Origin of the sequence: Exiguobacterium sp. Helios (genome assembly GCF_014524545.1) — a bacterium.
Taxonomy (GTDB): domain Bacteria; phylum Bacillota; class Bacilli; order Exiguobacteriales; family Exiguobacteriaceae; genus Exiguobacterium_A.
This window is the reverse complement of the sequence record NZ_CP053557.1, coordinates 1721204-1776526: the sequence shown is the minus strand read 5'-3', so window position 1 is coordinate 1776526 and position 55323 is coordinate 1721204. Positions and strand designations below refer to the sequence as shown.

The window sequence follows — 55323 nt, the reverse complement described above, 5'->3', positions numbered from 1 at the left end:
CGTTTGCTGAAAACTTCGCAGAACAAAAAAAAGCCGTGAATCCATTCCTCTTTCAGGAATCGGGTTCACGGTTTTTGTCGTCACTGATTCAATTCTTCGACCAGATTTTCCTGTTTCTGTCTTGTCGTGAACCAGATCAGTCCGAACACTAACACGACAAGTCCGGTAACCGTCATGCTGATACTCGTCAAGTCCAGTGCGATGTTTCCGCGATCGACGCGTGAGATCAGGAAGGTGGTTCCAATCCCGGTGACGAGTCCGAATCCAATGCCGCTACCGATGAAAATCAGCATTTGAATCAAAATCAAACGCCGGAGGGACGACCGGGTCAAGACCAACGTCCGGAGTAACGCATACTCGCGTCGTTTCGTCGCCAAATAATTCAATAACGAATTGGCGAGACCAAACCAGACGGATACACTCATTACAGCCAGCGCAACGATGAAGACAATCCATCTTTCTTGCAGTTGCTGATTCGCTAGGTTGACGGACGTCTCATACCGGTTCAACTGGAGCGTCGGATAACGAGTCGTCAGTTCCTGCAACATGCCCTGTATCTGCTCCGTGTCGGTTGCATCGATATACAGTGCACCAATCCGATCTTCAGAAGTACGGATCGACGACCGCCAGTCAAACCAGGCGTCCGTTGGTAAGTCCGGGTCAATCTGTCCGACTTCAAATTGACCAATCGAGACGGTTCCCGTTTCTCCATCTATAAAACGCCCCACCTCAAGACGGTCACCAACTTCCAACGCATTCGCTTGCGCAAATGCTTTAGAGACGATGAATTGATCGTTTTTTAAAGAGCGAACGGGTTTCCCAATTGCATCAAGTTTTTCAAGGTCTGTCAATGCATAATCTAAGGTGATCGTGTGATCAGACTTGAGAATTTCAAGTCCACTCGCCGGTGAAACGAACGTACTTTTTACTTTCGGCAGTTCTTTTTCAATCGTCTGTGTCAGTTCTAGCGGATCAGCTTTTGTCCCTTCAATCAAGCGGCTTTTCAGAACAAGTTCTGTCGGATACTGTTCTTTCAGATAGGTCAGCTCATGTTGTTTGATCGTCTCGAGGAACGTCGAACCTAGCACAACGACGACGAGTAAAATCTGCACAATCAGCATCAGTAACGCATTTTTACGCAGTTGCGGTAATACACTCCGAACCGCCACAAACGTCGTCGGCCCGGCTACTTTTTGAAGCAACGGCTCAATCCGAACCAATAGCTGTTGAAGCAATAAGGGCGTTGCGCTGTACATCAGCACGAGAAAACTGATGGTCGATCCGAGATAACCGCCGGCCCGGTGATTCTCGGTTTGTGCGAGAATCGTCGCATATAACAATGCACCGACAGTAAGAGCCGCGAACGTCTTGGCCATCCGTTCCCGAAGCCGCGACACTTTAGGTCCGGCATGGTTTTGACGCATGACGTGAATCGGCAGAATCCGTCGGTTGCGGTATGCGGAACCACTCAGCAACAACAGAATCAACAGACTGCTGCCGACCGTGACGAGACCGGCCAGCTGCCAGTTAAAGGCAATCACCGTCCCCTTGAGTGCAAACAATTCCCGCCACTGCTCCTGCAGCGTTCTGTAAAATAACCCGCTTAATAAAAAAGCCATCAATGCTCCGGCACAGACAATCAGACTCGACTGGATCATGAAGATTTGGAACAATTGCCGCGTCGTCGCTCCAAGCGTTCGCATGATGGCGAATTGATAGCGGTGTTTGCGGAGAAAGACATCAAAATTCGTCATCAGGATAAAGGCGGAGACGATTAAAATCAATCCGGCAATGATGGCGACATAGACCTGCATCGCCGAAACACCGTTAACGTCAGAAGCGGCCGTTTCTGCGAGATCCACGCGTAATCCCGGGACTTTTTGAGTTAAACGGTCGGCATAGTCTACGACGTCCGCATCCGGTTTTAATTGAACCAATACATACGTCGCACGCTTCTTCTGACTGACACCGGCATTCAGCTGTGTCAAATCGTCATAGTTCATTACAAGCGTATCCGGTGCCGCCCCGCTTGCCGCAGCATCCGGCAAAATCTCAATCACCTCGTACTTAGAACCTGAAACGGTCAGTTCCTGTCCGACTTTTACCTCAAATGCATCGGCTAATCCCGCATTCAGAATGAGATCACCGCGGTCGATGGATCGTTTGATGTGATAGCGGCTTTTCGCAAGTGAATCGTTTTTTATCCCGATCGTATACACATCGGCTGTCGTTTGACCAGTCACGGTCAGATTAGTAATCAACACCGGTGAGAGCTGCCTGGTCTGTTTGTCCTGCGTTAAGCGGTCGAGGAAGGATTGATCAATCACTTCCGTCCGTTTATCTTGATAGCCGACCGATAAATCCATCTTGCCATAGAGCCGCTCGATATCCGCTTGAACGGACGCCTGGCTTTGCGAGACGAATAATACCATCGACAGGACAAGCAAAATCGAAATCATGACGCTTCCGATCGACGTCAGCAGGATCATCGGGCTTTTCCGGTATAATTTCAGGGCCAACCGGAACAAATGCCGTTTTTCCTGCTTCATACCGACCTCACGTAACGCTCAAACGTCTCCATGATCGGGCCAAGTTCTCCAGTCGACGGTTGATCGGCCACGATACGTCCGTCGTGGAAGTAGAGGATCCGATCGGCGTAAGACGCAACTTGCGCATCATGCGTGACGAGCAGGATGCTGGTCTGTTGGTCTTTGTTCAAGGCTTTCAGCAATGTCATGATGTCTGTTGATGTCCGGAAATCGAGATTACCGGTCGGTTCATCTGCTAAAATGATTGGCGGCTCGGCAATCAAAGCCCTGGCAATTGCCACGCGTTGCTGTTGTCCGCCTGACAACTCGGTCGGCCGGTGTTTCGCCCACCGTGACAGACCAACGTGCTCCAGCAGATGATCTGTCCGTTTCCGGATAGTCGTTGCGTCCACTCCTTTGAGCATCAACGGCAAGGCGATATTTTCCGAAACCGTCAAATCGTCGAGCAGATGAAACGATTGAAAAATGAATCCGATATTTTGTTGGCGGTATAACGTCGCTGCCGGCTCGGTAAAGATATCGCGTTGCGGTTCGTCCCGCAGCCGCAGTGTCCCGCCGGTCGGCTGATCGAGTGCCCCGAGAATGTTCAGCAAGGTGCTTTTTCCGGATCCGCTCGTTCCCATGATGGCAATAAATTCCCCTTCCTGCATCGAAAACGAGACGTCGTCCAGTGCATGAATTGTTTCGGTTCCTCGTATGTATGTCTTCGTCAATCGTTCGATCTGTAATAAGCTGGTCATTCCAACACCTCTATTTTACAATTTAATTCCATTTACCATTATACACAAGACGACATCTTCAAACTAATATTTTCCAAAACCAAAAACAGCCCGCTGAGCGTCTCAGAGGCTGTTTGAGGATACAGATTAGTTCCGCTTGTTTTTTCGGTACGTCAGACCGATGAACTGGGATTTCTGATTAAACAGTTTCCGGTACGACATGTAACCGACGAGGACAGCCGACGTCGCTGCTGTCGTCAGCAACAGGAATAAAATCAGCAGCTGATACAGGACGGCTTCCATCGGATCGGCCCCGCCGATGATCAGTCCACTCATCATTCCTGGCAGCTGAACGAGTCCCATCGTCTTCTGCGCCTCAATCGTCGGAATCATACTCGTCCGGATGGCACTTTTGAGACTCGTATCAATCGCCGTTTTCGTATCACCGCCGAGGGATAAAATCAATTCGATCACTTCGTCGCTGCGTTCAACTTCATCCTTGAACTTGTTCAAGAACAACAGCGACAGAATCATACAGTTTCCGATGACCATCCCGCTGATTGGAATGACTTGCTGGGCTTCAAACGGAATGATGTTCAGTCCGAGCATCAGTCCCATCGTCAACACTTCGACCGAGACCAAGGTCGCGAGGACAATCCACTGAATGCCGGGAATCCCGTCACCTTTACGGATCACGTTAAGTGTCGCCGCGCCGATCATCAAGAGAATCATCAGCAGGATGTAGATCGGACTATCGCTCTCAAACACAAACGTCAGGATATAGCCGATGATCAGCAGTTGAATGATCGAGCGGACGGTCGCGATCAGGATGTCTTTTTCGAGACCGAGCTTCAGCGTAAAGGCCAGAATCAGCGGAATCGCAATGAAAATCAGCGACGTCGCCAGTTGGACGTAACTCATAACTATTCCCCCTTCAAGAACGCTTCGATGTCCGGGCGTGTTCCGTCCGGCTCAAGCAACGAGACGTCCCCCTGCTCGAGCAATTGACCGTCTTTTAAGAACCAGACTTCTTCACTGACCCGGCGTGCCTGATCGAGATCATGCGTGATCCAGATGACGGTCACCTGAAGCTCGCGTTGCAGGCGCTGAATCAGCTGTTCGATTTCCTTGACCATCCGAAAATCAAGACTGGCCGTGATTTCGTCGAGCAACAAGACATCCGGTTGATTGACGAGCGTCCGGGCAATCGCGAGCCGGCTCCGTTCACCGCCCGACAGTTCTTTGACCGGCTGCTTCAAGTCGACATGCAGATCGACTTGTTCCAGCAGTCGCTTCGCTTCGTCCGGTGCCAATGTCTCGTGAAAAATTGTTTTCGGCAAACTGAGATTATCCATGACGGACCCCGGCAGCATCGGCGCACTTTGGAACGCCATCCCGATCTGTTTCCGCAGTTCGACGAGGTTCATCTGTTCCAAGTCCTCGCCGCGGTAACGAATCCGACCGCTGTCCGGGGAAATCAATCCGTTGATTTGTTTTAAGCACGTCGATTTGCCGGCACCGCTTGGTCCGACGAGCGTCGTGATTTTGCCTTCCGTGAATCCTCCCGTGATGCCACGGAGTATATGTTTGTACTGCACGTCTTCAAAGGTAATGATCGACACGTCTGCTTCACCTGACTTTCTGGTTTCTTTTGATCCGCTATGAAACAGGTATACCCGAAAAACACAAAAACATACAACGCATCGATACGTTGTATGGTGATGAACGTCTTATTCTGCTTCTTTTGGATCAATCAGCGGTCGCACTTCCATCCGCCAGCCGTACTTCTGTGCTTCCGGTAACTGGGTCGTTGGATGAAGTAATGCCAAGTCGACCGCCTGTTCCAAATCAACCGCTTCAAAGACGACCAAACTGCCGATCTGCTCCGTTTTATCCGGGTCCGGTCCGTCTTGATGCTGAATCTGTCCGTCGAGGAGCCGGGCCCGTTTCGTCTCCGCTCCCGGATGCCACTCATACAAGACGTTCGTTTTTGTAAAAAAATCTTCCAACGGTACATTACAGCGTTCCATGACGGCATCGAGCTCTTGCTGCGAGGACTGATTCATCTTTTCTGCATCGTAATAACCGATGAATAAAAATAACATCTGATCCCTCCTAGTTCCAAGGCTTTCTTGAGACGTCGTTCATTATTTAAGTACCCTGTTTTTAATGGATATAATACAAAACACCTTGTCTCCGTCGAGGAAACAAGGTGTCGCTTATTTATTGGCAATTTTGCGTAACAAATACAGCGCGTAGATAGCTGCCGGGACGGCCATGAACTGAACAAACAAATGCAACAGTCCAAAGATAAAATTCAAGTCTGTATAATCCATTCGTACTTCCCTCTTTCTTAATGCAATGATTTTACGACGACTTGGCGCATCTTTTCAAAGCCAAGCCGTTCGTAGAAGACATCGACCCCGTCGTTGCTCATCCAGTAGTCGAGGTCGATTTTATGTATGTCCTGTTCGAGTGCCCGGCGCTCGACTTCAAGTAACAACTGACGGCCGAAACCCTGCTGCTGTTTATCATCGACGATACAGAGATGATGGACGCGGGCTTTCGAATTGGCAAAATGAAAGGCACTTTCCGGACGCCGGAGATATTCGATCCAGACGTAGCCGATTGCTTCGCCGTCGAGTTCGGCAATCAAAAACTGATGACTGCCGGTTCCGACGATTTTCGCAAAAAACGCCCGGACCATCGCAAAGTCATACGGTTTAAAGAAGTCCGGCTGCTGCGCGACATGCGGCTCATGGACGTAGCGGTTCAGCCGGGCCAGTATATCGAGATCCGTTGTTTCGACAATCTGCATGCGTGTCCCTCCACTCAATGGGTGATTTGTCCGTTGAAGACATACGGGACCGTCTGTTGCGTCGTCAGAATCTGTTCGTATTCTTTTGACAGATTCATGAACTGAACGGCCTCAGCAATCGTGACCCACGAAATCTCCTCGATTTCATCGGGGAAAATCGTGCCAAGTTCGCCCCCGCGAATTTCGGACTGGAAAAAGAAGAACAGACAATGTTCATCGACTTGCGGAAAAAAGGCTTCGCTGACGTGCAACAGTTCCCCGACTGCGACGTCATAACCAGTCTCTTCTTTCGCTTCCCGGACTGCTGCTTCCGGCAACGTCTCTCCCGCTTCGACCGTCCCCCCCGGCAACGTGTAATACGAATACGACGGTCCAATGTTTTTGACCATCAGGACCTGATCCCGTGCCTCGTTTAACAAGACGTTATAGACGATATTTTTTTGGCGCGTCATGCTCATCCCCCCAAGTCAATAGATGGTATTTTTTAACTTATCTACTATACCATAGTCTTTTTCAGGCAGGGACAGTCTTCTCTAAAAAAGGAAAAATAATTCCATGCGAATGACCTTATGGTAAAATAATTCCATCCCGGACAAATAGGAAGGATGGATACGATGATTCACTTGGAACCGGCAATCGATAACGATGCCGACGCTTTATGGAAGTTGCAAGTCGCAGCCTTCAGTCCCTTGCTTGAGAAGTATCAAGATTATGATACCAATCCGGCCAATGAAACGATTGACCGGGTCTATACGCGAATTCATCATCCAGCGAGCTGTTTCTTAAAGATCATCGCGGACGGACAGCTCGTCGGCGCAATCTGTATTCGTTGGAAAGAAGACGTTCACTTCCGGATCAGTCCGCTATTTCTGGCCCCGGATGCACAAGGCAAAGGATTTGCCAAAAAAGCCATGCTGCTTGCGGAAGTCCGTTATCCGCAGGCTGAGACATGGGAACTGTCCAGTCTGCTCGAAGAGACGAAGACGTGCCAGTTGTACGAAAAGATGGGCTACGTCGAAACTGGCGCCCGTAAACCGCTGAACGCCAAAGCGACGATGATCCATTATCAAAAACAATATTATGACCTAGGAGTAAAAGAATATGTAGCATTTCCCTCAATACCTACATAATCGATCATCCGGATACATGTATCTACATTCTATCTTTGAAGAATCGGATTTTTTCCATCTGTTTCTTTAAAGATTATTTTATAGGAACGAAATATGTTTCTCTCCCTGCCACTATAGTTTATTCCTCGTATAAATTTAATACGCACCTTAGTTTTGATGACAATTAACTTAATCATTTTGACTATTATCATTGTCATTTAGACTACCATCATTTACACTTCAAGTGAGGTGAAGAACATGAAGTCAAAAGTAAAGGAATTGCGGGCACGCCACGGATGGAATCAGACCGAACTGGCAAAACGCGCCAATATTTCACGCCAGACGGTCAGTTTGATTGAGCGGGAGGAGTTCATGCCGTCGCTTCTGATTGCCACTAAAATTGCCCGCGTCTTTGAGACAACAATCGAGGATATATTTCAATTCGACGAGGAGGAGTTACTGTGAACAAAAATCTGCAATCAACGTTACGGATGCTTGTCGGCGGTGCCATTGGATTTTTCTTGATGTATTGGATTTTAAGCAGTCCGCTTGAAGGAGTCGCCTTTTCAGAGTACAGCGTGTGGGTGAATGGATGCTTGCTGATTGTCCTGACAGGATTGCTTCTGTTTTCGTTTATTCGTTACCGGCAAATCCATCGGCTTTTGAATCAGCCGTTGACAGGAGACGCTGAAGACTTGGCCGATCAACAGATGTATCGCTGGTTCAGCGATGGCACGCTGAGCTTAAACGTAATCCTTCCACTCAGCCTTGTTCTCGTCAGTCTGAATTTAGTGCTCGATCAGCAGCTTCCGCTTGTGATAATCGGCTTTCTTTTCATGATTGTCGGACTTCTCGGTTCTCTTCGTTTTCAAACGTTGGTCCAACAGATGTACCCGGAACGGAATCTTCCTGACATCAGCGAGAGCGATTATGCAAAGAAGCTCCTCGCAGCATCAGATGACGGGGAAAAACATGTCATGCTCGAAGGTCTGTATAAAACACATTCGCTTGTTAATATGATGCTGATTGTCGGAATCATATTATTGCTCTTCTACTCGCTGTCGACGTCGAGCTCTCAGTTATTCAGTATTTTTGTCATCACGTTCATCTTGATTGTCAGTAACGCAAAATACTATCTGACGATTCGTAATCGTTAAGAACAGGAGAAATCAGCATGCTTCGAAGCATTATTGCCGGTATATTCACCTCCGTTTTGATTTCCGGCGTTTTAACCTGCTGGTACTACACACCCGTGTCGGAACGAGCCCGTGACACGATATATATTTCATCAAGCGGCGTCTTCATTCTTCATTCTTTATTTGATTTATGTCCTGCCAATTATTTTAATTTCCGGTTTTTTGACGGATGTATTAATCAGAAACAGATTAATACATCTTTCCACCCGGGTACGATTTTTCATGCTGGCTGTTTTGTATGGACTGTCCGGCGTCTTGATTGGAATGCTTTTGATTCTGACACTTTCAAAAGATGATTTCGATGTTCAGGTTTCCCTTGCGATTGCCGGAGGTTCCGCCCTGCTCTACTATCTCGTAAATCAGCTGATTGAACGAGCCTTCCGGCGTGTTCATAAAAAGGAGACTCCTGTATGTTGAACAAATTTTTCGCGGCCGCTCTGACCGCAATCGCCACTTCCGGTCTATTGACGTTGGTTTTATCCGTTTATGCATTTTTCGAAGATTTAGGAGATGACGTCTATTTCTCATCTTTCGATCTTTTCGTCATTTACACGATCTATTCGTTTCCGGTCATCTTCTTTTCAGGAATCCTCGTCGACTGGCTGAACAAACGATTCATTTCAATCTTTCCTACGCGCCGGAAGGCTGTCCCTTTGCTATATGGTGTATCCGGCATTCTAATCGGCTTGGTCCTTCTTTTACTGCTTCATGATGGAGCTATTCGCTCAAGTGAGCTGTCTGGCCTGTTATCTCTTCTTATGCTTTTTTGTGCATCCGCGATTCTGTATTTTTGGATTTCGCAAAGGATTCTAAAAAAACGGACAACACTCCTAAAAAAATGACTCGTGGTTAAAACTACCGGAGTCATTTTTGACGTCAGTCGAGCATCGTCCGTTTGAACTGAATGAGCATCATCCGTTGACCGTTCAGTTCGACTTCTACTGCTTTGCTTTCTTGTTGGAATCCGTTACCTGTCAGGATTTTTCGAGAAGCGATGTTTCCGTCCGTCGTTTTTGCTTGAATTTCCTTAATATCAAGTTTCCGACATTGTCCAATCAACAGCCGGACGGCCTCTTTGGCAATCCCCTTTCCCGTATGATTCTGTCCGATCCGGTACCCAAGTTCTGCCCGTTTAGTAGTTACATCCCGATTGACGAGATTGATGCGACCCATAATTTCTCCGCCTTCATCTTTAATCAGGTAAAAGAACGAAGTGCCATCTCGCTGTTCCTGTAAGAGTGACGCATGCCGTTGCTTAAAAATCTCAGGCAGGTAATAGTCTTCGCCTCGCGACGGAATCGACTGTTCGAAATACAGACGGTTCTCGAGTTCAAATACATATAACTCTTCTGCGTCCAGTGCCGTACAGGCCTTCAACTGAATTTTCATATCACCCCTCCTAACCCCCTAATTATTACTTTCAAATTCCATATTTCATCATTATAATCATATAAGATACAGTTTATCACCGATTCATCACTACAGGTCAAGTTAGGAAACAGCATGTTTATCAAACGAAATCATCATAATTTAGCTACCCATAATGTCCGTGTCTTTTATTTCATTACTTTGTTCGGCACGATCAATCTTCTGGATCCGGTCATCACCTTGTTTTATTTTCATCGCGGCTTATCGGCATCTGACATTCTGATCATCCTCTTCATGTATTGTGCCGCCACATTAGTATCGGAAATCCCGACCGGTGCCTTTGCCGACCGCTTCGGACCAAAAGCGTCGTTTTTAACCGGCAGCTTGATCAGTATTTTCTCAACCAGTCTCTTGCTGATTGCGGATGACCTTTGGTGGTTTTCCATTCAGGGACTGCTGTGGGGATTATCAACATCCTTCTTTTCCGGTTCAGACGATGCCTTGATTTATGAATCATTAAAGGAAAGTGGACAGGAAAAGACGATGAGTCAGGTCATGGCAAAGATCTCGTCCGTTATGTTTTTCGTCACGATTTTTACCAGCCTGATCGGCGCCTATCTCGTCCGCGATTTGGCGGAAAGCCAGTTCCAATTTCTGATCCTCATTGGAATTCTCTTCAAAATCATCGAATTCTTGTTGATTTTCAGTCTGATCAATCCTAAATCGTTTGATCAGTTCCGGGACAACCCGTATACCCATGTCAAAAATGGTTGGCAGATCATCCGCCGATCACCGGATCTGATTAAAGTTTTTCTCAACTTCACGATTGTGTTGATTCCATCTGTCGTCATTTTCGGAAAGTTTGAGCAACCGTATGTGACGGGAGCCGGACTTCCAGTTGCATGGCTCGGTGTTTTGTACGCAAGCGCCGCTCTACTCAGCATGCTGATCACTCGTCATCTCGCGTGGCTTCTCCTCCGGTTTAAACGAACGACGCTGATGCAACTGTCCGGAATCGTGACACTGCTTGCCGTTACGCTGACAAGTTTCCTGTTTGACAGTTTATGGATTGCCTTAGTGCTCTTTTTTGTCCTTCGAATGATCCGGTCGATCCGCCAGCCGCTCTATTCCGGCATAATCAACGAACACATCCCGTCCGGCAGCCGGGCGACGACACTCTCACTGCTCAATCTCGTCGATTCCGCGTTCGACTTAATCATTCTCGGAACAATGTCATTTGTCGCGACCCTCGGATTACCGGCCATCTTTATCGGATGTGCTCTGATTATCGGAGTAGGTCTGTTGTTTCCGGTACGGGAAGCGAAACATGTACAAGAGCAAGAAGGGAGACACATCGTATGATTTACCGGAAAATAATCGCGGCTTCCATCTCCGGCCCTATCTTCGCCATTTTGTTCGGTCTGTTTGTTCCGGGTCCGACTAGCTTACCTGACAACTCAATTTGGCAGTATCTTTCAAGTGTTTTAATCAGCATTCCAGCCTACCTGATGTACAGTTTTCCGTTCATCCTGATTTACGGCGGGATTACTTCACTGCTCAGTGAGATCATCAGCCGACGGATCACTAAACATCAAAAAGCTGAATTCATTGTGTCGGGTGTGCTGCACCTGGCATTCGGAGCCGGGTTTTTCCTGCTCCTGAATCCTTACGCCGGTATCCTCAGCTTAGCTGCAGCATTCCTGTTTTTCGTGACGGATCGTTACTTACAAAACAAACGGGCTTCGTACCGGCTGACGCAAGCCTTGATGAGTCTAGAAATTCCGATTGGTGTCTGGATTTTGTTCATGGGAATCGTTTACCTTCAAAGCATGGTAACTGGAAACTGAACAAGAGCGGACCACCTGTCGTGTCAGGCGGTCCGCTCTTTTGTTAAAAGTACGTATTAAATCCGATTTCATCTTCCCGCAGAACACCTTTTTCATTGATGTATTCCGTGGTCAGATTTCCGTGCCGGAGTAATTTCTCTTTCTTTATAGCCGTTGCCAGCCGTGTCAGATTTTTTTCTTCCGTCGGTAACCGGTCCCGTTGCAGTGTAATCGTAATGAATGGCGGAATTTTAGCTTTCTGATACTCACTTGACGATGTCGGCTCCAACTTCAACTGCTGAACATCGTCCGGATAATAGACGGCCCTGTAAGCTGTCCCTGAACCGAAGATATTTTCGACAAGCGGACGGATCTGTTCCGTCAGTTTTTGCGACCACTGTTCAGACAAATAGGTATCCGTAACCTGCTTTGTCTGCTGATCGATGTAGACAAAAAATTCCGTATCAGTTTTTGGATCCTGTAATTGTACGGCATAATCAAAATCAGAGTATTTTCCCGCAGCGTCGTAAAAGACGCCTTCCAGCTCTGCCTGTTTGAAGTGTTTTGTGATATACGATTTTGTCTCGCGTACGACACGATCCGCTTCCGGTTGGTCCGGTTCCATCGACTGGACATACAGGAAAATCACCAGACCGGACATCACGATTATGACGCCGAAAAGGATTAGTACTTTTTTAGCAAAAGTATTCATGAAGCCCCTCCTTTTTTCTTAATATTACCATCCTTTTTATCAAATTGACTAAATCCATCCATATTTCACTTTCGCATTTCGTTTCCTATCCCTACAATGAACATAACCAATTAATCTCTGAATCCTACCAATGAAAGTGTGGTGGAAACATGCGTCGAACCATTTGGCTGATGCTGTTGAGTCTATTTATCGTAGCCATTTTATCCGGTTGTTCCGATCAGGCATACGTTATCGAAGAGATGAACGGCAATCAGCTTTCGCTCGGTCCGGATGAGCAAAATCCGGAGGAACAGTATGCCTTGACCGAAGTCACGCTGGACGGCGAGACGAAAATTGATGGGCGGACGAATCAATTATCCGTTCTCCAAAAGGGTGATGTTATCCGCTTTGAATACCGAAACGACAAAAAACCGCTCCTCGCAACGATTGAGCGGGTCAAATAATCCAGAGAGAAGGTTGAACAGATGGAACTGTCCGGAAAACGGATTCTCGTCACCGGTGTTACCGGGACGCTTGGACTACGCATCGCAAAACGATTATTGTCAGAGGCGCTTGAAGTCCGGGGATTGATACGACAGGCGGAGCGGTTCAATGAATTCGAATCACTCGGGATCACGCCGGTTTTTGGTGATTTGACCAATCAAATGTCACTTGAAAAAGCGATGGATCAGATCGACTGGGTCGTCCATTGCGCCGCCTATCTCGGTGATGATGAAAATCTCGCCCACCAGTCGAATGTTGAAGGTGTCATTCATTTAGCAACGGCCGCGTTAGATGCAGGAGCACGTGTCCTCCACATCTCGACGACATCCGTCTATGGCGAACCGGCAAATGGTCACATGACGGAGTCGTCTCCACTTGCGGTTGATCATCCGGCCCCTTATATCCGTACCAAAATCCGGTCGGAACAGATTCTCCTCGATTATGCCGCCCGCGGCTTGGACGTCCGGATTCTGCGCCCCGGGGCCATTTGCGCTGAACACGATTCGCACTGGGGGGACCGGCAAGTCAGACGGATGCAGGAAGCGGATCGCGTGACCTGGGTCCACCCGGCTGATCTTGTCAACTGGGTCCATGCCGATAACATTGCCGAGATGGTCGTCCTCGTCCTTACACGTGGAAAAGCTGGTGACGTGTTCCATGCCGTCGATGCCAATATTCCGGAAACGGACTTTCGGATGCACCTGATTGAAGCCTCCAGCAAACCGTATCAGGTTCCGGCCCGTGCGGCTGAACGCCCGACGTATGCAACGGACAAAATCAGGTCGCTCGGCTACGAGCCGGTTCGATCGTTTGACGAAACGATGGATGCATTGCTGGCCTTGTTTTCTCTACCGGCCGCGCGAATGACATCCGGGGCTATTGTCGACTCCAGAACAACATCAGCTGTTGCTGCAGCATCCAAACAACCCACCAACATGCTCCGGCGCAGAGGACGCTGACAATCAGCGATCCGCCCCGGCTCAATAACAGGTACAACACAAGCAACAGAAGAAACGTCGCCGGCAAGCCGTACAGGACACTTTTGACAAACGCCGTCACTTCCATTTTTGATTGACTCTGTCGGACGAGCAAGATGAGGCTGATCAGACTGACGAGCGGCAGGGCCGCAATCACCCCGCCGTACGTCGGGGAACGTCGGGCCAATTCCGTGACAAAACCGATAATGACGGTACTGGTCAGAATCTTAATCAGAAAAGCAGTCATCGGTCGCCTCGCGAAACAGCTGAAATGCCGTTTGAATCATGTGTTGTTCTGCAGGAGATAATTGTTTTAAAACATGCTCGACACGCTTTGCGTCGAGTTCGGTATGCGTTTTGACGGCCGTCCGTCCTTCACGCGTCAAACTGACTTGAACGACACGCTGGTCGACAGATGACCGTTGTTTGACGACATACCCAAGCCCTTCTAGTTTCTTTACATGCTCCGACGCGGTATTCGGAGACAAATTAAACCGGGCTGCAATCTCCTTCACTGTCATGGCGCCTGTCATTTGAATCGTTTGCAAGATCCGGACACTTTGATGCGACAAATTTTCCGTCCATTTCGGATGCAGATGATAGTACAACCGGGCAAAGTCTTCATGAATCGCTGACATCTCGTTCACTCCCTTTTATATCGACATATCCGATTATATCGTAAATTACGACATAAATAAACAGCCAGGAAAGCGAGGACAGAACATGAAAAAACGAATCACACTGTTCGTCATGAGCAGTCTATTCTTTACAGCAGGATGTACGACTGACATAACGACTTCGACGACGGATTCGATTGCGACGGAAGCCCGTCAAGATCCGGCAGCTGATTTAATCCGGGCAGACGACCGGGTGTATCGGCTCGACGGAAAAGATGCGACAATCAAAAAAAAGAACGTGATTTCCTTTTCGACTGTCACGAAACAACTTACCGCCAAACAACCGTTGACGGACCAATCGGCGACAGACTGGCAATCCGGAACGAAGTTATACCGGAGTGAAGACGCGACCGGTGTGCTGTTTGTTTTCAAAGGAACGACCGCTTACCGGTATACGGCCATTCCGGAAGGCTGATGGGTGCGAAATCCTTCTCTGTTCGAGACGACCGTCCCATTGAACCTTACGATTTTGTTAGTTAAATCTCTTTGAGGTAGATGGTACACTAATCCCATTACGTTCCAACGATCCACTAAGGGAGACTTCTTGATGAAAGAAACCACGCACACATCCACTTCCACCTTGACGACGAATGAAAAAATCATTCGCTTGATCCAAGGTCTTCACCAGTTACATACAACACCGATGAAAGCAGCACATTACCAAAAATTAGCACATTACCTGCCCTATCCCTCTTTACAGGAAATTGAACAACGGTTTGGCTCTTGGACCAAACTATTGGAACAAGCGGGCATCGTCAAACCGTTCGAGTTGTCCACCGAGGACCATTTGATGCTGAATCGGGCAAAACCCGGTACGTCCAGCCAAAAACGCTGGAGTGTGGATGAAAGCATCGCTTTTTATATCAAGACGCGTGGCTCGCGCGTGACCATCCGCTCTTACTCGGAGTTACGGGAAACACATACGCAGATGGTGAGCGCAAACACCATCATCCGGCATTATGGGACATGGAAACAGGCACTGGCACATTTCCGGTTGTCGTCAAACGGTTTTTATTCCGACGCAGATTGCCTGAACGCGTTGCGCCAGGCATACGAAGAGCTCGGTCCTGACTTAACGAGCCAAGAGTATGTCCGGTTTGCGCGTAAGCACCAGGTTCCTTCCTTGACCTTATTAATCGAACGGTTCACGAGTTGGCGGGAAGCCTTACGGATTCTTGAAGAGACACTCGACTAAAAAACGGTTGATCCTCGCATGATTCGGAGGATCAACCGTTTTTCATTTTTTAAGTTCACCTGGATTTGATTTGAAAATCTCATGATCCTGTCCTTCTTTGCAGCCGGTCAGGGTAAAGGTGTTCCCTCCATCAGTTGTTTGTTGCTCAAGGTTTTGACAGATTTCCTTGTTCCGGTCGTCTGTCTGGGAACCATATTCATCACGCGACGAATCGAGGGAATAGGTAAAGCGTTTCCCGTCATACGTGATATCTTCAAGGATTGCATCCCCTTCCGTCGTATACCCCGTAATCCGGATTGTATCCTGTTTCTGTTGCCCGACTCGCGTTAAAAACGTCTCAAATCGGTCAAGATTATGCCGTTCCGGCGTCGTGACGATGTCACCGTTTTTGACGGCTTCCTCTGACGGGTAATCGTTACTTGAACAACCGGCAAGCATCAGAATTCCAACTCCAAACAACAGATGGATTCGTTTTCTCATCCCTATTCCCCTTTCAGAGTGTCGTCGCGACGGTCTGTAAATCGTCAGCCGTCTCCGCAATCGATTCCGCGATATGGCGCATCCCTTCAATCGTTCCGGCGACCTGTTCCGTATCCTGCGACAATGTAATGATTTGTTTCGAGACATCGACCGTTTGGCGGGAAATCGTCGTAAAGGCGGTGACGACACGGGTCAGTTCTTCCGTCGTTTGCACGACTGACTGCTCGGTCCCGCTCATCCGCTCCGAGACTTGTCCCATTTTCGAAGTGATTTCCTGGGCGATGCTTGATGCTTCTGACGCGGACCGTTTACTTTCTTCCGCCAGTTTCCGGATTTCCTGGGCGACGACGGTAAAGCCGCGTCCCATCTCGCCGGCCCGTGCGGCCTCGATCGAGGCGTTGAGACTCAACAGGTTCGTCTGATCGGAAATCGCCGTCACCATCCCGGCAATCCGTTCGATTTCGCGTGACAAAAAGGCGAGCTGTGTCATCTGTTCCGTCGTCAGCGTCATCTCTTCTACAACTTGTTCAAACCGTTTCGTTTCCGCCTCGACCAATTCGACACCGTCTGCCGCTTCTTTGGCGGCCTGGGTCAATTGTGTGGCAATCGCCCCGGTCGCCACGGACACCTGTTGGGCATGCCGCTCCATTTCCTGAAAACTGGCGGACGATTGTTGGCTCATCGCGGCCAGTTCCTCTGTCGACTTTTGAACGGTCTGTCCGACACGCTGTTTCGCATCCGTGACCGTCTGCCGCTCAGCTTCGACCATTTCCTCATACATCGTCAGGACGATCTGTTGTTCAAGATTAAACAGTTTCCCGGCAGAACGGACGATCCGGACCTGTTCCGACTCGGGTAACGTACTTTCCTCAATTTTTCGGCTGAAGACGTTTAATACTTTTTGGAAAGCGGCAATGTACCACTTATTTTGCAGGCCGATCCGGACATGCCGGTCGGCGATCCGTTTCCGGACGCTGATGTAGTCCGGTGTGACCTGGCCGTCAAACATCTGGAGGATATGCTTGGCAAGCGTTCCCTTTAACCGTTCGAGTGTCGAATGCCGTTCAATCAGTTGTTTCAGCTCCGGCACCCGGAGCAGTTCCGCATAAAATGCATCAACCATCTGCGGCATCCACTCTGCGACATCGTGACGGATCAAACGGACGATTTGTAAATCCTCGACCGTCAAATCAATCAGCTGAAGTTGTTGCGCAAATGCCGCCCCCGCTTCCAGGCGAACATGTTCGCGTTCTTGTTGCATCCGTTCTGAAAACGTCATCTCTTGTTGTTTCGACCACCATTTCACACTATCGATCCCCTTTTTCAATCATCTCATCTTGTATAACGGCTTCATCCTTCCAAAGATGAAGTATTTCCCTTTGAATTCCCAAAATGAAAGACCTTTTTTCCAAAAGAGTGACAGTTCTGAATGACTGTTCGAAAAAAACAACCCGTCCGTGACGGATTGTCAGAAACTTTTAGGATATGGTTCGTTGAAGAAGCCATTGGTCGAGACGATGCAATTGTGACGTGAACCCTTCTTTCATCCCCATCTCAAGGACCTGTTTTACGGCTTCCTCGGTCTTAAAGTCCGACCGGAACACTACCCGGGTCCGGTCACCGACGGCTTCGAACGTCGTCACGTTTTCACTACCGGGAAGTTCTTCCGAGATCGTACCGGACGCATCCGAAAAATAATCGGCATGGGCGTAACGATGCGGAGCATCGATCTGGCGGAAGATGGCTTTTCCCCAGGATTCCATCCCGAAAAACTCGCCCTGATTTGGATCCTCACAGCGCATACAGTAATGCCAAATACCGCCTTCGACGAAATCAAAGGTCGTGATTTCGGTTTGCCAGCCTTCCGGTCCCCACCAGGCTTCGAGCTGCTCTTTTTCCGTGAATGCGGCAAATACCATTTCGCGCGGAGCATCAAACGTCCATTCCATTTGTAAAACGGAACCTTCGACTTTCGTTTTTAGTTTTTCTTGCATCATCGTTCACTCCTTTGGGTTGACTGTGTCCTGCATCTGCTCCAAATAGCCTTCAAGTCGTGTCATCCGGCTGACCATCTGTTGTTCAAACGATTGGCTCCACACAGTGAGGACTTGAAACGGTTCTGTCCGCAAGTGATAAATCCGGCGATTGGCGGCCGGTTCGATACGGACGAGATCCGCTTCGAGCAAAATCTTTAGATGTTTCGATGTCTGCGGTTGGTTGAGAGCTAACTGTGCGGCAATCTCACCGACCGGCAACGGACCTGTCTTTAACAGTTCGACGATGTTCAGGCGATTGGCATCGGATAAAGCAAATAATGTTCGTGCAAGCCTCTCTGACATGATTTTCACCTCTTCTTATTTTATATATACCCTTAAAGGAATATTCCAAACAAAGAATATATAAAATTGAGCGAAACAGTTGTCAGATGAAACGAACGTACAGTATCGTCAAAGCACAAGAAGCGAGAGCGAGTGTGAAGTCTGATGAAAACCGAATGGCTCGAAGCCTTTCACGTCACGGCGGAAACATCCAGCCTGACGAAAGCGAGTGAACTTTTGCATATGACGCAACCGGCGCTCAGCAAACAAATCAAAAATCTCGAACAGGCAGTCGGCGCTCCCCTGTTCACACGGACGACGAGCGGCGTCTCGTTGACGCCGGCAGGAGAAATCGTGTTTAAAGAAGGACAGCGGATCATCGAACAGCTCGACGATATGCAACGGCAAATTGATCAATTGCAGGGTCAGACGTCGTTTACCCTCGGTTCCTGGCCGAGTGTCGCCATGTCTTATTTGCCGCAACACTTCGCCAACCATCCAACAATGGATGGACCGGAACTGAAGATCAAGACGGCACACACATATATCGAACTGATGGCCGGTCTTGAGCAGCATCAGTACGATGCCGTATTGCTCGACGATCGTCAGATTGATCACCCTTATCCGTCGACGCATCTGTATACGGAACCGTTTTTACTCTACTTCCATGAAGCCGACGAACGGTTCGAAGGCTGTGTCGATGTCCGCTTTGATCAGATTGATGCTTCATCGTTTCTATCGTTGCCGATTGACTGTGACTCGACGAATATTCTGAAAGCCGCGTTTGCGGAACGTGGAGCGACCTATACTGTCGCCTCGGAAATGGAATTTGGTTCAAGCGTCCTTGGCTTCATCCGGGCAAAACTCGGGATCGCGATTTTACCGGCGATTTTCCAGGATGGTCTTCCTCCGGAAATCCGGACCCTGCCGATCACCGGCTTTGACGTCACACGCGAATTATCTCTCGTAACACGGGACGCGATACACCATCCAACGTTACTCCGCCTGATCGGTCATCCGCGCAACCGTTGATCCAGTCGGATCCGAAGTGTGTCGATTTCGGAACGGTCGAGCGTCTGATCCGCGACTTCCCCGTAACGGACCACATGTTGAACTACTTCCACCTACGCTTTGCTTAGAGGTGGAAGATTCCTGAGTTATTCGACCTGACGGTCAAAACCTGATCAGGCTAACTCCGTCGTCCCGACGGTTGAAGAAGCTAAGAGGCGTTCTGCTTCTTGTTTGAGATTCAGTCCTGCGTTCACATCTCGGTCGTGATGGATCCCGCAACTCGGGCATGTCCATTCACGCAAGCTGAGATGCTTCACGTCTTTGTGTTGATATCCGCAACTGGAGCACAGTTGGCTCGATGCGAAGGTCTTCCCGACTTTCACGACGGTCTTCCCGTACCAATCTGCCTTGTATTCGAGCAGGCGGAAGAACTCCGACCAGCTGACGTCAGAGAGGGGCTTGCTCAACTTGCGGTTCTTCTGCATGTTCTTCACCTGCAAGGTCTCGATTCCGATGATGTCGTGGTTTTTGACGATCTCGGTGGATACCTTGTGCAAGAAGTCGGTTCGCTTGTTGGCAATCTTTTCATGGATGCGGGCGACCTTTCGCTTCTGCTTCTGGTAGTTCTTCGACTCGGAAAGTTTCACTTTCTTGTCCAAGGCGATACGCTGACGACGAGAGAGCTTGCGTTGCTCGCGCGCCAGCTTTTTCTCGAGCGAACGGAAGTAGCGGTCGTTCTTGTACACCGTGCCGTCCGACAAGATGGCAAAGTTCTTTAACCCGACGTCTACGCCGACGGATGAACCGGTCTTCGACAGTTCGTGGCTTTCCTGCTCGACGAGCAGGGAGACGAAGTATTTTCCTGAAGCGTTACGCCGGATGGTCGCGTTCAAGATGCGTCCTGCGACCTGCCTCGAATTGGCGAAACGCACCCACTTCAGCTTAGGAAGTTTGAGCTTGCTGCCGACGATTGAGACCTCGGGAAGCTGGTTCTTCTTCTCGATATTGGTCTTGTAGGATTGGACGGGATTGCGCTTCGACTTGAATCGAGGCCGTTCGTTCTGCTTCTTGAAGAAGCGGTCATACGCATCGGTCAGGTGTTTGACGCTCGATTGAAGCGAATGGCTATCGACTTCTTTCAGCCAGTCGAACTCTTGCTTTAGCATCGGGATTTCTTTCGAACAAGAACCGTAAGACAGTCCTTTGCCTGTCGCTTTATACGTCTCATCCCACTTCGATAAGAAGTAATTGAAGACGAAGCGCGAACAACCAATGGTCTTCGCGATCAGGATTTCCTGCTCTTTTGTCGGGTAGATCCTGAATTTGTAGGCCTTATGCTTCAACATGATTTTCACCTCCTTGAAAGGTTTATACCCGAAAGGGAGGGGGGGTGATTCACCTCCCACTTTCACTTCGTTTAGAAGTGTGAGTACTCTCGCCTAATTTAGATAGAGCACCGGATCAATCGTCATCTCAATCCGGTCGAGCCAGTCCTGGACGGTTTCTTCCGGCCGGCGTTTTGATCCGTCCGGCAATTGCCGGTCAAAGGAAGCAATCAATTGACGGACTTGGGAAACGGAGTCCGTTTGTTGTTGTGGTGGTCGCCAGGCAGACGTTGACGGCTTCACTCGCAGAACTTGCGGACCCCCTTCTTCCGTCGGCTCAATCGTTCGTTTACGCCGGCGGTATCCGAGAAACCGGCGGAACACAAACACAGATAAGAAGGCTGTCACCAGTGCTCCGATGGGCAACAGAATATCGGGTAAGAATAAGGATGCTCCTTTGATCATCGGACCTTTCGGGAACGGTTTTGCTCCAAATTCCGGTGACTCATGGCTTTGCGCGATTTAATCTTATAGTTGAATGTGTAATCTGCCGGTTTGTAAATGTAAGTCGTGTAGACATACCGTTCAAACGCGACGAGAGCTGCAGCCAGTACTAAAACGGAGATGATCATCAGTCCGAGCTTCCGTTTCATGTCGCCCTTCTTTTTTTACCAAATAATAACATATATTCATCGGTTCATCAGCATTTTTCTTTCTTTTCAGTCAATTTCAGCGTACAGTGAAACTACACTGTCAGATGGGATGTGATCGTTTGTATTTACCTTCGTTTCGACTGGATCAAAAAACGGTTCTCGTGACCGGTGCCGGACGCGGAATTGGACGTGCCCTGGCGATTGGGATGGCGGAAGCTGGCGCGGATGTCTTACTGGTCGCCCGGACGGAATCCGATTTACAGGAAACCGCAAAACAGATTGAACAGCTTGGACGACGTTCGTTCGTGTTGACGTGCGACGTGACCGACCGGATGCAAGTCCAGGCGATGGTCGAGCGTGCCTATACATATGTCGACCAGATTGATGTGCTCGTCAACAACGCCGGGATGAACATCCGCTCGAAAGCGCTCGACGTTACGGAGGACGAATGGGAAACAATTCAACAGACGAACTTAAAGTCGGCCTTCCTATTCTCACAGGAAGTTGGGCGCCGGATGCAGGACACCGGCGGCAGCATCCTGAACATCGCTTCGGTTGCGGGGCACGTCGCCTTGCGGACCGGTGTTGTCTATGCGACGACCAAAGCGGCTTTGATTCAGATGACAAAAGTATTGGCGCTTGAATGGGGTCCGAAAAATATTCGCGTCAATGCGATTGGTCCGTGGTATTTCAAGACGCCTCTGACAGAAGCGTTGCTCGCCGATCCAACCTACTTACAGGATATCGTCGACGTGACACCGCTCGGCCGGGTCGGTGAACTGACGGAACTCGTTGGACCGGCTGTCTTTCTTTCGTCTGATGCCGGAACATACGTCACTGGTCAAACGTTATTCGTTGACGGCGGGATGACGATTAAAGGGTTTTAACATGACAAGAAAAGGACTTCCGATTTTAATCGAAAGTCCCTTTTTTCTGTCGTACTCTATTTTTATTGTGACCATACGGATCCGGACGAGATAACTTTCCTGTTCCAACAGATTCAAGACCAGCACGGGCGGATCGATCTGCTCGTCAACAGTGTGTTTGGCGGTTCGGAAGCTTCCCTTCCCGCGGGACAAGGCAAACGATTTTGGGAACGGCCACTGGAACACTGGGACGCGATGATGATCGCCGGTCCGAAAGCCTATTTACTGACGACACGGGCGGCTGTTCCGTTGCTTCAGCAAAGTCCGGCTGCATTGATCGTTAATTTAACATCGTTCACGCCGGATCAAGCCGCTGGCAATTTGTATTATGACTTAGCGATGCAGTCGATCAACCGGATGACATTTGTGATGGGTCAGGAACTTCGAACGTCTCGTGTCGCTTCGATTGCGCTCTGTCCCGGCTTCATGCGGACAGAACGGGTCGTCGATGCAGGCTTCAGCAACAATGCGACCGAAACCACCGCTTACGTCGGACGGGCTGTCGTTGCCCTCGCACAGGATTCGGATATTCTGCAACGGACCGGGCAAGCTTTGTTCGTGGCGGATCTCGCGCGCGACTACGGCTTCACGGACGAGGACGGAACGCAGCCGGCGACGTTTATAACTTAACTTACGCTTTCCGCTTTGACATTTGAATGGCCATAATAACCGGATAGGCAGTAATCGCTAAAATCCAAATTAGCTTCATCATCAGAGGTTTGCTCCTTTTACGTGCGATTTATTTGATTCGCTTACACTTTTAACGATTGAGTTCGTAATCAACAAAAAAAACGGGTAGACCAGGAGCGAGCCGATTAAAATAAAGCCGACAATCGGACCTGGTGCATCCCCTTCATAAGTCACTTGAGATTCCTGTCGTACGGTTTAACTGATAGACGTTGAGCAACGCTTCTAACGGAATAAGTAAGGTGACCGCATACATGATGCTTATTGCATTGATTTTCAAAAACGTTTTTATAATGCCTTCTCCTCTCTATAACAGATTTTCATAGTATACATACGTAACTAAGCAGAAAAAGAAACATACAAAGGAGGAAACGCGATATTTCATTCAAACACTCGTGACTTAATCTACCACGAAAAATTTACTGATCCGCTATAATTAACCAACCGTCCTCGTACCGGAAGAAGACGGTTGACAGTCTTTTTTATAGCTCTCGTGCTGCATGAATCTGCATTTTACTTAACGGACGGAACGCAACCGGCGTCTTTTGTTTTGTAAGCGGTTTACACAAGAAGGTTCGGCTTGGTCTCACGACAGCCGAACCTTCTTTGATTTCATCACGCCATTTTCCGGCCGATTACCTGGTACATCAGTTTGACGACAAGAAGCGCCATGACGAGTGTGATAACAAGTACGGCAACCGGCAACAGGACCGGATAACCGAAAAGATTGACCGTCACATACTCCCGGAACAAAACATAAACACTTAGTGCCTGTCCCTGTGTGAACTTCACCAAGGTCCACATAAACGCCGGGGTTTCTGTATTAAACAGCACCGTTTCAATCAGGAAAGGTCCGCCGACGATGAGTCCACCGAGGAATACAGCGACCACCGTCTGTTTGATCAACATCGACAGGAACAGCAGGACGATGACAAGCGAAACAGCAATCATCCACTGATACAACACGGAAATCCCGTATAATTCAGCGAACGTCAACGGGTACGGCGACTGGCCGTAAGCCGCTTGGATCGGAATATCCCAACCGGAATGTCCGCGGAAGAAACACAGCAGTTGAACCAGATTGTAGATTACAATCGTCGCCGTCACCAGTGCAACGGATACCAGCAACTTGGCCGTCAACAATTGTTTTCTCCCGTGCCGGGAAGAATACAGATATGCCGAAACACCGGTCTGATATTCATTCGAGAAACTGACTGCTGTTCCGAAAATCAGGACTACTGCCAACAAGGCATATCCACCGGTTCCTGAAAACGTCAGCAATTGATCAAACGTTTGGTAGTTTCCGACTGGACGATAATCAATCGCTTCCGTCAAATCAGCTTGTAATGAGAAGTGACGTTTTTCATATACAGTGGACGCCTCCTCTCCTTCCTGACGGAGCGAAGAGACAACTTTCGATTGCCGGTCATTAGCCGATGCAGCCTCGAGCACGTTATGATAGGAAGCATTTTGTTTCTTTTCTTCTGCCGTCGGATCAGTTTTTTTGACATAGGCTTTACTCCCGGCTTCCGCACGCGCAATCATTTCTGACGTCAAATTCCCTTCAAACCCTGTGTTGACACGATCCGCCCACGGCCATTCCATCCGTTGCACGGAAAAATACAATCCGGCAATCAAGATGACGAGCAGCAACACCCATAAAAAACGTTGCTGAAACAACTTGTAACACTCAAAGCGGACGAGTTCCCGCAACGTACTGTCTGATTTCTTCATACGACTTTCCTCTTTCGACTGGTTTGATAAAGAATCTTCAATACAATCAGGGTCACGAGCACTTGCACAAGCAAGATGGCTACCGGCAATAACAATGGAATCCCGAGATTGATGGTCTGATACGTCTTAAACACTTCTCCGGTCAACAAGGCACGGCTCGGGAAAAATAAAATTCCTTGCTCAAAAAGTTTTGTTTCCGGAAAAAAGATGCCTGAAATCACAAACTGGTAAAGAAGTGGGACACCTATTAAAATGCTGGACGAGAGAATCGCTTGAACTGCCGTTTTGGCGAAAAACGAGATCGCCAGCACCCAAATGCCAAGCACGATTAATACAAATGTCTGATAACCAAACGATACTAACCAGTATTGTCCGATGGAAAACGGATATGGCGAATCGGTTAAGCCGTCCATCACTTTCATCGGAGCGGACCAGTCGATGGTCCCGAAACGATACGAGGCAAGACCGAGAATGCCTAGATGTAAAATCACATTGACGCCTGTCAGGAAGATCGATCCAGCAAGCAGTTTCGCCGTCAGTAACTTCGTCCGACCGTTCACAGCGGGCAGTTGGTATTGATCAACGCCCGAAACCCGCTCTTTGGTATAGATGAACGTAATCAGCAACAGCAACGGGAACAGCAGGACAGCAACGCCGGCTTGAGTCGTAAACGTTACTGCTTTTTCTGCCGGGATATGATACCGGATCGTGTCCAGATTGATTTGTTTCAACATGCTGGTATGTAAGGCACGATCGCGTTCGTCAAAGCCCGGTTCGGTCCGTTCGTTCGCTAGCGCTTCCAGCGTCTGTGCTTTAAAAATTTGTGCTTCTTTGATGTTAAACAGATGAGCGAATGCTTCATTTTCATAAGTAATCGTAGGATCAAACTGATCATCATCGCCATAAGTCCCATCATTGATTTTATCCGCACGATCCTGTATTTTCTTAAATGTTTTTGCCGTCGCCGGACCTTCCCATGCTGCATACTTTGCGCGGACGCTTGCTTCCTCTTCTGAAAATACGGACGACATCAAGTACAGCAGCAAGGCGACGACGAACAGCATAGCAGGAATCGATGTACAGAGTTTATATAATTCAAAGCGTATCAACCGGCTCATGCACTTTTTCCCCGTCCGTCCAAATGATACAAATATAAGTCTTCCAGTTGCGGCTCATCTTGAACCGCCTTCGGATGCGGCAGTTGGCTTGAAATGATGCGGACCCGGTTTTTACCTTGTCGCGTCTGTTGGATTGATCCGATTTGATAGGTGTCTTGTAAATCGAGTAATTCCTGATCCGTGACATCAACGGTCCAGATTTCCGTCGCAATTTCATCCAACAGCTCATACGGATTGGCTTGTTTAATGATACGTCCCTGCTTCATCAAAATGATTTCACGGGCAATCGATCCGACATCCGAGACGATATGGGTCGACAGCAGGACAATCCGCTTCCGGGCAATCGATGCAATCAGATTCCGGAAATGAATCCGTTCTTTCGGATCAAGACCTGCCGTTGGCTCATCGATGATCAGGAGTTCCGGATCATTCAGCAACAATTGCGCAATCCCGATTCTACGCTTCATGCCGCCGGAAAAGCTTTTCAACTTCTTATTGGCGTGCTCTGTCATGTTGACCGCCTCGAGGGCGGACATGACGCTTGTTTGGACATCCTGTTTTGGCACCCCTTTGACGGTCGCGAGATAACTTAAAAATTTAGCGGCGGTAAAGTTGCTGTAGATTGGCGTGTCTTGCGGAAGATATCCGATTTTTTCGCGGTACGCGTCAGCAAGCGGCGACATTTCTTGCCCGTCGACAAAAATCTTACCCGTTGATGGTTTAAGCAATCCTGCTAAAATCTTCATCAACGTTGACTTACCTGCCCCGTTTTCTCCGAACAATGCATACACGCCCGGTTCTAACGTGATATTGGCATCCATCAATGCCTTTTTCCCATTTAGATATGTTTTTGAGGTGTTTTGAATCTCAATCTTCATTCCATTTGACTCCTTACGTTCATTATTTAATCTAGCACCTTACACATTATACAAAATTTGTATCTTTCAGTGTAATGGATTCCAAATAAATGTTTTTGCTATAATGGATATTCTTTGGATTCAAATGAGAAAGTATGCAGAAAGGAGATCAGACTATGGAACAGACAAAACCATTTACTTTAATCAATCAGGCAGTCCTGAGTTACAGTCTTGACTTTCAATCCCTTGAAGTTGAACCCGTCTCTTTAACAACCTACGGCAAACACGGAGATTTACACTACAAAATCCTGGTCGATGAACGTCCTTATTCGATTCGTCTGTTACAAAAAAAGCGTTATGTCAATTCTGATTTGTCCCAATCTACATCGGATATCCTTGCCCAACAGTTGCGATACACTGATTATCTACGGGTGAACGGCATTCCGTTCATGGAGCGTGTGAAGTTGGAACCAGATGCTCTTTTTACGAACATCACCGATTCAAATGGACAAAAGTGGACATGTTGTCTGTTTCACTGGATGGACGGACAACATGTGACAGCGAATACAAGACATACGGCCGCTCAGATAGGCATGTTAGCGCGTCAGTTGCATGATGTCTCGTTGCATCAACACGAAATCTGTTTTCCATACATTGACCATACGACTGCCTATCAACGTTGGCTTGGTGATTTACAACGGCTTTCGATCTCACGGATGCCGGAACCGGTCCAAAATTCATTTCAGGAGTACCTGACTCTGGCACAACAACATCTCGACACCGCAAGACATCCAAAATCTTCTTCACTTCAACCGGTCATTTCGACTGATTTAAATTCGCTCAACATCTTATGGAATCAGGATCAACAAATCATTGGAATCGTTGATCACGAACACATCGGTGCAACCGACCGTGTGCAGGATTTGGCCTGGCTGATCAAATGGTATGCCCGGACGGAAGGGATTGACTCGCATGACGTGTCCGGCCGTTTAGCCAAAAGTTTACTGACCCACTATAATTCGCCGACCGTCCTCGTACCGGAAGAAGATCCGCGACTGGCTTCGTTGCTTTGGCTCTCGGGCTGCATGAATCTTCATTTCGTCGAACGGACGAAACAGCTTGCGTTCGATGCAGAAAACAATCCGACCGATTATGATCAGTTTCAGCTTCACTTGCAGACATACCGTCTTCGGGGCGAGCGACTGGTCGGTCTGTTAACCTAACAAAAAAAACAAGTCACAGGACTTGTTTCTTCACAACACACGGAACGGACTGACGCTGTCGGATGGTTTTAAACGATATGTAGCAATTGGTTTAAAGTGGCTGTTCAGCGTCTTGACCTGGTACTCGCCTGTTTCTGTGACTAGCTCAAGGACATGATAGGTTTTCGTTTTGGCATCGTACGCGTAGTCGATCAAATCATGATCATTGTCATACAGGAGACGGGCTTGTTTCGTCCGATGGTTGATTTCAAACATGCAGTCCATATTAAAAATCAGTTCGGTTTTTCTTGAAAGCATTAGTGTTTTCTCTACTCCGCCTTTTACATACTGGTCCGTCGTCATCATTTTTGTGCTACGTTGTTTTTTTGCATCGTAAGACAGTACAGTTAATTTATTCTCGTTCTTAGGTGAGGTACCGTAAATCTTCAGTTGTGAACCGGCTAGGCGAATGTAATCGGCATGGATTAATTCTTCGATTGTCTCATGATAGAGAGGCTTCAATGATGTTGTATCAAAGGTATGTATTTTGATGGAGTAATCGATTCCTTTCATATGATCTGCCAGCACATACAATTTTTCACCCGTCACGACCAGGTCTCTTCCGAATCCGGCATAACGTTTGGTTGCACCGATTTTCTTGAAATCCAATGTATATTTCGAGAGTGAAAATTGGTTGATCGCCGATAAACTCATTGCGTAATAGGCATTTTTGTATTTCTTAATCCGCATCGGTCCCGGTTCGACCTGCTTGATTACTTTATTGCTGTTCTTCAAATCGATTACACGGTCACTGTAGGAGCTGTATAACAAACCGTCATGTAGACGATCGGCGCCTTTGAGAGAATAGCGTACCATTTCAATCTTTTTATTTCCGACATAAGTCTCGAACTTTGTTAACGGCTTTGTATAACTTGTCGATACGACTTGAAATGTATCGGTTTGGGCAGAGACCTGATGATTCAATCCAATTGTGCTACTGATAACAGCAGCTGCCAGTAAAACCTTATAACCTGTCTGCATATCCTGAACTCCTTTTTATCAAAGCAGTATTGAGAAAATAACTCCTCTATACAAATAATACCCATTTAATGTCACACGAACTGGTGTGAATCATTAAATGGGTCAATTCGTTTTTCAGGAACGGAATTATTTTTTGACAACCGACCGCATCGGATCAAAGACGGCTTTTGAATCGAAGAACGGATCCAAGACATTTGTTTTTTTCGCCAGTGCCTGGCGGAGCCGGATCCCGTCGACATTAATCCGCGCCTGGCGGTAATAGTCTTTGCCCAACTGTTTCCAAGCATGTTGCGAGGCATCAACATTATAAAAATAATGAAAACCCTGTTGCGTCAAATAGCGGTATTTATCACCCGTATACCCATGCCAATTCTGAATATCACTGCCAAACGGATAAATCAACTGACGGGTCGTTCCGATCAATGGGGCGACATCACGCTTATAGCGCGCCGTATCCGCCTGAATCGTCGCCAGACTGAATTTCCCGATCGCGATGTGACCATACGTGTGGCTGGCAAACTGCCATCCGTCCTTCTTCAGAGCGATCGCCGTCGCTTTTGCCTGTTGACGCGCCTGCTCGACTTTAGCAGATTGCCCGTACTGCGCATACGACGACCGGTATCCGAGGACGCCGTTATAGCCGGTAATACCCAGTAATCCTTTCGCGCCATGGTAAGAAAAATCCGGATGACGGTTGACGAACGCGTCCACGAGCGGTACGAGATCATAGGCACCATCCGGTTTTCCGGTCATCGAATTGGTGATTCGTCCATTTTTGACTTTCAATGTCGTCGCAAAACCGTCGCCGATCATGTATTCATAGTAGTTGACGTCATCCTGCGACAGAACGAGCGGCTTCTTACCTTTTGGAAAAGGAAGTCCCTTTTCGGTCATCCGTCCGTCTTTCCACGTCGCAAGATCGGTCGGCCGGACAAGGACATAGTTCCGTTGATACAAGGCGGTCAAAATCCGTTCGAATTCACCTTGCGTCACCATATAATCATCATAGCCCTGCTGTTTCCGGTCCCCGTCAAAGGCGCGTTTTGGTTCTGCAATCAAGGAGTGGAAAAATAAGTGCGGGACAGATGTCCCGGCTTTAATCGTACCGAGATTCGCCTGTTTCGCCGCATATTCCTTCCCCTTTTGTTTTGCTTCCGTCGTCTTCAAGCGGTCGACAATCCGGATCGCCCGGGCGTAATCATACTGGGACGCGATGAAATCGGCGCGTTTTAATTCCTGACGTATGTAGCTCGGGTCTGCTGCTTGATGTTCGACCTGTTTCGTTTTCGTTTCCGATCCAACCGACTGTTGACCGCATCCACTGATCAGCACAATCCCGGCAAGACTGACGCCCATCCATTTTTTATTCATGTGAATCCCGTCCTTTCTCCGACAAACAACACTCTACTCTGCTTACTTTTTATATTCCCGATTATTCAGTTGATTAACGATTTTCCCTGCATCATTCCAGTTCGTTATGCCCCCCCATCCAAAGCGGAAGTACACAAACCGGCCGGATGGGTGTTTAATAAGGGACGTAATGAAAACACACGGAGGTGCAATACATGATTGAACAAAACGTCATTAATAATATTTGGTATAACACAGAGGAAACGATTCCCGTCTTTAACCCGGCAACAAAAGAATTACTCGGACACGTCCCAAGCAGCACAGCAGACAATGCAGCGCGTGCCGTCGATGCAGCAAGTACAGCATTCGTCGACTGGTCGGAACGGACAGCCGATGACCGCGCCGATAAAATCGATGCCTGGTACCGCCTGATTCAACAACACCGTGATGAACTCGCGGAAATCATGACGCTCGAACAAGGGAAACCATTCGTCGAAGCACGCGGAGAAATCGACTACGGCAATCAATATGTCCGCTGGTATGCGGAAGAAGCGCGCCGGATCTACGGAGAAACAATTCCGGCATCCGTTCCCGGGAAACGACTCTTCGTCGAAAAAGAACCGGTTGGTGTCGTTGCGGCAATCACGCCATGGAACTTCCCGGCAGCAATGATTACACGGAAACTCGCTCCGGCGCTCGCTGCCGGCTGTACCGTCGTGTTGAAACCGTCGGAAGAAACACCGTATACGGCACTTCGTCTGGTTGAACTCGCGATCGAAGCCGGTATTCCGGCTGGTGCCATCAACGTCCTGACAGGTGACGCGGCAACCATCAGCGGTGTCTGGCAAGCCGATTCCCGTGTCCGGAAAATCACATTCACCGGCTCAACAGCGGTCGGTAAATTGATCATGCGTCAAGCGGCTGATACGATGAAAAAATTGTCGCTTGAACTCGGTGGTCATGCGCCGTTCATCGTCACGGAAAATGCGGATCTCGACAAAGCCGTTCAAGGCGCCATCCGCTCGAAATTCCGCAACGGCGGACAAGCGTGTGTCGCAACGAACCGCTTTTATGTCCAGGCATCTGTTCTCGACGCCTTCACTGAAAAATTCGTCGCCGAAGTCACGCGCTTGAAAGTCGGCAACGGACTCGACGCTGATTCGACGATCGGACCGTTGATCAATGCGAAAGCCGTCGCCAAAGTCAAAGCACATATTGACGACGCCGTCGCAAAAGGCGCAACGATTCTTTCCGGCGGTACGATTGATGATTCAGTCGGATACTTTGTTGAACCAACCGTCCTCGGTAATGTCACGGAAGACATGATCTGCATGCAGGAAGAAACGTTCGGTCCGCTCGCACCGATCTCGGTCTTCGATACTCTTGAAGAAGTCATCGAACGGGCGAACAACACACCATACGGTCTTGCCGCCTATGCATTCTCGGAGAAAATCGACGAAGCACTTCAACTCGGTAAAAAACTCGAGTACGGCATCGTCGGTTTGAATGACGGTGCACCATCTGCTGCCCAAGCCCCATTTGGCGGCTACAAAGAAAGTGGACTCGGCCGTGAAGGCGGCGTCTACGGCATCGAGGATTACCTCGAAGTCAAATACCTTTCACTCGGTTAATCACAAAGCAGCCCCTGTCCACTGGACAAGGGCTGTTTTTTTCATTTACTCGACGTACTCATAGAGAACGACACTTTCGATATAGTGAATGAAGCGGCGCAATTCTTTTTCTTCCTCGCCGGACAAATCGCCTTCGTTTGACATCGAAGCGATTTCCTGGCGCTGGACTTCGATTGCCCGCAGACAAAGTTCTTCTTTTTGCTGATCGACGTCGGCTTTTCCGCCGACCGGTGATGACCAGCGCGTGTGTTTAAAGCGTAAACGTTTATAGAATTCGAGTACGCTTTGAACGACATCGACCGGATAATCGCCGCGGCATCCTTCAAGCCGGGTGATGACTCCTGTCATGACCTGTTCGTACAGTTCATGTTCGACCTGTGTCAGACGGATCAATTGATCGGACGACATGTTAGACCGTTTCCGTTTCCAAAGGATTTTCCGGATCGGTTGCAACAGACGGAAGCGGGCTTCCTTGTCGATGGCTTCGCGGCGGTTATCAATCGACCGGAAGACTTCTTTTTTCAGCTGGTCCGGTGTTTTATGTTCCTGCAGGAATTGTTTCGTCAAGTCACGTTCCCACTGGACCGCCTCAAGCCGCAGTTTTTTCAGCTGTTGGTTGAAGTGCGTCAGTTCTTCCTCACTTTTCTCCTGTGCCCGTAACAGGCGCAGCATGACATGATATTCATTTAATAAATCAAAGGCGACGGTCGAATTTTCTTCCTGGACGACCTGTTTGATTTCCGTGATCGCCCGTTTGACCATCCGCTGTTTATACGAATTCAAATCGAGTTCCGGCTGGGCATCGGCCTCACCACGGTTGAGCAACGGTAAAAGGATTGTCGCGAGAACCAGTGTGAAGATGATGACACCGGCCGCGAGGAAAATGATCAGCGACCGTTCCGGGAACGCTTCTCCTGATTCGGTCACGAACGGTAATGACAAGACCCCGACCATCGTAATCGTTCCGCGGACGCCGACGAGTGTCGTGATGACATCCTGCTTAAACGACGGTTTGCGGTGATCCGCTTTTTTCAGGAAGCGATGGTCGAACCAATTGAAGAACATCGTCCAAATCAAGCGAATTAAAAGAATGACCGTTCCAATTTCAATCACAAATGACATCAGACGCCAGTTGTTAATCGCGTCATCGGCAAAGATTTCGCGTGTCGCTTCCGGTAACGTCAAACCAAGTAACAAGAAGATGATCCCGTTTAAGATGTAGGCGATCATCGTCCAGATGTTGTCGGTCAACGTCTGCTCCTGGGCAAAAAACGTTTCCGTCCGTTCTTTGATCAAGGCGTGGAGAATCCCGCCCGTCACGACGGCAATGACACCGGACGCATGCAAGACTTCTTCTGCAACAAAAAAGATGATGAACGGTGTCAGGATTTGCAGTAACGCATAAAAAACGACATCTTCAATTCCTGTCCGCCGTAATTTCATCTTCAACCAGTTCATCGCGACACTAATGGCGAGACCAACGACCGCTCCAACGGCGAACATGTAGACGAATTCCGTCGTCGCCTGCTGGATGGAAAAGTAACCGGTGACGACGGCTGCGACCGCGTAACTGAAGGCAACAAGTCCTGACGCGTCATTGATCAACGACTCTCCCCGGACGAGATTTAAAATCTGTTCCGGTATCTGGACCCGTTTCGCAATCCCGTTGACGGCAATCGGATCGGTCGGTGAGAGGATTGCAGCGAGCGCAAAGGCCGCCGCAACCGGAATGACCGGTACGAGCCAGTTGATGAAGTATCCACCGATGACCGTCGTCAATAAGACGAGGACGATGGCATTACCGAAAATGGCAGCGCGCATCTTCCACAGCTCATCGCGCGGAAAATGTGAACTGTCGTTATAGAGCAATGGAGCGATGAATAATAACAGGAACCATTCTGATTCAACTTCAATCTTCAGTCCGCTGATTAACAGTGCCGTAATCGTTCCGACGAGGATTTGAATCAAGGCAGTCGGAATGAAGCGGATGTAGTGTCCGAGGACTTGCGTCAAAATGATTAAGACAAGCATTAACAAAATAAGTGATAACGTTTCCATAGAAAACCCCTTCCGTTTTTACCATGTTTCTCTGGTTATATCGTAACATAGTTTCTTACTGACTTAGGAACAGGACCCTTTGTCATTCCTGATAGATTGCCAGCACTTCACTGGCATGGCGCCGGATTTCTTCCTGTAACGATAACGGTTCGAGGACCTTGACTTCCCGACCGAGTCCAAATAACTGCCGGCCGAGAAACGGGAGTTCCAGTCGTGGTACCGACCATGTCCGTTGCTCGTTGAGCGGTAAAATCCCTTCGAGCAACTGTTCTCCGAGCGGTGTCAACTCGAGAAAGACCGTCACCTGTTCTCCTGCTTCATTTAAATGTTCTGCTTCTTCGAACGTCATTCGTTTCGACGGGATCGTCGTCTCAGTCACCTGTTCTATCCGGTCAACACGGTACTGGCGCAATCCCCGCTCCGTCTGCGCAAGCAGATACCAGCGGTTGCGCTCAAATGTCAGACCAACCGGGTCAATCAGAATCGTCCGGCATCCGCTCGTCGTCCGATAGACGATCTCTCCTTTCACTTCTGCTTCCATTAAACGCAATAGGTTACGCGTCAAGGGAGACGCCGGTGTATCCGGTCGCGCAAAGCGGACCCTTCCTTTCAGGCGGTCCATCTTGGCTTCGAGATCGGACGGCAGTTCATGCAGATACCATTCGGCAAGATTGCCCCGCAATGCCCCAAACGGCAAATCCGGAATCTGACCGACCCAGTCGATCATCAAAAACAACGTGATGGCTTCCTGTTCCCGTAAGGCAAGCGGCGGCAACAAACGATTTGGTAATACCCGGTATCCACCGGCCGGTCCGCGTTCACTGTAAATCGGGTAGCCGTTCGCTTCGAGTTCGAGCAAATCACGTTGAATCGTCCGCAAAGAAACACCACATGCTTCCGCCAGTTCCCGTGCCGTCAACAGCTGCTGCCGGTTGAGCAGACGCATGACTTTTAAATGTCGGCTTTTCATAAAATATTTCTCCTCTAATTACGACATCTTTTGTCATGATTATACCGTAGACTAAGTATAGATTGAATATAAGGAGGAGTTACGATGACCAAAACCGTTTTATATATTGCCTGCAGTCTGGATGGAAAAATCGCGCGTTTGGACAATTCTCTTGATTGGTTGTTTGCCGTCGAAGGAGACGGTGACAATGGCTACGCGGCGTTCATGGAAGACGTCGGAGCCGTCATCATGGGTCGGAAGACGTTTGACGAGGTCTTGGTGCTGAGCGAGGAGTACCCCTATCCCGCAATCGACAACTATGTCTTGACCCGACAGAACGGTAAACAGTCGGAACATGCGACCTTCACGAATGAATCGCTCGATGTGTTGCTCGAACGGATCGGTCCGACGATCGACGGGAAGATTTGGCTGATCGGCGGTGGTGAATTGATTCAGGAAGCCTTACGGTTGCAACTGATTGATCAGCTCGAACTGGCGATCGCACCGGTCGTCCTCGGCAGCGGGATCCCGCTGTTTCCGGAAGGGACGCTTGAAACCCGCTTCCGCCTGACCGGTTGTCGTCCGTCCGGACAATTCGTCATGGCAACCTATGATGTCTTGAAGTAATCTACAGCACAAGCAAAAAACCTTTGAAACGATGCATTTAATCCCTGCATCGTTTCAAAGGTTTTTCTTGTGATGACGGTCGATTATTTAGTCCGTTCTGTCGTAGTCATCGACCACCGACACGATGACATTACCAAACTTCCGTCCGGCATCGACGTACCGGTGGGCGGCGACAATCTCCTCAAGCGGATACACCTTATCGATGACCGCTTTCAGGTCTCCTGCTTCAAACCACTCATTCAGCAGCCTCAAATCTTCCTTCAGCGCCCGTGCGACGCCTTGTCCGGCGACTGAACGAAACGCTCCGTCCGCCTTGACATGCTGCCGGGCCGTCCGTTTTTCCACCTTCCCGGATGCATCAAACACCGCGTCATACGTTGTCAGTTCAGTGTCGTAACCATCCGTTCTATAGTCGACGACGACATCTGCGCCAAGACGTGTGACCAGTTCAGCATTCCGTCCGCTGCAGACGGCCGTCACATGAAGACCATATTGTTTCGAAATCTGGACGGCAATTGAACCGACGGCTCCGGACGCCCCGTAAATCAAGATCGACTTTGCCTGCTCGAGGTTCAGTTTCCGGAAAAAATGGAGGACGGTCGTTCCGCCAAACGGAAGACCGGCTGCTTCTGCGAAGTTCGCGTTGCGCGGCATCTGCTCCACACATTTGTTTTCCTTGATGCAGGCATACTCGGCGTAGCCGCCAAAGCGCATCCCGGTCAGGGCGTAGACCCGATCGCCGACTTTGAAGTCCTTCACTCGGTTGCCCGTCGCAACGACTTCGCCTGCTAAGACAACTCCTAAAATCGGCTGTCTCGGTGCTTTCCATCCGACGACGAGACGCATCGGAAGCTTTCCTGCTGCCGGGACATCGAGTGCCCGCATCCGCCGGTCTCCTGAGTGAACAGCGGATGCATATACCTGAATCAGCAGATCAAATGCTTTCGGGACAGGTTTTTCGACCTCTTGCAACTTCAACACATCCGGTGGACCATAGGCAGTACAAATGACGGCTTTCATCGTATCCCTCCTCAAGCAGATTTGTTACTTAAAGGAATACGACAGCGGAGCCTTGAAAGCCTGCTTGATGCCTGTTCGTTTTACCTGAGACACGCCATTATCATGCTTTCGGTTTTGTCTTTTTCGGTTTCGGTTCCGTCCATTTAAAGATGCCGTTCATGAAGTTATAAATCCGTTTGGATTCCTTCGTCATCAGTGGTCCGAGAATTGCGAGAATCAAGACGTACAAGGCGGAAAACGGTGACAGGATATCCATCAGTCCGCCGGCGATCCCGAGATTTGCGACGATAATCGAAAATTCACCGCGGGAGACGATTGTCAGTCCAATGTTCGAGGATGCTTTGTGCGACAGTCCGGCTCTGCGTCCGGCAATCATCCCGGCGACGTAGTTTCCGACAATCGTGATGACGACGGCACCAAGTGCAAGCCAAACGGCATCGAGCAACATTGTCGGATCAATGCTCAGTCCGAAGCTGAAGAAGAAGATTGCTCCGAAGAAATCACGGAATGGAACGACGAGGTGTTCAATCCGCTCCCCTTGGTCCGTCTCCGAAAAGACGAGTCCGAGCAGTAAGGCACCGATCGCTTCCGCGACATGAATCGTTTCCGAGAAGCCGGCGACGAAGAACAAGGCGGCAAAGACGACGATGATAAATACTTCGTCCGAGGCAATCTTCAGCATCCGGTTCAGGAGAGGTGTCGCTTTTCTTGCGATGACGAAGAACAGCAGCATGTAACCGAGGGCGATTAAAATCGATGTGACAGAAGACAATAAGCTCGTCCCGTCACCAAGCAGGAGTCCTGACAAGACGGACAGGTAGACGGCGAGAAAGATATCTTCGAACATGATGATTCCGAGAATCAGCTCGGTTTCCGTATTGCCGGTCCGGCGTAATTCAACGAGGACTTTTGCGACGATCGCACTGGACGAAATCGTGATGATACCGGCGATGATCAGCACTTCGTATAAGGGGAATCCAGCGATGAATCCGTAAAGCAGACCACCGGTAAAGTTAATCGATAAATAAATCGTTCCACTCGTGACGATCGATTTGCCCGACCGGATCAATTTACCGATTGAAAACTCCAGTCCTAGATAAAATAAGAGGAACAGGACACCGATGCGTCCGAGGAAACTGATGAACTCGGCACTTTCAATGAACTTGAAGTCTAGTATCCCGATTGTCGGAGCGTGCGGCCCAACGATCATTCCTAAAATAATTAAAAACGGAATGATCGAAAAATTTAATTTATTCGCAAGCAATGCTGCGATCGCCACTAAGATAAGCGCGGTACCAACTTCAAATATTAAATGATCCATCTATCATCCGCCTCCTTCGATTGAGAATAACGCTTTCGTGATATGGCGGACGTTTTGACGTTCTCCGGACAAGACGATCGTATCGCCTGCTTCAAGACGTGTTTCCGGACCCGGGTTCAATGATTTTGATTTATCGTGTTTAAGGACGGCAATGATCGAAATGTCATATTGATTGCGGACATCCAGTTCACCAATCGTCCGGTTATTGACGGCGGAATCCTGTCCAATCTTGAACCATTCGATGACGAGATCATCAAACGCCAGTTCAATTTTTTCGAGATCTTTCGGTTTGTACGCCAGTCCGCCCAAAATCCCTGCCATCTGTCGTGCTTCGGCATCGTTGAATGTCACGCTTGAGACGCTCTCATCGAAATCGTCATCGTCGTAATGATGCATTTCCCGGCGTCCGTCATCATGGACGATCACGACCACCTTATCTCCTCGTGTTGTAATTCCTTCGAACTTCCGTCCGATTCCTGGTAAGTCTACTTCGCGCATATCCATTTTTCTATTTCCTCCTTTTAATTGGTCAATCGATTAGTTCACAGATGATGATGTGCTTTTTGGATGAGTGCTTTGAATTTCTCGTCACTCAAAATATCTTGAAGGTCATGCAGCTGTTGTAAATCCGCTTTCGCCATGATGACAAACCCGTCTTCCTCGATGAATGCAACGCGATCTCCTTCCTCCACCTGTAACGCTTGTCTGATTTTTTTCGGGATCGTGATTTGTCCTTTGGACGTCAACTTGGATAGCTCCATTCCGAACTTCCTTCTTTCTTTTTCTGATTTTCCTTACTTCCTTACTTTTCTTATTCCTAGCATAACATACTTCCAGTTTAATTCCGAGTACTTTGCTTTGAATTAATAAAAAAGAATCGATTCCTTCGCTTAAATCCGCCTTCAGACGGGCAATCTTTCATGTGGGTTGTTCTATACTGACAGAAAGAAAGGAGAGATTGATCATGAAAAAATGGCGTTTAGTTTATTTGCAACTGGTTTTCACCGGAATACTGATTAGTTTGTTCGGATTAGCAGGAGTCGCTATTTCAGTGCTCATCAAAGGGTCACAAAAAGGATTTTCGATCCCCTTTTTACTCGATAAGCCGGGCTATTTTATTTTGATGGCGGGACTATTGGCATTCATCCCATGTCTGATTGCCTTAATCCATATCTTGAAAATTCTTCATTCCCTCAAATCGAACGCAACCGCTGCTGCAGTTGCTTCTTCATTCGGAATCATCACAATTTGTGGTTATATCATCAGTGCCGTCGCGATCTGTTTGTTCCCTGTTATGTTCATTGTCTCCGACCGTGATGATGCACCCGGTCTCATTCTTTTTGCCTTTTTACTGATTTTGATTCCCTTTACGTTGAGCGTAGTCAGTTCTCTTTTTCAATCAATTATCAGAAATTACGTGAGGACTGACCTTACAAATCCTTAACCGAACAAAAAGTATATCTGATTTAGAACAAGGGATTTAGAACAAAGGACGGATTTTAAAATCCGTTCTTGTTTCGTCAAACTACTTTTCAACTAAACAGATGAATATCCTGAGTGAATATATTTACAATTTATGTTAAAATAGGATGTAAACTACATAAATTAATTTTACTTAAGGATGGTGTGAATACTAAATGAAGATTCTGATCGACCAACCAAAACAGGAAACTCAACTCGAACAATTACGACGTGAGATTGCTGCTCATCCTGAAATAGATATGCTGCTGTATCCGGAAGGGTATTGCCGCGAGACGGATGTCGCGACGTTGCGTCAGTTAGCAAAACAGTATGCAACGATCATCGTGACCGGTTACCGCGATGCAGATCGATTAGACCGGGCACTGATCATCAATACAGCCGGCGACATCCTGCTCGACCGGGCGAAAACACCGGAAGCGGGTCCACTCTATACACCGTCGACGGCTATCGTTGCCGGACAATCAGCCGGGTATTTACTTTGTCGTGAAATCTTTCTCGGACTCGATGGTCTGAAGAACGACAACATTGATATCATCTTTAATCCGATCGGTGTCGGGATGTTCAGTGAGGAACAATACACGGACTGGTCGGGGGAAGCTCAAAAAATCAGCCGCCAGCAGCGAGCGCTGTTCATCGGAACGAGTCACGCCGACGGCTCTTACCGCAATTGCGGTTTCTCGATTCCGACGGCATTTGCGTTTGATGCGACCGGCGAAGCCATTTTCCTTTCAAAAGATGATCCGCAGACACGGATTCTCGATACCGTGACGAAAACGGTTGAAATCATAGATGTTTTTTCCTTCGAGCAGACACTTTAATCAGAAAAACCCCCCAATCCGGCTCACCGGCTTGGGGGGGTTCGTCTCATTGATGCTGTTTCGTATTGTACTCCGAACCTTGACGCATCGTAACGTACTCATCACGTAACAGCGAATACATTTTGACGTCGTGAAATGCTCCTTTAATAAAGATTAACCGGCGTAACGTTCCTTCGTACGTCATGCCAACTTTTTCCATCACCCGGGCGGAACCGATATTACCTTCCATGCACCGCACCTGGATCCGCTCGAGCTTGAGTTCTTCAAAACCGAATGTCATGACGCATTCGACCGCTTCCGTGACGATGCCTTTGCCCCAGAACTGACGCGATAACGCATAACCGAGTTCTGCTTGTTTATTCTCATCCAACAACAGATGAATGAAATCGATTGTCCCGATCATTTTGCCGGTTTCTTTCCATTCGATGGCCCAAGGTGCTTCTTTCCCTTGCGCGTAGTTCGACAGGACATAGTTCAAAAACTGTTCCGCCTGTTCGATCGTCTGATTGGCATTCCAGGTCACATAACGGGCGGTTTCCTCGTCTTGTGTATATTCGAATAAGTCATCACGATCACTTTCTTGAAGCGGCCGCAGGATCAATCGTTTGGTCTCAAGGACAGGTAAATTATGGTAAAATCCCGTTGTCGTCATATCAGTTGCCCCCGTTTCTTTTTACCATTATACGGAAAAAATATCGAGAATGCGATATAGTAAAGAAAGAATTTTGAAGGAGGTAAAAAGATGCCTTTTCAAGCTGTCCCGATGACATTTGACTATGCGACCACCATTTTAAATTGGATATATTCTTCCCCTTACGATTTTTACAATATGGAGACGTCGGAGGAAGCATATGCCGAACTGCTGGACGGTTCCTATCAGGCCGTCATCGATCAAGCACAACTGGTCGGCTTCTTCTGTACCGGCCGATCCGCTCAAGTACCACCCGGTCGTCCGCTCGGACTGTACCCAGATGATTATTTGGATATCGGACTCGGACGCCAGCCTGAACTGACCGGGCAAGGAACGGGCTTCGCGTTTTGTTCGTTTGTCCTCGAGACCGTCAATGCCAAATCGGCGTTACCACTCCGTTTGACCGTCGCTTCGTTTAACGAACGAGCGATTCACCTGTATGAACAGCTTGGATTTCGACGACAAGCCACTTTTTCGACGACGCACGCCACGTTTCTCATCATGACGCAATCTCATACGTAAAACGCCATTCTGATTTTATCAAAATTAGGCGAGAATACTCCCACTTCTAAACGAAGTGAAAGTGGGAGATGAATCGCTGGCCTGCCTTTCGGGTATATTCCCCTTGAAGGAGGTGAAAAATGGTGTTGAAGCACAAGGCCTACAAATTCAGAATCTACCCCACAAAAGAGCAGGAAATCCTGATTGCGAAGACAATCGGGTGTTCGCGCTTCGTTTTTAACCACTTCTTGGCGAAGTGGGAGAAAATGTACAAGACCACTGGAAAAGGACTGTCCTACGGTTCTTGTTCTAAAGAAATTCCTTTGTTGAAGCAGGAGTTCGACTGGTTGAAGGAAGTCGATAGTACATCTGTTCAGATCAGCGTCAAACATCTTGCTGATGCGTTTGACCGCTTCTTCAAGAAGCAGAATAAACGCCCTCGATTCAAGTCCAAGCGCCATCCCGTCCAGTCGTACAAGACCAACATCCAAGGCAAAAACCAGCTTCCTGAAGTCTCGATTGGATGCAACAAGCTCAAACTTCCGAAGCTGAAATGGGTTCGTTTCGCCCATTCGAAACAGGTCACAGGCCGTATCTTGAACGCCACAATCCGAGGTAACGCGTCAGGAAAACACTTCGTTTCCCTGCTCGTCGAGCAGGAGATCAACGAGCTGCCGAAGACCGGTTCATCTGTCGGCGTCGACGTCGGACTCAAGAACTTCGCCATCCTGTCGGACGGCACGATCTATAAGAACGACCGTTACTTCCGTAAGCTCGAGAAGAAACTGGCGCGCGAACAGCGCAAGCTCTCCCGCCGTCAACGCATCGCTTTGAACAAGAAAGTCACGCTTTCCGAGGCGAGGAACTATCAGAAGCAGAAGCGAAAGGTTGCCCGTATCCATGAGAAGATCGCCAACAAGCGAACAGACTTCCTGCACAAGGTATCGAACGAAATCGTCAAAAACCACGACGTCATCGGCATCGAGACCTTGCAGGTGAAGAACATGCAGAAGAACCGCAAGTTGAGCAAGGCCATCTCGGACGTCAGCTGGTCGGCGTTCTTCCGCATGCTGGAGTACAAGGCGGAATGGTACGGGAAGACCGTCGTGAAAGTCGGCAAGACCTTTGCTTCCAGTCAACTGTGCTCCAGTTGCGGACATCAACACAAAGACGTGCAACACCTCGGCTTGCGTGAATGGACATGCCCGAGTTGTGGCATCCATCACGACCGAGATGTGAACGCAGGACTGAATCTCAAACAAGAAGCAGAACGCATCTTAGCTTCTTCAACCGTCGGAACGACGGGGTTAGCCTGATCAGGTTTCGACCGTCAGGTCGGATAACTCAGGAATCCTCCACCTCCAAGTGAAGCGTAGGTGGAGGTAGTTCAATCCGGGATGGCATTTTCCTCTTAAATAAATAACTGAAGATAATCGTCAAAAATCCGTGTCATGACTTTTGGTGTATTTGCGATATAGACATTAATCTGCTCCTGATTCGATTGAAGCGGGTCAAGACCCGTCTCATCGGTCGGAAAATCTGAGATGCCTTTGATGATGATGCACTCGATCTCATTTTTCCGGCAGATATAAGCGATTGCCGCCGCTTCCGTATCAGCGACCGTGATACCGTTTTCCTGCAGTTCCAAATAATCGCGCCACATGACGACAGCGCGGTCAGCTGTCCCGATTGTAGCGTTCTCGTCGATGCCGTATTTCGTGACATCGATTGGCACGACAAACGACGGTTTTAGCAACGGTTCAATTTCCTTGACCGTACAGTCATATTGAACGGCACGATCCGGAATAATGATGTCGAGTACGTCAAACCGTTTATCGATGCCGGCACACGTTCCGACGACGAGCACTTTCGTGATTGGAAAATGCGCCAACATGTACTGATTCCCGCCGACACCGTTTACTTTGCGGACACTGGTGCTGTAAAAGACGACCAGTGTCCCGTTGATTACCCGGAAAAAATATTTTCCATACGGATACGTCATCCGTTCCGTTTCTTTCACGTGAAAGTAATCTAACGTCGCTTCGAATTCCCAAACCGTCGCGATGCTGATACCAACCATGAAGCGGTGTTTGCCAACCGTCTCCGAACTCAATCCCATTTTTCCTCTTCATCCATCCAAATCCGCCGCTTCAAATCAAACGTTTCTCCTTCGTCATGGACATTAAAATAGGCTGGAAGCTTTACCCGATCTCCGCCCGCCTGTTGCCAACAACTGCTGAACCAATCCGCAAAGAGTTGTCGCTCCTGTTCAATCAAGATTTCTTCATTTTCCTCATGGAACACATCAAAGTCATCCGCTTGTTTCGGTTTAACGTGATAATACACCGCTTCGTCGAGCATCGACTTACTGCCGGCAAACCCCGTTGTCCCGGCTTCTTCAAACACTTCATTGGCTTCCCGGTCCATCGAAAAGAACATGATTGATAGATCATGCCACGACGGTTCGATAAATGCTGAAAAATCAAGAATCTCGACATCCGATGCAAAGGTTGCCTCTGCGATCACCTTCAAATTGTGGACCAGCACGTCTGTGTGCTGCGCAAGATTCGTTTTGATTGAAGCTAAATATTCATCAACTGTAAACATGGTTATAACCTCCATTACTATTTTGAATCATCCTGCATTTAGGATGATATCTGGTTATACATACAAATAATGGATAACCATCTTCTTATCATCACGTCTTTTCGTTGTTCAGGCAAGCCTTTTTTAGGGACAACAAATAACCTCCACCCGCTTCAGGTGGAGGTCTGTCTGATTAACGTTGTGCTGCTTTGTCATATGCCAGGTCTTGTCCGTTTGTTGCGATGACCTGTTTGTACCAGTCGAACGAATCTTTTTTCATCCGTTCCATCGAACCGTTGCCTTCGTTGTCGCGGTCGACATAAATCATCCCGTAACGTTTTTTCATCTCACCCGTCGTAAACGACACGATGTCGATGATGCCCCATGGTGTATAGCCCATCAGTTCGACGCCGTCTTCCGTGACCGCTTCCGTCAATGCCTCGATATGTGTCTTCAGATAATCAATCCGCGCGGCGTCATGAATCTTGCCGTCTTCAATCGTATCGACGGCCCCAAAACCGTTTTCGACGATGAAGAGCGGGAGTTGATACCGGTCATAGAGACGGTTCAGGACGTAGCGGAGTCCAATCGGATCAATCGCCCAACCCCAGTCGCTCGACTGGATGTACGGATTCTCGACACCGTTCGCCAGTCCCCCGTTGACGATGTTGCCTGTATTGTTGACAGTCGCATCGTGTTTGACGGTCGTCGACATGTAGTAACTGAAGCCGATGTAGTCAACGGTTCCGTTTTTCAGGATCTCGTCGTCGCCGTCGAGAATCGGAATCTGATACCCTTCGCGTTCGAACTCTTTTAAAGCATAGTTCGGATAATAACCACGTGCCTGAACATCCGGGAAGAAATAGCGCTGACGCATCGATTTTTCCGCCAGCATGACGTCTTCCGGATGCGACGAGTACGGATAAATCGGGACGTGCGAAATCATCGCTCCGATTTGGAAGTCGGGATTGATTTCTTTCCCTTTCGCGACGGCAAGAGCACTGGCAATCAACTCATGGTGACCGGTCTGATACATGACTTCCATCGCGTTTTCACCCGGCTCGACTTTGACACCGGAGTTCGTCCAGAGGAACAACGGATTCTCAACATCCATCTTGTTATTGATTTCGTTGAACGTCATCCAGTACGTTACTTTGTCTTTGTAACGCGTGAAGCAGACTTCGGCGAACCGTTCGAAGAACTCGGCGACTTTGCGATTGCGGAAACCGCCGTATTCACGGGCCAGATGCAACGGCATCTCGAAGTGTGACAAGGTGATGATCGGTTCGATGCCGTGTTTCAACAATTCGTCAAAGACGTCATCGTAAAACTGCAGTCCTGCTTCGTTCGGTTCCGTTTCATCTCCGTTCGGGAAAATCCGGCTCCAGCCGATCGACGTTCGGAGACACTTCAGACCCATCTCGGCAAACAGGGCGATGTCTTCTTTATAGCGGTGATAAAAATCGATTGCTTGATGGTTCGGGTAAAAAGTTCCTTCTTCAATCGTATCGGTGATCCGGCGGGCAACCCCGTGTTCACCAGCCGTCATGACATCGACGACGCTTGGTCCTTTACCACCGGCGTTCCAGCCACCTTCAAATTGATGGGCAGCGAGTGCTCCGCCCCATAAAAAGTCGTTTGGTAATGTTTTCATCTTCATTTCCTCCTTGTTTCTTTCTCTTATTTCACGATGATCAAAATTTCTGTGTTTGCTTCGACTGTACCGTTTTGCGTCGCAATAACTTCGGCGTAACTCGACGCGTTCGTGACAATAACGGGTGTAATTGTCTGTAAGCCGTGCTGTTCGATCGCTTCCGCGTCAAACGTCAATAGCGTTTGACCGGCTTCGACACTTGCCCCGTCCTCGACATGTAAGGTAAATGGCGTCCCGCCCAATTCGACTGTCTCGAGCCCGACGTGAATCAAGACTTCGACACCGCTCGTCGAGCGGAGACCGATCGCGTGTTTTGTCGGCGAAATCATGACGATCGTACCGGTGAATGGCGCGACGACCGTGTTTGAAGTCGGGCGAATCGCGATACCTTGTCCCATTGCTCCTGATGCAAAAACTTCGTCTGGTACGTCAGACAGTGGCACGAGTTGTCCTGCCAGTGGTGCTTGAATCGTTTCTTCGTTCGTCAACGTTGCACTGACTTCCTGCGCCGGCACCGGTGTCGCCGGCGCAGTTGCCACCGGGACGACTTTCTCTTCACCAAAGCCGAGAATTTGAATCAGAACGATCGGTAAAATCAAGGCAATCGCCGTTCCGATCAGCAATCCGACGATTGACGACGGATAGTCGGAACTGATGCCGTTGACGAGCGTCAATGGTCCCGGGAGACCAGCGTAAGCAAAGTAATACGGTTTGAAGAAACTGGCGACGACCGCTCCGACCGCGCCCGAGATACAGCCGTAGATGAACGGTTTCTTAAAGCGTAACGTCACGCCGTAGATGGCCGGTTCCGTAATCCCGAAGATTCCGGTCAGACCGGCTGAGACACCAACCTTTTTCGTTTCCTTGTTGCGGGTTTTTAAAATGACACCGATGACGGCACCGACTTGGGCGATGACGGCAATCGTCTGATACGCCTGGAACGAATCCCGACCATACTGTTCGAAGTTCGCCAGGACCATCGGCGTGACGCCCCAGTGGACGCCGAAGATGACGATGATTTGCCAAAAGCCGCCGATAATCAATCCGGCAAGTGCCGGCGCATTTTCCGCTAAATAGTTGTATCCGTTTGCAATTCCTTCCGCTCCGAGCGTCGTGATCGGACCGATGACAAGAATCGTCAGCGGCACCATGATAACCATACAAAAGAACGGTACGAACAACGGTTTGATGACTTCATTGATTGTCCGGTTCAGGAATTTCTCAAGATAGGACAGCAACCAGACGAGGAACAACGGCGGTAAGACCGATGACGTGTAGGTCGTTCCTGATAACGCGATGCCGATGAATGAAATCGACTCGCCTGACGTGATCCGTCCCGCCATCTCGGCCCAGGTCGGACTGACAAGTGCCGCACTACAGGCGACGGCGATGAACTGATTGACTTTAAAATGATTCGCTGCCGTGATGGCAATGAAAATCGGCAGGAATGTGAACGGTGCCCATGAGATAAAGCTGAACACTTCATATGTTCCCGTCGCGGCAAAGTCTTTAAACACAAGTGAAATTAAGATGAGTGCCCCCTGCAGGATACCGGCTGCCGCTAAAATATAGACGAACGGTGCAAAGACGGCGGACATCGTCGCGATGATCCGGTTCAAGATCGTTCCCTTCGGTGCTTCGGTTCCCTGATCCGAATTCCCGTCCTCTAATGAAACAAGTGGCCGGAATGCTTCATACACTTCCCCGACATGTTGTCCGATGACGACCTGGAACTGACCGCCTGATTCGACGACCGTGATGACACCCGGTAAAGCAGCGACCTGGTCTTTCGCCTTCGCATCCGATCGTTTCAAGACTAAACGAAGCCGTGTCGCACACCGCGCGACACTGATGATATTGTCCTCGCCGCCGACCGCTTCCAAAATCGAATGCGCCAGCTGCTGATAATCCCGCACTTTACTCATCCCTGAACCCCCTTTATTCTTCTAACACGAACTGTACATTCTCATTATAATTGTACATGTACAATTTATCAATCCATATTTAATCTAATTATTTGTATTATTTAGTTCGAAATCGTCTTATGCTATAGTGAAAAAGCAGAACAATTACTGGAAAATGAGGGTGAGCCATGCTGAAATACCAACAGACGGCAACGGAAATCGAAGCCTATATCGAACAACATGCCTTACAGCAAGGCGACAAACTGCCGGTTCTCGATCAATTGATCCGTCAATTTGAAGTCAGCAAGACAACGATGACGAAAGCACTGGAATTATTGGAGCGAAAAGGCATCATCTTTCAAGTCCGTGGCAGCGGAATTTTTGTCCGCAAGACCAATCGGAAAGGCTATATCGAGCTGTTTTCGACGCAAGGCTTTAAGCAGAATCTCGTCGAACATGACATCAAATCCAAAGTCCTGTCGTTTGAGTTAATCCCGTGTCCGGAAGCGATCGCTGAAAATCTCGGCTGCACGACTGATGAGATAGTTTATTACATTAAACGGATCCGCTACATCGACGGGCATATCATGTGTCTTGAGGAATCCTATTATCGTCAAGCCATCGTGCCTTACTTAAACCGGGAAATCGTTGAACAATCGATCTTTGAGTACCTCGAGACGGCACTCGGACTGAACATCGGCTTCTCGGATATGTATATGCATGTCGGTAAGTTGCCGGACGCGATCGCAACCCATTTGGAGCTCACAGCCGGTGATCCGGCATTGACGGTCGAGACGATCTTCCACCTGACGAACGGCCGTCCGTTCGACTACTCCGTCATTACCTATCATTACGAGCACTCGCAATTCGTCGTTCAGGCGAACGGCTTGTATTTATAAGGGTGATGATCGCATGAATAAAGAAGTGCTTTTTTATTACGGCATACTTGCTGGCGGTTTTGTATTACTTATACTGAGCGTGTTACTATTTTTTTCGTTTCGTCATGACAATGAGGCGAGATTTAAACATTATATCGGGACTTTTCTGATGTTATTGTGCGGTGTAGGACTGATTTGGTATACCGTTCCCAGCCTGAAATACGTCGTCTACCATGATTATGCGACGACTAAAGGAGTCTGTACGGTGGAGTACGATGATCAATCCAAACCGCGGACGATTGATCTTTACTACGACAAAACAGGCGACTATTTCAGTTTCTTGGATCGGGCAGACCTCGGCGCATACGGACCGGATGTCCCGTATACGTGTCACGTGACGACGACAAAAGATCATGAATTCGAGATTTCTTATCGGATTTACGATTTAAAGACAGATAAGTTATTGTATTCATCTGAATGATCGAATTGAAAAGGACGTGTATGAATGAATTCTGAAATCATCACTTATTTTTTCATTTTCTTGTTAGGTGTTTCATTTTTCTTACCGGCCTGTTACCTTTTGGTCCTTCATTTTGACAACAAACAGCATTCCTTTTTCAAAAAACTCAAATGGACAGGTATCCTATTAATCGGATTGCTGTGTCTGTGGATGACAATGCCGAGCTTCACCGAGATGGTGTTTCGTGATTACCGTGTATTAGAAGGTGCCTGTGTTTTAGAACCGTCTGAGTCAAAAAGAACATCCATCGATATCACGTTAACGGAAACCAACGACACATTTTCTTTCCGTGACGCACCGGATCTTGAGGCTTACGGCAAAAAGGTTCCGTATTATTGCCGGATGACGACGACTCGGAATCAGGCGTTCGAAATTAATTACCGGGTCTACGAAAAAGATACGAAAAAGCTGCTCTATGCAAATTGAGCAGACAAAACAAGCGGAGTCCCTGTGAATAGGAACTCCGCTTGTCTTATTGTTCGATGCCGGCACGTTCAGCCGGTTCGAGAAACAATTCATCATCAAATGTCGTCAGTTCAATCATTCGACCGTCTTTTTCATACCAGGCGGCCAGTCCTTCACGGTCGACCCACTTCCAGCCGGCTTGCCGGATTCGCATTTCGTATAATACGCCGGGTCCTTCGACTTCCGACACGAGATGCGTCTTGACTAATAAGCCCTCCGGCTTTTCCTCGACCGTCCCCGTCCGTGGAATCGGAAAACCGTTCACTTGTGACGTCTCAAACAGATAATACCAAGCCGTTCCGCTGATGATCACCACACCTAACAAACCTGCCAGCCACTTTCCCATGCGTCTCGTATTCATGTCATCCAGCCCCTCTTCACTCATCTATGTATCTACTTAATTTTACCAATCATTTCCTTAACTTGACCTCCTGCTTAGGGCGGATTCTTAACGAACAAACAAAATGAAAACGAATGAGAAACGTGTCATTTTTGTGAAAAGAAATGAAAAAAATTAATATTTTTTCATTTATCTTGACGACAAGACGTCTTCCTTACAGTCTCAACGGTTTGACAACTCCCGGCACAGAGCCGTTTTCAGTCATTCTCAAGTCGTTAAGCGTCTTAGCGACTTGACTTCATTCCCTACTATGTTACGATACGAACTTATTAAAGGGAGTGAACAGAACTTATGAAATTCAGAAAAGAAAAAGTCAATGTCGTCGACATGAAGCAAACCAAAAAAAGTGTCTACGCGACCGGAATTGGGAATGCGATGGAATGGTTCGATTTTGGTCTTTATTCCTATCTCGCAATCATCATCAGTCAAAACTTCTTTAGTGCTGTTGAAAATGATGAATTGAAGCTTGTCTTTACCTTTGCGACGTTTGCGATCGCTTTTTTAATGCGACCAATCGGCGGAATCGTTTTCGGACGAATCGGAGATCGCCTTGGACGAAAGGTTGTCCTGACGACGACCATCGTCATGATGGCAGCGTCCACCCTGCTCATCGGTCTGTTACCAACGTATGATCAAATTGGGATTTGGGCACCGATTCTACTGTTACTGGCTCGGATTCTACAAGGTTTCTCAACCGGCGGTGAATATGCCGGCGCGATGGTTTATATCGCGGAATCATCACCGGACAATAAACGAAGCGCCCTCGGAAGTGGTCTTGAAATCGGGACACTCGGTGGTTACATTTTAGCTTCGATTCTTGCGACTGTGCTGTTCGTCACGTTATCCGACGATCAAATGGCATCGTGGGGCTGGCGGATTCCGTTTATCTTAGGAGCACCGCTCGGACTGTTTGGTCTGTACTTGCGTCGCCACCTCGATGAATCACCAATTTTCGAAAATGAAATTAATGAAAATACGGAAGAACCGGCATCGTTCCGCGAAATTCTCCGGGACCACAAACGCGATATCATCGTTTGTTTCATCGCCGTTGCGTTCTTCAACATTACGAACTACATGTTACTGTCGTATATGCCGTCTTACCTGAATGAAGTCATGGGCATCTCAAGCTCAACGAGTACGATTTTGATTACCGGTGTCATGTTCATCATGATTCCGCTCGCCTACTTTTTCGGTAAACTCAGCGACAAAAAAGGGAATCGTAACATCGTCCTGTTTGCATTGGCCGGTCTGTCGATTCTGTCGATTCTCTCGTTCTACCTGATTGGTCTGAAGCCACTCTTGTTCGTCGGAATCGGAATCTTCATTCTTGGATTCTTCCTCGCCATCTTCGAGGGAACGATGCCAAGTCTGTTGCCGAGTATCTTTTATACAGACGTCCGTTACCGGACATTGTCTGTCACATTTAACGTTTCCGTCTCGATTTTCGGCGGAACGACACCACTTGTCTCGACATGGCTCGTCCATACGACACAAAATCCGCTCGCACCGGCGTATTACCTGACAGCCGTCAGCGTGATCGGCTTCATCACGTTCTTCTTCTTTTTCAAGAGCACATCGGGTAAAGCCTTAAAAGGTTCCCACCCGACCGTCTCGACGGAAAAAGAACTGCAAGCCGTTGCCAAAAAACCGGATGATGCTTTATGGTGGACTGAATAATCGATTAAAAAAAGACCGGTTTCGCTTCTGCGATGCCGGTCTTTTTGCTTATTTTGAAACGGACGTCTGCGTCAATGTTACACCGTTTGAGGCAATGACTTCCTTGTACCAATAAAATGAATCTTTCCGCGACCGCGCCAGTGTTCCCGACCCGTCATCATGTTTGTCGACATAGATGAATCCGTAGCGTTTGCTGTATTCCCCGGTCGACGCACTGACGAGGTCGATGCAGCCCCAGCTTGTATACCCCATCATCTCGACACCGTCCCCAATCGCTTCCATCATCGCTTTCAAGTGCCCTTCAAGATACGCGATCCGGTACGAGTCATGAACCGCACCGTCCGCTTCGACTTTATCGTAAGCACCAAGTCCGTTTTCGACGATGAACAACGGAATCTGATACCGGTCATACAATTTATTTAAGATGATCCGCAACCCGTCCGGATCGATTTCCCAGCCCCAGTCGCTTGCTTTCAAGTACGGATTCTTGACGCCGCTCATGATGTTGCCGCCGGCCTCACCTCCGTCTTTCTCTGCTTTTTCCGTCCGTGACATGTAGTAGCTGAGCGAGAAGAAATCGACGGTGTAGTCACGCAACAATTCAAGATCGCCGTCTTCGACAACCAGCTCGATATTGTTTTCAGTGAAGAAACGGTCGGCAAACGCCGGATAGGCGCCGCGGACGTGAACATCCCCGCAGAAATAGTTCATCATCCGTTCTTCTTCCAGGGCGAACTGAACGTCGACCGGGTTTGAGCTGAACGGATAAACCGGAGCGGCAATCAGCATGCAGCCGATTTGCATCGTCGGATCAATTTCCCGGGCAGCTTTCGTCGCCAGACTGCTCGCGACGAACTGATGATGCAAACCTTGATAGGTCGACTGCAACATGTTTTCCTCTTCGCGGACTGCCATCCCAAGGCTGAGCATCGGCATGAACTGAGCGCCGTTGATTTCGTTAAAGGTCAGCCAGTATTTGACCTTTCCTTGATAACGCTCGAACAAGACCCGGCTGTAGCGTTCAAAGAACGTCACGAGCCGGCGATCGCGCCAGCCGCCGTATTCTTTTGCCAAATGGAGCGGCAGTTCGTAATGCGAAATCGTGACGAGCGGCTCAATGCCGTGTTTCAGCAATTCATCAAAGACGTTGTCATAAAACTGCAGACCCGCTTCATTTGGTTCCGTTTCGTTCCCGTTCGGGAAGATCCGGCTCCAGGCGATCGACATTCGGTACGTTTTGAAGCCCATTTCGGCAAACAGGGCAATGTCTTCTTTATAGCGACTGTAAAAATCAATGCTGTCATGATTCGGATACGTATACTCTTCTTTTAACTCGAAATCGAACTGCGGATCATGGATGACCTGCATCCGGTGTTTGCCACCCGGCATAACGTCAGCAATCGACAATCCTTTGCCGTCTGTTGCGTACGCCCCTTCGAGTTGATTGGCAGCCGTTGCGCCGCCCCATAGAAAATCGGATTTGATCTGTTTCATGAATAATTCCTCCTCTGATTGGTTTTAGACTAAGATGCGTAAGACATCGCGTGACGGTTCGACCGTTCCTTGATACGTCGGTAAGACGTCGAGATAACTCGCTGTATTCGTCACGATGATCGGCGTGATGACGTCATATCCGGCTTGTTTGATCCGCTCGATATCGAAGCGGATCAACGGATCACCGACCCGGATTGCCTGACCACTCTCGACGAACGACTCAAAGTGTTGACCGTTCAGCTGGACGGTGTCGAGACCGATGTGAACCAAAATTTCAACGCCGGTGTCCGACCGTAGACCGATCGCATGTTTCGATGGATACACCGTGACGACTTCTCCGTCAAACGGGGCATAGACGACACCTTCATCCGGAATGATCGCTAATCCTTTTCCCATTGCGCCGCTTGAGAAGACGGCATCATCGACTTGTTCAAGTGAAATGATTTCACCTTTGACCGGTGCGAGGACCGGTAAGCCAACCTGTTCGCTGATCGTCGGTATTTCTTGCGTAACCTGTTCGTTGTCGCGGGCAAAGAAGTATGTCAGTCCGAACGACACGAGTGTCGCGACAGCAAGACCAATCAGTGCACCCCAGAACGTCAAGTTGAGACCGTCCTGCGGAATCATGACCGGAATACCGAAAATCCCGAGTCCGCCCATCGCGTAGGAAGCTGTTCCGAGCCCGCCGCCGACCAGTCCGCCGACCGCTCCACCGATAACACCAAAAATGAATGGTTTTTTCCGCGGTAACGTCAACCCGTACATCGCCGGTTCCGTGATCCCGAAGATGCCGGCAATCGTCGAAGATGTACCGAGTCCTTTGATTTTCGGATCTTTCGCCCGCATCGTGATGGCGAAGACGGCTCCGACCTGACCAAATGTCGCCATCAGGACACCGACTGTAATCGTGTCAAAACCGTTGACTGCCAGGTTATTGATAATGATCGGCACCAGTCCCCAGTGGAGACCAAACATGACGAAGATTTGCCAAAAGGCTCCGATGAAGGCAATCGCGATGACCGGACTCAAGTTGTAGAGGAACGAGTAACCGGCTGCAAGCCCTTGGCTCGCGTATGTCGCAAGTGGTCCAATCGCAAGGAACGTTACCGGAACGACGATCATCAGGACGAGCATCGGTGTCGTAAAGTTTTTGACCGCTTCATGCGAGTGACGGTTAAAGAATTTTTCAAGTTTTGATGAGACAAGCGTCGCCAAGATAATCGGAATGACGGATGAAGCATAACTCATCAGAACAACCGGAATCGTCAGGAAGGTCAGACTCTCACCGGAAGCTTGCAGGGCGACGATCGACGGATAGACGAGCGCTCCCCCGATAATCATTCCGATATACGGATTGCCGCCGAATTTTTTCGCCGCCGAATGTCCGAGAACGACCGGCAGGAAGTAAAACAGAGCATCCGCCGTCGCGTTCAAGACGATGTACGTGCCCATCGTCGGTGTCAATAAGCCGGTCGCAACAAGAATCGCGAGCAATCCTTTTAATAATCCGCTTCCTGCCATCGGTCCGAGGATCGGTGTAAAGATACCGGCAATCGTATCGATGAAGCGGTTGAATAAACTGGTCTTTTCCGTCTCTTCCGACGTTTCCTGACCGATTCCGTGCAGTTCGTTGTAGACGTCGCCGACATGGTTGCCTATGACGACCTGGAACTGACCGCCGCTCTTGACGACGGTGATGATACCGTCGACCTGTTTTAACGCTTCGGCATCAGCTTTTTGTTCATCCTTTAGTTTGAAACGTAACCGTGTCGCGCAATGGAAGACGGTCTTGACGTTGTCTTCGCCCCCGACCAATCGGACGATAACTTGTGCAAGTGTTTGATATTTGCCCACCTGACTCACTCCATTCATGATTTTTTGGAATAAAAAAACCTAAACGACGACAAGTGAAAACCACCTGTAATCATTTAGGTTTGGCCCGCTGCTGCGGTAACCATCCTTAGGATTGATTCTGTTTCATGAGATTTTCGATATGAATCATCAAGTAAAGCCGTTCATCTTTTGAAACCGTGTAGTCATACTTCCCAGTAATCAGATTAGCGATTTTTTCGACACACTCAAACGCTTTCGGATAACGGGATTTGACCATTTCATACAATTCTTCATCTCCGCCCGGGTTCAGCTTCTTCTTGGAGACGATTCGCTGAACAAAAAACTTGAGATGGGTTAAAAAGCGGCCGTACGCGTGAGACTCTTCATCCAGTTCGACCTGGAAATGATAGGTGATGATCGTCATGATTGCTTGCGTCGCCTTCGTCATCTCGGTGACGATGTGTAAACTTTCGCCTTTGACGC

The 55323-nt window shown here is 48.6% G+C and carries 62 protein-coding genes and 1 pseudogene (2 of these 63 only partly in view); 25 read left to right on the top strand and 38 right to left on the bottom strand.

Annotated features, from left to right (window positions below; translation table 11 throughout):
• A protein-coding gene (locus tag HNY42_RS09280; RefSeq protein ID WP_188004327.1) for a hypothetical protein crosses the window boundary here: on the top strand, nucleotides 1–39 show its 3' end. The gene continues 150 nt to the left of window position 1, outside the view; the window shows 39 of its 189 coding nt (coding positions 151–189); its start codon lies beyond the left edge, outside the window; its stop codon occupies nucleotides 37–39.
• 41 nt (nucleotides 40–80) lie between these two features.
• On the opposite strand, the gene HNY42_RS09275 is transcribed toward HNY42_RS09280, so the two are convergent.
• The 7 genes from HNY42_RS09275 to HNY42_RS09245 all read right to left on the bottom strand — a co-directional run bounded on the left by HNY42_RS09275 (nucleotide 81) and on the right by HNY42_RS09245 (nucleotide 6538).
• Nucleotides 81–2549: an FtsX-like permease family protein gene (locus HNY42_RS09275; RefSeq protein WP_188004326.1), complete on the bottom strand. Its 2469-nt coding sequence runs from the start codon at nucleotides 2547–2549 to the stop codon at nucleotides 81–83.
• Entirely contained in the window at nucleotides 2546–3289 is a 744-nt protein-coding gene (locus HNY42_RS09270) for an ABC transporter ATP-binding protein (protein WP_188004325.1), read from the bottom strand. The genes HNY42_RS09275 and HNY42_RS09270 overlap by 4 nt, the downstream gene beginning before the upstream one ends.
• Nucleotides 3290–3415: 126 nt before the next feature.
• Nucleotides 3416–4189 carry an ABC transporter permease gene (gene fetB, locus HNY42_RS09265; RefSeq protein WP_188004324.1) on the bottom strand — a complete coding sequence of 258 codons (774 nt, stop codon included), beginning with the start codon at nucleotides 4187–4189 and terminating at the stop codon, nucleotides 3416–3418.
• Between the two features lie 2 nt (nucleotides 4190–4191).
• On the bottom strand, nucleotides 4192–4890 hold the full coding sequence (locus tag HNY42_RS09260; RefSeq protein WP_188004323.1) for an ABC transporter ATP-binding protein: 699 nt from the start codon (nucleotides 4888–4890) through the stop codon (nucleotides 4192–4194).
• A 108-nt stretch (nucleotides 4891–4998) separates the two neighbouring features.
• Nucleotides 4999–5373: a YciI family protein gene (locus HNY42_RS09255; protein ID WP_188004322.1), complete on the bottom strand. Its 375-nt coding sequence runs from the start codon at nucleotides 5371–5373 to the stop codon at nucleotides 4999–5001.
• Between the two features lie 248 nt (nucleotides 5374–5621).
• Nucleotides 5622–6086, bottom strand: a complete 465-nt coding sequence (locus HNY42_RS09250) for a GNAT family N-acetyltransferase (protein ID WP_188004321.1) — start codon at nucleotides 6084–6086, stop codon at nucleotides 5622–5624.
• A 14-nt stretch (nucleotides 6087–6100) separates the two neighbouring features.
• Complete coding sequence (locus HNY42_RS09245) at nucleotides 6101–6538, bottom strand: NUDIX domain-containing protein (RefSeq protein WP_188004320.1); 438 nt, start codon at nucleotides 6536–6538, stop codon at nucleotides 6101–6103.
• Nucleotides 6539–6700: 162 nt separating this feature from the next.
• Between HNY42_RS09245 and HNY42_RS09240 the strand changes: the two genes are divergently transcribed.
• From HNY42_RS09240 to HNY42_RS09225, 4 genes are all read left to right on the top strand, one after another.
• The gene (locus HNY42_RS09240) at nucleotides 6701–7216 is read left to right on the top strand and encodes a GNAT family N-acetyltransferase (protein WP_188004319.1); all 516 of its coding nucleotides are present in this window, start codon (nucleotides 6701–6703) and stop codon (nucleotides 7214–7216) included.
• 237 nt (nucleotides 7217–7453) lie between these two features.
• Entirely contained in the window at nucleotides 7454–7660 is a 207-nt protein-coding gene (locus tag HNY42_RS09235) for a helix-turn-helix transcriptional regulator (RefSeq protein ID WP_119922902.1), read from the top strand.
• Nucleotides 7657–8352, top strand: a complete 696-nt coding sequence (locus tag HNY42_RS09230) for a DUF3169 family protein (RefSeq protein WP_188004318.1) — start codon at nucleotides 7657–7659, stop codon at nucleotides 8350–8352. The genes HNY42_RS09235 and HNY42_RS09230 overlap by 4 nt, the downstream gene beginning before the upstream one ends.
• 449 nt (nucleotides 8353–8801) lie before the next feature.
• Complete coding sequence (locus tag HNY42_RS09225) at nucleotides 8802–9233, top strand: hypothetical protein (protein ID WP_188004317.1); 432 nt, start codon at nucleotides 8802–8804, stop codon at nucleotides 9231–9233.
• Nucleotides 9234–9267: 34 nt separating this feature from the next.
• Here HNY42_RS09225 and HNY42_RS09220 read toward each other — a convergent pair whose 3' ends face one another.
• Entirely contained in the window at nucleotides 9268–9780 is a 513-nt protein-coding gene (locus HNY42_RS09220) for a GNAT family N-acetyltransferase (RefSeq protein ID WP_188004316.1), read from the bottom strand.
• A gap of 114 nt (nucleotides 9781–9894) precedes the next feature.
• Between HNY42_RS09220 and HNY42_RS09215 the strand changes: the two genes are divergently transcribed.
• Both HNY42_RS09215 and HNY42_RS09210 read left to right on the top strand, forming a co-directional pair.
• Complete coding sequence (locus tag HNY42_RS09215; RefSeq protein ID WP_188004315.1) at nucleotides 9895–11121, top strand: MFS transporter; 1227 nt, start codon at nucleotides 9895–9897, stop codon at nucleotides 11119–11121.
• Nucleotides 11118–11606, top strand: a complete 489-nt coding sequence (locus HNY42_RS09210) for a hypothetical protein (protein WP_188004314.1) — start codon at nucleotides 11118–11120, stop codon at nucleotides 11604–11606. Before HNY42_RS09215 ends, HNY42_RS09210 begins: the two co-directional genes overlap by 4 nt.
• A 43-nt stretch (nucleotides 11607–11649) precedes the next feature.
• Here HNY42_RS09210 and HNY42_RS09205 read toward each other — a convergent pair whose 3' ends face one another.
• On the bottom strand, nucleotides 11650–12297 hold the full coding sequence (locus tag HNY42_RS09205; RefSeq protein ID WP_188004313.1) for a hypothetical protein: 648 nt from the start codon (nucleotides 12295–12297) through the stop codon (nucleotides 11650–11652).
• A gap of 149 nt (nucleotides 12298–12446) precedes the next feature.
• Between HNY42_RS09205 and HNY42_RS09200 the strand changes: the two genes are divergently transcribed.
• Nucleotides 12447–12740, top strand: a complete 294-nt coding sequence (locus tag HNY42_RS09200; RefSeq protein WP_188004312.1) for a hypothetical protein — start codon at nucleotides 12447–12449, stop codon at nucleotides 12738–12740.
• Nucleotides 12741–12761: 21 nt separating this feature from the next.
• Complete coding sequence (locus tag HNY42_RS09195; protein WP_188004311.1) at nucleotides 12762–13739, top strand: NAD-dependent epimerase/dehydratase family protein; 978 nt, start codon at nucleotides 12762–12764, stop codon at nucleotides 13737–13739.
• Here HNY42_RS09195 and HNY42_RS09190 read toward each other — a convergent pair.
• On the bottom strand, nucleotides 13657–14004 hold the full coding sequence (locus tag HNY42_RS09190) for a hypothetical protein (protein WP_188004310.1): 348 nt from the start codon (nucleotides 14002–14004) through the stop codon (nucleotides 13657–13659). The genes HNY42_RS09195 and HNY42_RS09190 overlap by 83 nt on opposite strands.
• Complete coding sequence (locus HNY42_RS09185; protein ID WP_131504139.1) at nucleotides 13985–14395, bottom strand: MarR family winged helix-turn-helix transcriptional regulator; 411 nt, start codon at nucleotides 14393–14395, stop codon at nucleotides 13985–13987. The genes HNY42_RS09190 and HNY42_RS09185 overlap by 20 nt, the downstream gene beginning before the upstream one ends.
• A gap of 85 nt (nucleotides 14396–14480) precedes the next feature.
• On the opposite strand from HNY42_RS09185, the gene HNY42_RS09180 reads away from it, so the two are divergent.
• A complete protein-coding gene (locus HNY42_RS09180; RefSeq protein ID WP_131504138.1) occupies nucleotides 14481–14849 on the top strand; it encodes a hypothetical protein in 369 nt (122 codons plus the stop codon).
• A 132-nt stretch (nucleotides 14850–14981) separates the two neighbouring features.
• Nucleotides 14982–15629, top strand: coding sequence for a homing endonuclease associated repeat-containing protein (locus HNY42_RS09175; protein WP_131504137.1), 648 nt, complete (start codon nucleotides 14982–14984; stop codon nucleotides 15627–15629).
• Nucleotides 15630–15671: 42 nt separating this feature from the next.
• On the opposite strand, the gene HNY42_RS09170 is transcribed toward HNY42_RS09175, so the two are convergent.
• From HNY42_RS09170 to HNY42_RS09155, 4 genes are all read right to left on the bottom strand, one after another.
• A complete protein-coding gene (locus tag HNY42_RS09170; RefSeq protein ID WP_188004309.1) occupies nucleotides 15672–16109 on the bottom strand; it encodes a DUF4362 domain-containing protein in 438 nt (145 codons plus the stop codon).
• A gap of 13 nt (nucleotides 16110–16122) precedes the next feature.
• Nucleotides 16123–17415 carry a globin-coupled sensor protein gene (locus HNY42_RS09165; protein WP_188004308.1) on the bottom strand — a complete coding sequence of 431 codons (1293 nt, stop codon included), beginning with the start codon at nucleotides 17413–17415 and terminating at the stop codon, nucleotides 16123–16125.
• Nucleotides 17416–17587: 172 nt separating this feature from the next.
• Nucleotides 17588–18103: an SRPBCC family protein gene (locus tag HNY42_RS09160; protein ID WP_370528922.1), complete on the bottom strand. Its 516-nt coding sequence runs from the start codon at nucleotides 18101–18103 to the stop codon at nucleotides 17588–17590.
• A 6-nt stretch (nucleotides 18104–18109) separates the two neighbouring features.
• Nucleotides 18110–18448 (bottom strand): ArsR/SmtB family transcription factor, encoded by a 339-nt coding sequence (locus HNY42_RS09155; RefSeq protein WP_188004306.1) that lies wholly within the window; start codon nucleotides 18446–18448, stop codon nucleotides 18110–18112.
• Between the two features lie 144 nt (nucleotides 18449–18592).
• On the opposite strand from HNY42_RS09155, the gene HNY42_RS09150 reads away from it, so the two are divergent.
• Entirely contained in the window at nucleotides 18593–19459 is an 867-nt protein-coding gene (locus tag HNY42_RS09150; RefSeq protein WP_188004305.1) for a LysR family transcriptional regulator, read from the top strand.
• A gap of 152 nt (nucleotides 19460–19611) precedes the next feature.
• Here HNY42_RS09150 and tnpB (HNY42_RS09145) read toward each other — a convergent pair whose 3' ends face one another.
• The 3 genes from tnpB (HNY42_RS09145) to HNY42_RS16250 all read right to left on the bottom strand — a co-directional run bounded on the left by tnpB (HNY42_RS09145) (nucleotide 19612) and on the right by HNY42_RS16250 (nucleotide 21416).
• Complete coding sequence (gene tnpB / locus HNY42_RS09145; RefSeq protein WP_188004304.1) at nucleotides 19612–20784, bottom strand: IS200/IS605 family element RNA-guided endonuclease TnpB; 1173 nt, start codon at nucleotides 20782–20784, stop codon at nucleotides 19612–19614.
• Nucleotides 20785–20877: 93 nt separating this feature from the next.
• Complete coding sequence (locus HNY42_RS16255) at nucleotides 20878–21228, bottom strand: hypothetical protein (RefSeq protein ID WP_255508293.1); 351 nt, start codon at nucleotides 21226–21228, stop codon at nucleotides 20878–20880.
• Nucleotides 21225–21416 (bottom strand): hypothetical protein, encoded by a 192-nt coding sequence (locus HNY42_RS16250; RefSeq protein WP_255508292.1) that lies wholly within the window; start codon nucleotides 21414–21416, stop codon nucleotides 21225–21227. The genes HNY42_RS16255 and HNY42_RS16250 overlap by 4 nt, the downstream gene beginning before the upstream one ends.
• Nucleotides 21417–21535: 119 nt before the next feature.
• Between HNY42_RS16250 and HNY42_RS09135 the strand changes: the two genes are divergently transcribed.
• Nucleotides 21536–22303, top strand: a complete 768-nt coding sequence (locus tag HNY42_RS09135) for an SDR family NAD(P)-dependent oxidoreductase (RefSeq protein ID WP_188004303.1) — start codon at nucleotides 21536–21538, stop codon at nucleotides 22301–22303.
• A 60-nt stretch (nucleotides 22304–22363) separates the two neighbouring features.
• Nucleotides 22364–22972 (top strand): annotated as a pseudogene (locus HNY42_RS09130) (SDR family NAD(P)-dependent oxidoreductase); the annotation flags it as partial.
• Between the two features lie 672 nt (nucleotides 22973–23644).
• On the opposite strand, the gene HNY42_RS09125 reads toward HNY42_RS09130, so the two are convergent.
• Genes HNY42_RS09125 through HNY42_RS09115 form a run of 3 tightly spaced genes read right to left on the bottom strand, consistent with a single transcriptional unit; the run spans nucleotide 23645 to nucleotide 26759 of the window.
• Nucleotides 23645–24763, bottom strand: coding sequence for an ABC transporter permease subunit (locus HNY42_RS09125; protein ID WP_188004302.1), 1119 nt, complete (start codon nucleotides 24761–24763; stop codon nucleotides 23645–23647).
• Nucleotides 24760–25881, bottom strand: coding sequence for a hypothetical protein (locus HNY42_RS09120; protein ID WP_188004301.1), 1122 nt, complete (start codon nucleotides 25879–25881; stop codon nucleotides 24760–24762). The genes HNY42_RS09125 and HNY42_RS09120 overlap by 4 nt, the downstream gene beginning before the upstream one ends.
• Entirely contained in the window at nucleotides 25878–26759 is an 882-nt protein-coding gene (locus tag HNY42_RS09115) for an ATP-binding cassette domain-containing protein (protein WP_188004300.1), read from the bottom strand. The genes HNY42_RS09120 and HNY42_RS09115 overlap by 4 nt, the downstream gene beginning before the upstream one ends.
• Nucleotides 26760–26914: 155 nt before the next feature.
• Here HNY42_RS09115 and HNY42_RS09110 point away from each other — a divergent pair, with 155 nt between their 5' ends.
• Nucleotides 26915–27961 (top strand): phosphotransferase, encoded by a 1047-nt coding sequence (locus tag HNY42_RS09110; protein WP_188004299.1) that lies wholly within the window; start codon nucleotides 26915–26917, stop codon nucleotides 27959–27961.
• A 30-nt stretch (nucleotides 27962–27991) separates the two neighbouring features.
• Here the strand turns inward: HNY42_RS09110 and HNY42_RS09105 are convergent, their stop codons facing one another.
• Both HNY42_RS09105 and HNY42_RS09100 read right to left on the bottom strand, forming a co-directional pair.
• Nucleotides 27992–28981, bottom strand: a complete 990-nt coding sequence (locus tag HNY42_RS09105) for a hypothetical protein (protein ID WP_188004298.1) — start codon at nucleotides 28979–28981, stop codon at nucleotides 27992–27994.
• 126 nt (nucleotides 28982–29107) lie between these two features.
• Nucleotides 29108–30352, bottom strand: a complete 1245-nt coding sequence (locus HNY42_RS09100; protein ID WP_255508291.1) for a polysaccharide deacetylase family protein — start codon at nucleotides 30350–30352, stop codon at nucleotides 29108–29110.
• Between the two features lie 194 nt (nucleotides 30353–30546).
• Here HNY42_RS09100 and HNY42_RS09095 point away from each other — a divergent pair, with 194 nt between their 5' ends.
• Complete coding sequence (locus HNY42_RS09095; protein WP_188004297.1) at nucleotides 30547–31962, top strand: NAD-dependent succinate-semialdehyde dehydrogenase; 1416 nt, start codon at nucleotides 30547–30549, stop codon at nucleotides 31960–31962.
• 45 nt (nucleotides 31963–32007) lie between these two features.
• Here the strand turns inward: HNY42_RS09095 and HNY42_RS09090 are convergent, their stop codons facing one another.
• Entirely contained in the window at nucleotides 32008–34020 is a 2013-nt protein-coding gene (locus HNY42_RS09090) for a Na+/H+ antiporter (protein WP_188004296.1), read from the bottom strand.
• Between the two features lie 82 nt (nucleotides 34021–34102).
• On the bottom strand, nucleotides 34103–34990 hold the full coding sequence (locus tag HNY42_RS09085) for a helix-turn-helix transcriptional regulator (RefSeq protein ID WP_188004295.1): 888 nt from the start codon (nucleotides 34988–34990) through the stop codon (nucleotides 34103–34105).
• Nucleotides 34991–35074: 84 nt separating this feature from the next.
• On the opposite strand from HNY42_RS09085, the gene HNY42_RS09080 reads away from it, so the two are divergent.
• Nucleotides 35075–35596: a dihydrofolate reductase family protein gene (locus HNY42_RS09080; protein WP_188004294.1), complete on the top strand. Its 522-nt coding sequence runs from the start codon at nucleotides 35075–35077 to the stop codon at nucleotides 35594–35596.
• Between the two features lie 87 nt (nucleotides 35597–35683).
• Here HNY42_RS09080 and HNY42_RS09075 read toward each other — a convergent pair whose 3' ends face one another.
• The 4 genes from HNY42_RS09075 to HNY42_RS09060 form a co-directional block, all read right to left on the bottom strand.
• Nucleotides 35684–36616 (bottom strand): NAD(P)-dependent alcohol dehydrogenase, encoded by a 933-nt coding sequence (locus tag HNY42_RS09075; protein ID WP_188004293.1) that lies wholly within the window; start codon nucleotides 36614–36616, stop codon nucleotides 35684–35686.
• A 100-nt stretch (nucleotides 36617–36716) separates the two neighbouring features.
• A complete protein-coding gene (locus tag HNY42_RS09070) occupies nucleotides 36717–37937 on the bottom strand; it encodes a cation:proton antiporter (protein WP_188004292.1) in 1221 nt (406 codons plus the stop codon).
• 3 nt (nucleotides 37938–37940) lie between these two features.
• Nucleotides 37941–38441, bottom strand: coding sequence for a cation:proton antiporter regulatory subunit (locus HNY42_RS09065; RefSeq protein WP_188004291.1), 501 nt, complete (start codon nucleotides 38439–38441; stop codon nucleotides 37941–37943).
• A gap of 38 nt (nucleotides 38442–38479) precedes the next feature.
• The gene (locus HNY42_RS09060) at nucleotides 38480–38698 is read right to left on the bottom strand and encodes an AbrB/MazE/SpoVT family DNA-binding domain-containing protein (RefSeq protein WP_188004290.1); all 219 of its coding nucleotides are present in this window, start codon (nucleotides 38696–38698) and stop codon (nucleotides 38480–38482) included.
• Between the two features lie 203 nt (nucleotides 38699–38901).
• Between HNY42_RS09060 and HNY42_RS09055 the strand changes: the two genes are divergently transcribed.
• Together HNY42_RS09055 and HNY42_RS09050 are read left to right on the top strand one after the other, a co-directional pair.
• On the top strand, nucleotides 38902–39381 hold the full coding sequence (locus HNY42_RS09055; RefSeq protein WP_188004289.1) for a DUF2975 domain-containing protein: 480 nt from the start codon (nucleotides 38902–38904) through the stop codon (nucleotides 39379–39381).
• 193 nt (nucleotides 39382–39574) lie between these two features.
• Nucleotides 39575–40237, top strand: coding sequence for a hypothetical protein (locus tag HNY42_RS09050; protein ID WP_188004288.1), 663 nt, complete (start codon nucleotides 39575–39577; stop codon nucleotides 40235–40237).
• A gap of 46 nt (nucleotides 40238–40283) precedes the next feature.
• Here HNY42_RS09050 and HNY42_RS09045 read toward each other — a convergent pair whose 3' ends face one another.
• On the bottom strand, nucleotides 40284–40889 hold the full coding sequence (locus tag HNY42_RS09045; RefSeq protein ID WP_188004287.1) for a GNAT family N-acetyltransferase: 606 nt from the start codon (nucleotides 40887–40889) through the stop codon (nucleotides 40284–40286).
• A 90-nt stretch (nucleotides 40890–40979) separates the two neighbouring features.
• Between HNY42_RS09045 and HNY42_RS09040 the strand changes: the two genes are divergently transcribed.
• Nucleotides 40980–41450: a GNAT family N-acetyltransferase gene (locus tag HNY42_RS09040; RefSeq protein ID WP_188004286.1), complete on the top strand. Its 471-nt coding sequence runs from the start codon at nucleotides 40980–40982 to the stop codon at nucleotides 41448–41450.
• A gap of 122 nt (nucleotides 41451–41572) precedes the next feature.
• On the top strand, nucleotides 41573–42745 hold the full coding sequence (gene tnpB / locus HNY42_RS09035) for an IS200/IS605 family element RNA-guided endonuclease TnpB (protein ID WP_188005432.1): 1173 nt from the start codon (nucleotides 41573–41575) through the stop codon (nucleotides 42743–42745).
• 95 nt (nucleotides 42746–42840) lie between these two features.
• Here tnpB (HNY42_RS09035) and HNY42_RS09030 read toward each other — a convergent pair whose 3' ends face one another.
• The 4 genes from HNY42_RS09030 to HNY42_RS09015 form a co-directional block, all read right to left on the bottom strand.
• Nucleotides 42841–43548, bottom strand: coding sequence for a 5'-methylthioadenosine/S-adenosylhomocysteine nucleosidase family protein (locus HNY42_RS09030; protein ID WP_255508290.1), 708 nt, complete (start codon nucleotides 43546–43548; stop codon nucleotides 42841–42843).
• Nucleotides 43539–44036 carry a hypothetical protein gene (locus tag HNY42_RS09025; protein WP_188004285.1) on the bottom strand — a complete coding sequence of 166 codons (498 nt, stop codon included), beginning with the start codon at nucleotides 44034–44036 and terminating at the stop codon, nucleotides 43539–43541. Before HNY42_RS09025 ends, HNY42_RS09030 begins: the two co-directional genes overlap by 10 nt.
• 172 nt (nucleotides 44037–44208) lie before the next feature.
• On the bottom strand, nucleotides 44209–45669 hold the full coding sequence (gene bglA, locus HNY42_RS09020; protein ID WP_188004284.1) for a 6-phospho-beta-glucosidase BglA: 1461 nt from the start codon (nucleotides 45667–45669) through the stop codon (nucleotides 44209–44211).
• Between the two features lie 26 nt (nucleotides 45670–45695).
• Nucleotides 45696–47594 carry a beta-glucoside-specific PTS transporter subunit IIABC gene (locus tag HNY42_RS09015; protein WP_188004283.1) on the bottom strand — a complete coding sequence of 633 codons (1899 nt, stop codon included), beginning with the start codon at nucleotides 47592–47594 and terminating at the stop codon, nucleotides 45696–45698.
• 167 nt (nucleotides 47595–47761) lie between these two features.
• Here HNY42_RS09015 and HNY42_RS09010 point away from each other — a divergent pair, with 167 nt between their 5' ends.
• From HNY42_RS09010 to HNY42_RS09000, 3 genes are read left to right on the top strand one after another with little or no spacing between them, the layout of a single operon-like run.
• Nucleotides 47762–48472 (top strand): GntR family transcriptional regulator, encoded by a 711-nt coding sequence (locus tag HNY42_RS09010; RefSeq protein ID WP_188004282.1) that lies wholly within the window; start codon nucleotides 47762–47764, stop codon nucleotides 48470–48472.
• 13 nt (nucleotides 48473–48485) lie between these two features.
• On the top strand, nucleotides 48486–48932 hold the full coding sequence (locus tag HNY42_RS09005) for a hypothetical protein (RefSeq protein ID WP_188004281.1): 447 nt from the start codon (nucleotides 48486–48488) through the stop codon (nucleotides 48930–48932).
• 24 nt (nucleotides 48933–48956) lie between these two features.
• The gene (locus HNY42_RS09000) at nucleotides 48957–49397 is read left to right on the top strand and encodes a hypothetical protein (RefSeq protein ID WP_188004280.1); all 441 of its coding nucleotides are present in this window, start codon (nucleotides 48957–48959) and stop codon (nucleotides 49395–49397) included.
• Between the two features lie 46 nt (nucleotides 49398–49443).
• Here the strand turns inward: HNY42_RS09000 and HNY42_RS08995 are convergent, their stop codons facing one another.
• On the bottom strand, nucleotides 49444–49797 hold the full coding sequence (locus HNY42_RS08995) for a hypothetical protein (protein WP_188004279.1): 354 nt from the start codon (nucleotides 49795–49797) through the stop codon (nucleotides 49444–49446).
• Nucleotides 49798–50127: 330 nt separating this feature from the next.
• On the opposite strand from HNY42_RS08995, the gene HNY42_RS08990 reads away from it, so the two are divergent.
• Nucleotides 50128–51513: an MFS transporter gene (locus tag HNY42_RS08990; RefSeq protein ID WP_188004278.1), complete on the top strand. Its 1386-nt coding sequence runs from the start codon at nucleotides 50128–50130 to the stop codon at nucleotides 51511–51513.
• Nucleotides 51514–51561: 48 nt separating this feature from the next.
• Here HNY42_RS08990 and HNY42_RS08985 read toward each other — a convergent pair whose 3' ends face one another.
• The 3 genes from HNY42_RS08985 to licT form a co-directional block, all read right to left on the bottom strand.
• Nucleotides 51562–53007 (bottom strand): glycoside hydrolase family 1 protein, encoded by a 1446-nt coding sequence (locus HNY42_RS08985; RefSeq protein ID WP_188004277.1) that lies wholly within the window; start codon nucleotides 53005–53007, stop codon nucleotides 51562–51564.
• 24 nt (nucleotides 53008–53031) lie between these two features.
• Nucleotides 53032–54879: a beta-glucoside-specific PTS transporter subunit IIABC gene (locus HNY42_RS08980; protein ID WP_188004276.1), complete on the bottom strand. Its 1848-nt coding sequence runs from the start codon at nucleotides 54877–54879 to the stop codon at nucleotides 53032–53034.
• A gap of 88 nt (nucleotides 54880–54967) precedes the next feature.
• A protein-coding gene (gene licT / locus HNY42_RS08975; protein ID WP_188004275.1) for a BglG family transcription antiterminator LicT crosses the window boundary here: on the bottom strand, nucleotides 54968–55323 show its 3' end. It continues 496 nt past the right edge of the window; the window shows 356 of its 852 coding nt (coding positions 497–852); its start codon lies beyond the right edge, outside the window; it ends in the stop codon at nucleotides 54968–54970.

Bases quoted from the DNA above. Each gene is read 5' to 3' on its own strand.
- HNY42_RS09200 (WP_188004312.1), top strand. From the start codon at position 12,447: ATGCGTCGAACCATTTGGCTGATGCTGTTGAGTCTATTTATCGTAGCC.
- HNY42_RS09240 (WP_188004319.1), top strand. From the start codon at position 6,701: ATGATTCACTTGGAACCGGCAATCGATAACGATGCCGACGCTTTATGG.
- HNY42_RS09100 (WP_255508291.1), bottom strand. From the start codon at position 30,352: ATGAATAAAAAATGGATGGGCGTCAGTCTTGCCGGGATTGTGCTGATC.
- HNY42_RS08980 (WP_188004276.1), bottom strand. From the start codon at position 54,879: ATGAATGGAGTGAGTCAGGTGGGCAAATATCAAACACTTGCACAAGTT.
- HNY42_RS09175 (WP_131504137.1), top strand. From the start codon at position 14,982: ATGAAAGAAACCACGCACACATCCACTTCCACCTTGACGACGAATGAA.
- HNY42_RS09190 (WP_188004310.1), bottom strand. From the start codon at position 14,004: ATGACTGCTTTTCTGATTAAGATTCTGACCAGTACCGTCATTATCGGT.
- HNY42_RS09225 (WP_188004317.1), top strand. From the start codon at position 8,802: ATGTTGAACAAATTTTTCGCGGCCGCTCTGACCGCAATCGCCACTTCC.
- HNY42_RS09210 (WP_188004314.1), top strand. From the start codon at position 11,118: ATGATTTACCGGAAAATAATCGCGGCTTCCATCTCCGGCCCTATCTTC.
- HNY42_RS16255 (WP_255508293.1), bottom strand. From the start codon at position 21,228: ATGATCAAAGGAGCATCCTTATTCTTACCCGATATTCTGTTGCCCATC.
- HNY42_RS09150 (WP_188004305.1), top strand. From the start codon at position 18,593: ATGAAAACCGAATGGCTCGAAGCCTTTCACGTCACGGCGGAAACATCC.
- HNY42_RS09080 (WP_188004294.1), top strand. From the start codon at position 35,075: ATGACCAAAACCGTTTTATATATTGCCTGCAGTCTGGATGGAAAAATC.
- HNY42_RS09220 (WP_188004316.1), bottom strand. From the start codon at position 9,780: ATGAAAATTCAGTTGAAGGCCTGTACGGCACTGGACGCAGAAGAGTTA.
- HNY42_RS09215 (WP_188004315.1), top strand. From the start codon at position 9,895: ATGTTTATCAAACGAAATCATCATAATTTAGCTACCCATAATGTCCGT.
- HNY42_RS09085 (WP_188004295.1), bottom strand. From the start codon at position 34,990: ATGAAAAGCCGACATTTAAAAGTCATGCGTCTGCTCAACCGGCAGCAG.
- HNY42_RS09235 (WP_119922902.1), top strand. From the start codon at position 7,454: ATGAAGTCAAAAGTAAAGGAATTGCGGGCACGCCACGGATGGAATCAG.
- HNY42_RS09060 (WP_188004290.1), bottom strand. From the start codon at position 38,698: ATGGAGCTATCCAAGTTGACGTCCAAAGGACAAATCACGATCCCGAAA.
- HNY42_RS09110 (WP_188004299.1), top strand. From the start codon at position 26,915: ATGGAACAGACAAAACCATTTACTTTAATCAATCAGGCAGTCCTGAGT.
- HNY42_RS09075 (WP_188004293.1), bottom strand. From the start codon at position 36,616: ATGAAAGCCGTCATTTGTACTGCCTATGGTCCACCGGATGTGTTGAAG.
- HNY42_RS08985 (WP_188004277.1), bottom strand. From the start codon at position 53,007: ATGAAACAGATCAAATCCGATTTTCTATGGGGCGGCGCAACGGCTGCC.
- HNY42_RS09275 (WP_188004326.1), bottom strand. From the start codon at position 2,549: ATGAAGCAGGAAAAACGGCATTTGTTCCGGTTGGCCCTGAAATTATAC.
- bglA (WP_188004284.1), bottom strand. From the start codon at position 45,669: ATGAAAACATTACCAAACGACTTTTTATGGGGCGGAGCACTCGCTGCC.
- tnpB (WP_188004304.1), bottom strand. From the start codon at position 20,784: ATGTTGAAGCATAAGGCCTACAAATTCAGGATCTACCCGACAAAAGAG.
- HNY42_RS09025 (WP_188004285.1), bottom strand. From the start codon at position 44,036: ATGTTTACAGTTGATGAATATTTAGCTTCAATCAAAACGAATCTTGCG.
- HNY42_RS09105 (WP_188004298.1), bottom strand. From the start codon at position 28,981: ATGCAGACAGGTTATAAGGTTTTACTGGCAGCTGCTGTTATCAGTAGC.
- HNY42_RS09070 (WP_188004292.1), bottom strand. From the start codon at position 37,937: ATGGATCATTTAATATTTGAAGTTGGTACCGCGCTTATCTTAGTGGCG.
- HNY42_RS09045 (WP_188004287.1), bottom strand. From the start codon at position 40,889: ATGACGACAACGGGATTTTACCATAATTTACCTGTCCTTGAGACCAAA.
- HNY42_RS09160 (WP_370528922.1), bottom strand. From the start codon at position 18,103: ATGCAAGAAAAACTAAAAACGAAAGTCGAAGGTTCCGTTTTACAAATG.
- HNY42_RS09120 (WP_188004301.1), bottom strand. From the start codon at position 25,881: ATGAGCCGGTTGATACGCTTTGAATTATATAAACTCTGTACATCGATT.
- HNY42_RS08990 (WP_188004278.1), top strand. From the start codon at position 50,128: ATGAAATTCAGAAAAGAAAAAGTCAATGTCGTCGACATGAAGCAAACC.
- HNY42_RS09270 (WP_188004325.1), bottom strand. From the start codon at position 3,289: ATGACCAGCTTATTACAGATCGAACGATTGACGAAGACATACATACGA.
- HNY42_RS09195 (WP_188004311.1), top strand. From the start codon at position 12,762: ATGGAACTGTCCGGAAAACGGATTCTCGTCACCGGTGTTACCGGGACG.
- HNY42_RS09050 (WP_188004288.1), top strand. From the start codon at position 39,575: ATGAAGATTCTGATCGACCAACCAAAACAGGAAACTCAACTCGAACAA.
- fetB (WP_188004324.1), bottom strand. From the start codon at position 4,189: ATGAGTTACGTCCAACTGGCGACGTCGCTGATTTTCATTGCGATTCCG.
- HNY42_RS16250 (WP_255508292.1), bottom strand. From the start codon at position 21,416: ATGAAACGGAAGCTCGGACTGATGATCATCTCCGTTTTAGTACTGGCT.
- HNY42_RS09015 (WP_188004283.1), bottom strand. From the start codon at position 47,594: ATGAGTAAAGTGCGGGATTATCAGCAGCTGGCGCATTCGATTTTGGAA.
- HNY42_RS09125 (WP_188004302.1), bottom strand. From the start codon at position 24,763: ATGAAGAAATCAGACAGTACGTTGCGGGAACTCGTCCGCTTTGAGTGT.
- HNY42_RS09010 (WP_188004282.1), top strand. From the start codon at position 47,762: ATGCTGAAATACCAACAGACGGCAACGGAAATCGAAGCCTATATCGAA.
- HNY42_RS09055 (WP_188004289.1), top strand. From the start codon at position 38,902: ATGAAAAAATGGCGTTTAGTTTATTTGCAACTGGTTTTCACCGGAATA.
- HNY42_RS09090 (WP_188004296.1), bottom strand. From the start codon at position 34,020: ATGGAAACGTTATCACTTATTTTGTTAATGCTTGTCTTAATCATTTTG.
- HNY42_RS09185 (WP_131504139.1), bottom strand. From the start codon at position 14,395: ATGTCAGCGATTCATGAAGACTTTGCCCGGTTGTACTATCATCTGCAT.
- HNY42_RS09095 (WP_188004297.1), top strand. From the start codon at position 30,547: ATGATTGAACAAAACGTCATTAATAATATTTGGTATAACACAGAGGAA.
- HNY42_RS08995 (WP_188004279.1), bottom strand. From the start codon at position 49,797: ATGAATACGAGACGCATGGGAAAGTGGCTGGCAGGTTTGTTAGGTGTG.
- HNY42_RS09205 (WP_188004313.1), bottom strand. From the start codon at position 12,297: ATGAATACTTTTGCTAAAAAAGTACTAATCCTTTTCGGCGTCATAATC.
- HNY42_RS09005 (WP_188004281.1), top strand. From the start codon at position 48,486: ATGAATAAAGAAGTGCTTTTTTATTACGGCATACTTGCTGGCGGTTTT.
- HNY42_RS09250 (WP_188004321.1), bottom strand. From the start codon at position 6,086: ATGCAGATTGTCGAAACAACGGATCTCGATATACTGGCCCGGCTGAAC.
- HNY42_RS09040 (WP_188004286.1), top strand. From the start codon at position 40,980: ATGCCTTTTCAAGCTGTCCCGATGACATTTGACTATGCGACCACCATT.
- HNY42_RS09065 (WP_188004291.1), bottom strand. From the start codon at position 38,441: ATGGATATGCGCGAAGTAGACTTACCAGGAATCGGACGGAAGTTCGAA.
- HNY42_RS09245 (WP_188004320.1), bottom strand. From the start codon at position 6,538: ATGACGCGCCAAAAAAATATCGTCTATAACGTCTTGTTAAACGAGGCA.
- HNY42_RS09170 (WP_188004309.1), bottom strand. From the start codon at position 16,109: ATGAGAAAACGAATCCATCTGTTGTTTGGAGTTGGAATTCTGATGCTT.
- HNY42_RS09115 (WP_188004300.1), bottom strand. From the start codon at position 26,759: ATGAAGATTGAGATTCAAAACACCTCAAAAACATATCTAAATGGGAAA.
- HNY42_RS09030 (WP_255508290.1), bottom strand. From the start codon at position 43,548: ATGGGATTGAGTTCGGAGACGGTTGGCAAACACCGCTTCATGGTTGGT.
- HNY42_RS09155 (WP_188004306.1), bottom strand. From the start codon at position 18,448: ATGTCAGAGAGGCTTGCACGAACATTATTTGCTTTATCCGATGCCAAT.
- HNY42_RS09180 (WP_131504138.1), top strand. From the start codon at position 14,481: ATGAAAAAACGAATCACACTGTTCGTCATGAGCAGTCTATTCTTTACA.
- HNY42_RS09000 (WP_188004280.1), top strand. From the start codon at position 48,957: ATGAATTCTGAAATCATCACTTATTTTTTCATTTTCTTGTTAGGTGTT.
- HNY42_RS09255 (WP_188004322.1), bottom strand. From the start codon at position 5,373: ATGTTATTTTTATTCATCGGTTATTACGATGCAGAAAAGATGAATCAG.